The organism is Amycolatopsis acididurans, assembly GCF_012328925.1.
In the GTDB taxonomy this organism is placed as follows: Bacteria; Actinomycetota; Actinomycetes; order Mycobacteriales; family Pseudonocardiaceae; genus Amycolatopsis_E; species Amycolatopsis_E acididurans.
This window is the reverse complement of the sequence record NZ_JAAXLS010000026.1, coordinates 1-56269: the sequence shown is the minus strand read 5'-3', so window position 1 is coordinate 56269 and position 56269 is coordinate 1. Positions and strand designations below refer to the sequence as shown.

Annotated in this window: 53 protein-coding genes and 1 pseudogene (1 of these 54 cut by a window edge); 30 read left to right on the top strand and 24 right to left on the bottom strand. The window is 70.3% G+C overall.

Going from position 1 to position 56269, the window contains the following annotated elements; all coding sequences use genetic code 11:
• Positions 1 to 173, top strand: the end of a protein-coding gene (locus HFP15_RS28075; protein ID WP_312871784.1) for a GTP-binding protein. 364 nt of this gene lie to the left of the window's left edge; the window shows 173 of its 537 coding nt (coding positions 365-537); its start codon lies beyond the left edge, outside the window; it ends in the stop codon at positions 171 to 173.
• Positions 174 to 176: 3 nt separating this feature from the next.
• Here HFP15_RS28075 and HFP15_RS28070 read toward each other — a convergent pair whose 3' ends face one another.
• From HFP15_RS28070 to HFP15_RS28050, 5 genes are all read right to left on the bottom strand, one after another.
• Entirely contained in the window at positions 177 to 932 is a 756-nt protein-coding gene (locus HFP15_RS28070; protein ID WP_168519767.1) for an SDR family NAD(P)-dependent oxidoreductase, read from the bottom strand.
• 95 nt (positions 933 to 1027) lie between these two features.
• Positions 1028 to 1660: a TetR/AcrR family transcriptional regulator gene (locus tag HFP15_RS28065; protein WP_168519766.1), complete on the bottom strand. Its 633-nt coding sequence runs from the start codon at positions 1658 to 1660 to the stop codon at positions 1028 to 1030.
• Between the two features lie 105 nt (positions 1661 to 1765).
• The gene (locus tag HFP15_RS28060; RefSeq protein WP_210717968.1) at positions 1766 to 2890 is read right to left on the bottom strand and encodes a Vgb family protein; all 1125 of its coding nucleotides are present in this window, start codon (positions 2888 to 2890) and stop codon (positions 1766 to 1768) included.
• Between the two features lie 143 nt (positions 2891 to 3033).
• A complete protein-coding gene (locus HFP15_RS28055) occupies positions 3034 to 4368 on the bottom strand; it encodes an MFS transporter (RefSeq protein WP_168519764.1) in 1335 nt (444 codons plus the stop codon).
• A gap of 85 nt (positions 4369 to 4453) precedes the next feature.
• A complete protein-coding gene (locus tag HFP15_RS28050; RefSeq protein WP_168519763.1) occupies positions 4454 to 5413 on the bottom strand; it encodes a PDR/VanB family oxidoreductase in 960 nt (319 codons plus the stop codon).
• Positions 5414 to 5549: 136 nt separating this feature from the next.
• On the opposite strand from HFP15_RS28050, the gene HFP15_RS28045 reads away from it, so the two are divergent.
• The 15 genes from HFP15_RS28045 to HFP15_RS27975 all read left to right on the top strand — a co-directional run bounded on the left by HFP15_RS28045 (position 5550) and on the right by HFP15_RS27975 (position 23223).
• Entirely contained in the window at positions 5550 to 7055 is a 1506-nt protein-coding gene (locus HFP15_RS28045; RefSeq protein ID WP_168519762.1) for an aldehyde dehydrogenase family protein, read from the top strand.
• A gap of 100 nt (positions 7056 to 7155) precedes the next feature.
• Positions 7156 to 8049, top strand: coding sequence for an SDR family NAD(P)-dependent oxidoreductase (locus HFP15_RS28040; protein WP_168519761.1), 894 nt, complete (start codon positions 7156 to 7158; stop codon positions 8047 to 8049).
• A 5-nt stretch (positions 8050 to 8054) separates the two neighbouring features.
• A complete protein-coding gene (locus HFP15_RS28035) occupies positions 8055 to 9293 on the top strand; it encodes a cytochrome P450 (protein ID WP_168519760.1) in 1239 nt (412 codons plus the stop codon).
• Between the two features lie 24 nt (positions 9294 to 9317).
• Complete coding sequence (locus HFP15_RS28030) at positions 9318 to 10088, top strand: crotonase/enoyl-CoA hydratase family protein (RefSeq protein WP_168519759.1); 771 nt, start codon at positions 9318 to 9320, stop codon at positions 10086 to 10088.
• Positions 10085 to 11572 carry a TLP1 C-terminal extension domain-containing protein gene (locus HFP15_RS28025; RefSeq protein WP_168519758.1) on the top strand — a complete coding sequence of 496 codons (1488 nt, stop codon included), beginning with the start codon at positions 10085 to 10087 and terminating at the stop codon, positions 11570 to 11572. The genes HFP15_RS28030 and HFP15_RS28025 overlap by 4 nt, the downstream gene beginning before the upstream one ends.
• Positions 11569 to 13200 (top strand): AMP-binding protein, encoded by a 1632-nt coding sequence (locus HFP15_RS28020; RefSeq protein ID WP_168519757.1) that lies wholly within the window; start codon positions 11569 to 11571, stop codon positions 13198 to 13200. Before HFP15_RS28025 ends, HFP15_RS28020 begins: the two co-directional genes overlap by 4 nt.
• A complete protein-coding gene (locus HFP15_RS28015) occupies positions 13197 to 13505 on the top strand; it encodes a hypothetical protein (protein ID WP_168519756.1) in 309 nt (102 codons plus the stop codon). The genes HFP15_RS28020 and HFP15_RS28015 overlap by 4 nt, the downstream gene beginning before the upstream one ends.
• 10 nt (positions 13506 to 13515) lie before the next feature.
• Entirely contained in the window at positions 13516 to 14964 is a 1449-nt protein-coding gene (locus HFP15_RS28010; protein ID WP_168519755.1) for an aldehyde dehydrogenase, read from the top strand.
• On the top strand, positions 14961 to 15791 hold the full coding sequence (locus HFP15_RS28005; protein WP_168519754.1) for a mycofactocin-coupled SDR family oxidoreductase: 831 nt from the start codon (positions 14961 to 14963) through the stop codon (positions 15789 to 15791). Before HFP15_RS28010 ends, HFP15_RS28005 begins: the two co-directional genes overlap by 4 nt.
• Before the next feature lie 15 nt (positions 15792 to 15806).
• Positions 15807 to 16958, top strand: a complete 1152-nt coding sequence (locus HFP15_RS43975) for an acyl-CoA dehydrogenase family protein (RefSeq protein WP_168519753.1) — start codon at positions 15807 to 15809, stop codon at positions 16956 to 16958.
• A complete protein-coding gene (locus tag HFP15_RS27995; RefSeq protein ID WP_168519752.1) occupies positions 16955 to 17908 on the top strand; it encodes an acyl-CoA dehydrogenase family protein in 954 nt (317 codons plus the stop codon). The genes HFP15_RS43975 and HFP15_RS27995 overlap by 4 nt, the downstream gene beginning before the upstream one ends.
• Entirely contained in the window at positions 17905 to 18324 is a 420-nt protein-coding gene (locus HFP15_RS27990; RefSeq protein WP_168519751.1) for a Zn-ribbon domain-containing OB-fold protein, read from the top strand. Before HFP15_RS27995 ends, HFP15_RS27990 begins: the two co-directional genes overlap by 4 nt.
• A 2-nt stretch (positions 18325 to 18326) precedes the next feature.
• The gene (locus HFP15_RS27985; protein ID WP_168519750.1) at positions 18327 to 19496 is read left to right on the top strand and encodes a thiolase C-terminal domain-containing protein; all 1170 of its coding nucleotides are present in this window, start codon (positions 18327 to 18329) and stop codon (positions 19494 to 19496) included.
• 2 nt (positions 19497 to 19498) lie between these two features.
• Positions 19499 to 21748, top strand: coding sequence for a CaiB/BaiF CoA-transferase family protein (locus HFP15_RS27980; RefSeq protein ID WP_168519749.1), 2250 nt, complete (start codon positions 19499 to 19501; stop codon positions 21746 to 21748).
• Positions 21745 to 23223: a class I adenylate-forming enzyme family protein gene (locus HFP15_RS27975; RefSeq protein WP_168519748.1), complete on the top strand. Its 1479-nt coding sequence runs from the start codon at positions 21745 to 21747 to the stop codon at positions 23221 to 23223. Before HFP15_RS27980 ends, HFP15_RS27975 begins: the two co-directional genes overlap by 4 nt.
• 13 nt (positions 23224 to 23236) lie before the next feature.
• Here HFP15_RS27975 and HFP15_RS27970 read toward each other — a convergent pair whose 3' ends face one another.
• Complete coding sequence (locus HFP15_RS27970) at positions 23237 to 24004, bottom strand: SDR family NAD(P)-dependent oxidoreductase (protein ID WP_168519747.1); 768 nt, start codon at positions 24002 to 24004, stop codon at positions 23237 to 23239.
• A gap of 90 nt (positions 24005 to 24094) precedes the next feature.
• Here HFP15_RS27970 and HFP15_RS27965 point away from each other — a divergent pair, with 90 nt between their 5' ends.
• Genes HFP15_RS27965 through HFP15_RS27955 form a run of 3 tightly spaced genes read left to right on the top strand, consistent with a single transcriptional unit; the run spans position 24095 to position 26927 of the window.
• Positions 24095 to 24904 (top strand): enoyl-CoA hydratase/isomerase family protein, encoded by an 810-nt coding sequence (locus HFP15_RS27965; RefSeq protein WP_168519746.1) that lies wholly within the window; start codon positions 24095 to 24097, stop codon positions 24902 to 24904.
• Positions 24901 to 25821 carry an acyl-CoA dehydrogenase family protein gene (locus HFP15_RS27960; RefSeq protein WP_168519745.1) on the top strand — a complete coding sequence of 307 codons (921 nt, stop codon included), beginning with the start codon at positions 24901 to 24903 and terminating at the stop codon, positions 25819 to 25821. Before HFP15_RS27965 ends, HFP15_RS27960 begins: the two co-directional genes overlap by 4 nt.
• Positions 25818 to 26927, top strand: a complete 1110-nt coding sequence (locus tag HFP15_RS27955; protein ID WP_168519744.1) for an acyl-CoA dehydrogenase family protein — start codon at positions 25818 to 25820, stop codon at positions 26925 to 26927. The genes HFP15_RS27960 and HFP15_RS27955 overlap by 4 nt, the downstream gene beginning before the upstream one ends.
• 35 nt (positions 26928 to 26962) lie before the next feature.
• Here the strand turns inward: HFP15_RS27955 and HFP15_RS27950 are convergent, their stop codons facing one another.
• Both HFP15_RS27950 and HFP15_RS27945 read right to left on the bottom strand, forming a co-directional pair.
• A complete protein-coding gene (locus tag HFP15_RS27950; RefSeq protein WP_168519797.1) occupies positions 26963 to 27805 on the bottom strand; it encodes a FadR/GntR family transcriptional regulator in 843 nt (280 codons plus the stop codon).
• An 81-nt stretch (positions 27806 to 27886) separates the two neighbouring features.
• The gene (locus tag HFP15_RS27945) at positions 27887 to 29128 is read right to left on the bottom strand and encodes a cytochrome P450 (RefSeq protein ID WP_168519743.1); all 1242 of its coding nucleotides are present in this window, start codon (positions 29126 to 29128) and stop codon (positions 27887 to 27889) included.
• Between the two features lie 105 nt (positions 29129 to 29233).
• Between HFP15_RS27945 and HFP15_RS27940 the strand changes: the two genes are divergently transcribed.
• The 5 genes from HFP15_RS27940 (at position 29234) to HFP15_RS27920 (ending at position 33926) form a co-directional block, all read left to right on the top strand.
• The gene (locus HFP15_RS27940) at positions 29234 to 30895 is read left to right on the top strand and encodes an FAD-dependent oxidoreductase (protein ID WP_168519742.1); all 1662 of its coding nucleotides are present in this window, start codon (positions 29234 to 29236) and stop codon (positions 30893 to 30895) included.
• Between the two features lie 89 nt (positions 30896 to 30984).
• Positions 30985 to 31485 (top strand): hypothetical protein, encoded by a 501-nt coding sequence (locus HFP15_RS27935; RefSeq protein ID WP_168519741.1) that lies wholly within the window; start codon positions 30985 to 30987, stop codon positions 31483 to 31485.
• 131 nt (positions 31486 to 31616) lie between these two features.
• Positions 31617 to 32051 (top strand): hypothetical protein, encoded by a 435-nt coding sequence (locus HFP15_RS27930; protein ID WP_168519740.1) that lies wholly within the window; start codon positions 31617 to 31619, stop codon positions 32049 to 32051.
• Positions 32048 to 33445 (top strand): ferredoxin reductase family protein, encoded by a 1398-nt coding sequence (locus HFP15_RS27925; RefSeq protein WP_168519739.1) that lies wholly within the window; start codon positions 32048 to 32050, stop codon positions 33443 to 33445. Before HFP15_RS27930 ends, HFP15_RS27925 begins: the two co-directional genes overlap by 4 nt.
• A 4-nt stretch (positions 33446 to 33449) precedes the next feature.
• Positions 33450 to 33926 carry an FMN-binding protein gene (locus tag HFP15_RS27920; RefSeq protein WP_168519738.1) on the top strand — a complete coding sequence of 159 codons (477 nt, stop codon included), beginning with the start codon at positions 33450 to 33452 and terminating at the stop codon, positions 33924 to 33926.
• Positions 33927 to 33972: 46 nt separating this feature from the next.
• Here the strand turns inward: HFP15_RS27920 and HFP15_RS27915 are convergent, their stop codons facing one another.
• The 6 genes from HFP15_RS27915 to HFP15_RS27890 form a co-directional block, all read right to left on the bottom strand.
• Positions 33973 to 34128, bottom strand: a complete 156-nt coding sequence (locus tag HFP15_RS27915; RefSeq protein ID WP_168519737.1) for a hypothetical protein — start codon at positions 34126 to 34128, stop codon at positions 33973 to 33975.
• A gap of 296 nt (positions 34129 to 34424) precedes the next feature.
• The gene (locus tag HFP15_RS27910) at positions 34425 to 35210 is read right to left on the bottom strand and encodes an SDR family NAD(P)-dependent oxidoreductase (RefSeq protein WP_168519736.1); all 786 of its coding nucleotides are present in this window, start codon (positions 35208 to 35210) and stop codon (positions 34425 to 34427) included.
• An 87-nt stretch (positions 35211 to 35297) separates the two neighbouring features.
• Complete coding sequence (locus HFP15_RS27905; protein WP_168519735.1) at positions 35298 to 35861, bottom strand: hypothetical protein; 564 nt, start codon at positions 35859 to 35861, stop codon at positions 35298 to 35300.
• Between the two features lie 76 nt (positions 35862 to 35937).
• Positions 35938 to 36750, bottom strand: a complete 813-nt coding sequence (locus tag HFP15_RS27900; protein WP_168519734.1) for a class I SAM-dependent methyltransferase — start codon at positions 36748 to 36750, stop codon at positions 35938 to 35940.
• Between the two features lie 219 nt (positions 36751 to 36969).
• Entirely contained in the window at positions 36970 to 37158 is a 189-nt protein-coding gene (locus tag HFP15_RS27895) for a hypothetical protein (protein ID WP_168519733.1), read from the bottom strand.
• A gap of 54 nt (positions 37159 to 37212) precedes the next feature.
• Positions 37213 to 38127 carry an LLM class flavin-dependent oxidoreductase gene (locus HFP15_RS27890; protein ID WP_168519732.1) on the bottom strand — a complete coding sequence of 305 codons (915 nt, stop codon included), beginning with the start codon at positions 38125 to 38127 and terminating at the stop codon, positions 37213 to 37215.
• 48 nt (positions 38128 to 38175) lie between these two features.
• Here HFP15_RS27890 and HFP15_RS27885 point away from each other — a divergent pair, with 48 nt between their 5' ends.
• The gene (locus tag HFP15_RS27885; RefSeq protein ID WP_168519731.1) at positions 38176 to 39204 is read left to right on the top strand and encodes an MsnO8 family LLM class oxidoreductase; all 1029 of its coding nucleotides are present in this window, start codon (positions 38176 to 38178) and stop codon (positions 39202 to 39204) included.
• Here the strand turns inward: HFP15_RS27885 and HFP15_RS27880 are convergent.
• The 5 genes from HFP15_RS27880 to HFP15_RS27860 all read right to left on the bottom strand — a co-directional run bounded on the left by HFP15_RS27880 (position 39126) and on the right by HFP15_RS27860 (position 45008).
• Positions 39126 to 40388 carry a glycosyltransferase 87 family protein gene (locus HFP15_RS27880; RefSeq protein WP_312871779.1) on the bottom strand — a complete coding sequence of 421 codons (1263 nt, stop codon included), beginning with the start codon at positions 40386 to 40388 and terminating at the stop codon, positions 39126 to 39128. The genes HFP15_RS27885 and HFP15_RS27880 overlap by 79 nt on opposite strands.
• Positions 40389 to 40455: 67 nt before the next feature.
• Positions 40456 to 42018 carry an alpha/beta hydrolase gene (locus tag HFP15_RS27875; protein WP_246272095.1) on the bottom strand — a complete coding sequence of 521 codons (1563 nt, stop codon included), beginning with the start codon at positions 42016 to 42018 and terminating at the stop codon, positions 40456 to 40458.
• A 632-nt stretch (positions 42019 to 42650) separates the two neighbouring features.
• Complete coding sequence (locus HFP15_RS27870) at positions 42651 to 43718, bottom strand: ATP-dependent DNA ligase (protein WP_168519729.1); 1068 nt, start codon at positions 43716 to 43718, stop codon at positions 42651 to 42653.
• Between the two features lie 15 nt (positions 43719 to 43733).
• Entirely contained in the window at positions 43734 to 44252 is a 519-nt protein-coding gene (locus tag HFP15_RS27865) for a GNAT family N-acetyltransferase (protein ID WP_168519728.1), read from the bottom strand.
• 9 nt (positions 44253 to 44261) lie between these two features.
• On the bottom strand, positions 44262 to 45008 hold the full coding sequence (locus HFP15_RS27860; RefSeq protein ID WP_168519727.1) for a pyrimidine reductase family protein: 747 nt from the start codon (positions 45006 to 45008) through the stop codon (positions 44262 to 44264).
• Between the two features lie 64 nt (positions 45009 to 45072).
• Here HFP15_RS27860 and zapE point away from each other — a divergent pair, with 64 nt between their 5' ends.
• The gene (gene zapE / locus HFP15_RS27855) at positions 45073 to 46092 is read left to right on the top strand and encodes a cell division protein ZapE (protein WP_210717966.1); all 1020 of its coding nucleotides are present in this window, start codon (positions 45073 to 45075) and stop codon (positions 46090 to 46092) included.
• Here the strand turns inward: zapE and HFP15_RS27850 are convergent.
• The 3 genes from HFP15_RS27850 to rocD are packed head-to-tail and all read right to left on the bottom strand — an operon-like array spanning position 45992 to position 49148.
• A complete protein-coding gene (locus tag HFP15_RS27850) occupies positions 45992 to 46567 on the bottom strand; it encodes a phosphatase PAP2 family protein (protein ID WP_168519725.1) in 576 nt (191 codons plus the stop codon). The two genes, zapE and HFP15_RS27850, sit on opposite strands and share 101 nt — an antisense overlap.
• The gene (locus HFP15_RS27845; protein ID WP_168519724.1) at positions 46564 to 47931 is read right to left on the bottom strand and encodes a DUF2252 domain-containing protein; all 1368 of its coding nucleotides are present in this window, start codon (positions 47929 to 47931) and stop codon (positions 46564 to 46566) included. The genes HFP15_RS27850 and HFP15_RS27845 overlap by 4 nt, the downstream gene beginning before the upstream one ends.
• 17 nt (positions 47932 to 47948) lie before the next feature.
• On the bottom strand, positions 47949 to 49148 hold the full coding sequence (gene rocD, locus HFP15_RS27840) for an ornithine--oxo-acid transaminase (RefSeq protein WP_168519723.1): 1200 nt from the start codon (positions 49146 to 49148) through the stop codon (positions 47949 to 47951).
• A 147-nt stretch (positions 49149 to 49295) separates the two neighbouring features.
• Between rocD and HFP15_RS27835 the strand changes: the two genes are divergently transcribed.
• Genes HFP15_RS27835 through HFP15_RS27825 form a run of 3 tightly spaced genes read left to right on the top strand, consistent with a single transcriptional unit; the run spans position 49296 to position 53997 of the window.
• The gene (locus HFP15_RS27835; RefSeq protein ID WP_168519722.1) at positions 49296 to 51368 is read left to right on the top strand and encodes a S9 family peptidase; all 2073 of its coding nucleotides are present in this window, start codon (positions 49296 to 49298) and stop codon (positions 51366 to 51368) included.
• Entirely contained in the window at positions 51365 to 52318 is a 954-nt protein-coding gene (locus HFP15_RS27830; protein WP_168519721.1) for an LLM class F420-dependent oxidoreductase, read from the top strand. Before HFP15_RS27835 ends, HFP15_RS27830 begins: the two co-directional genes overlap by 4 nt.
• A 20-nt stretch (positions 52319 to 52338) precedes the next feature.
• Complete coding sequence (locus HFP15_RS27825) at positions 52339 to 53997, top strand: IucA/IucC family protein (protein ID WP_312871778.1); 1659 nt, start codon at positions 52339 to 52341, stop codon at positions 53995 to 53997.
• A gap of 4 nt (positions 53998 to 54001) precedes the next feature.
• Here HFP15_RS27825 and HFP15_RS27820 read toward each other — a convergent pair whose 3' ends face one another.
• Positions 54002 to 55243, bottom strand: a complete 1242-nt coding sequence (locus HFP15_RS27820; protein WP_168519720.1) for a glycosyltransferase 87 family protein — start codon at positions 55241 to 55243, stop codon at positions 54002 to 54004.
• Between the two features lie 84 nt (positions 55244 to 55327).
• Positions 55328 to 55525, bottom strand: coding sequence for a hypothetical protein (locus HFP15_RS27815; RefSeq protein WP_168519719.1), 198 nt, complete (start codon positions 55523 to 55525; stop codon positions 55328 to 55330).
• A gap of 254 nt (positions 55526 to 55779) precedes the next feature.
• On the opposite strand from HFP15_RS27815, the pseudogene HFP15_RS27810 reads away from it, so the two are divergent.
• A pseudogene (locus HFP15_RS27810) lies at positions 55780 to 56139 on the top strand (maltose acetyltransferase domain-containing protein); the annotation flags it as partial.
• Positions 56140 to 56269: the final 130 nt, after the last annotated feature.

Here is a 56269-nt window from a genome sequence, read left to right as displayed (position 1 = left end):
GCGTGAACTGCTTCGCCGGCGCCGATGTCTACGACGAGGACGAGGTGCGCGGCGCGCTCGACCTCGACCCGCACGTCCCGGTGCAACTGTGCGACGTGCGCGACCGCGACTCGGCGAAGACGGTTCTGGTGCGGCTCCTGGAACACGTCATGACCGCGGCGATGTCGATGTAGCGGTCAGTCCGCTTCGAGCGGTACCGGCACGACGGGGCCGAGCACGGCGCCGCCGTCGATGACGAATTCCGAGCCGGTGCTGTAGGTCGCGTCCGCGATGAGGTAGGTCATCAGCGCGGTGACCTCGGCGGTGCGGCCCTTGCGTGGAATCGGCTGCTGGTCGTAGGAGTCTTCGGTGACGTCGGTCGTCATCGGGGTTTCCACGACGCCCGGGTGCACGGACACGATCCTGATTCCCTGCGGCGCGAACTCCAGCGCGGCCGCCTTGGTCAGACCCCGCACGCCCCATTTCGAGGCCACGTAAGCGGGTTCGGCCGCGAATCCCTGCAGGCCCGCGGTGGAGGACACGTTCACGATCACGCCCCCGTGCCCCGTCTTGACCATCGACGGGACGACCTCGCGGATCCCGATGAACTGGGCGGTCAGGTTGATGTTCAGCACCCGGGTGAACTCCGCCGTGCTGGTCTTCAGCCACGGTTTCCACTGCACGACCCCGGCGTTGTTGATGAGCGCGTCCACCGGGCCGAAGGTCTCCTCGGTCGCCGCGACGGCGTCCTTCCAGGACTGGTCGTCGGTGACATCGAGGTGCACGAAGGCGGCGGACTTCCCGAGTTCGTCGGCGAGCGCCTTGCCCTCGTCGTCGAGTACGTCGCCGATCACGACGCGCGCGCCCTCGGCGACGAGACCGCGCACGTGCGAGGCGCCCATGCCGCGCGCACCGCCGGTGACGATGGCGACCACAGTGTTCAGCCGGCCCATTGCGAAACTCCTTACTGTGCCGTTCGGTACCGATGCGGCCACAGCCACGGCGGAAACGGGTTTGTACCGGCCTGTCGGCTGCGGACCGTGTCCGCCTAGTTGTGGCCGGACCGGTCTTCGCCCCCGCCGCCCGTGAGGTACGGCGGAAGCAGATCACGCAGGCGTGCCGCGAGCACCGCCGCGCTTTCGGTGCGGCCGCCACGAAGCCATTGGGCGATCACGCCCATCACGCCCGCCGCCACGTACCGGGCGGCGGTGTCGATGTCGACGCTGTCCGGAAGGGTCTTGATGCCGCGCAGGGTCACCCGGTTCCGTTCGGTGAACGCGTCCTCGACGGCGGAGAAGAACGGCGTGCTCTCGGAACTGAGCAGCCGCTCGTAGAAGGTCGCCCGGTCCGCGATGAACTCGATGACGTCCTGCAGCGATTCGAGGCTCGTCTTGTACGGGTCGTCGAGACGGTGCGCGGCGTCGGTCAGCCCGACCGCTTCGAAGTAGTCGGTCATCGCCGCCATCGCCAGCGCGTCCACGCCGGAGAAGTGGGCGTAGAACGACGTGCGGTTCACGCCGGCCCTGGTGACGACGTCCTTGACCTTGATGTCGGTCGCGCCCTCCGCGGCCAGCTCCTCGAAGGCTGTCACCAGCCGCTCACGAGTGCGCTGGGCACGAACGTCCGCGCTGGAGCCCATGCGGTCGCGCAGGTCGGCCTGTGGTTCCCTCTCGTGTGGCACGGCCACAGTATATACCTCTAACGGACACTGTCCGTTAGGATGAGAGTAACAAAAATGGGCCGGTTCCGGGTAGATTACCCGGAACCGGCCCTGACCGGAGGATGATCAGCCGAACACGGGGAACGTGTTGCTGATGTCGGTCGTGACCGGGATGTCGAAGTACCCGATCCGGTTGCCGGTGAACTCGCCGAAGTAGATCTTGCCCGGCACCGTGTTGTTCAGGTCGCACGGCGACGAGTAGGCGGTCGGCGTGTTCAGTTCGTGGTACTCCGAGGTGTTCACGTCCAGCTGGCCCACCTGGTTGCCGCCGGTGAACGTGCCCTGCATGATGTAGAGCTTGCCGTCGCTGCCGAACCGGAGCTGACCCGGGTTGGGCAGCGGATTGCCCGTCCCGACGTTGCTCGGCAGCCCGTTGCGCAGCGCGAGCAGGTCGTACTCCTTGATCTCGCCGGTCGCGAAGTCCAGGCGGCCGATCTTGTTGCCGAGCGTCTCACCGAAGTAGAGGTACTGGTCGTCCGGCGAAACCTCGAGCCCGCCGGGAAGCGACGCGGGCGTCGGGATCGGATACTCGGTCAGCTTGTGCGTGTAGACGTCGAACAGGCCGATCTTGTTGCCCGTGCCCTCGGCGATCGCGATCGTGTTGCCAGGGCCCTTCTCCATCGCGATCGGCCCGGACAGCGGCGTCGTGATGGGCCACTGCTCCCACTGACCGGTCTGGGTGTCGTAGCTGCCGATGTAGTTGAGCCCGATCGAGGCGAAGTACAGCTTGCCGTCCTTGCCGAAGCTGTCGTCGAACGGGACGCCGAGGCCCGTGTTGATCGAGCCGACGGTGGGCACGGTGACGGGACCGATGTTGCCCCACGGGAACGGGATCGTCTCGATCTTCTGGGTGGCCGGGTCGAGGTGGCCCAGCCCGTTGCCCGTCGCCTCGACGAACCAGATGGTGCCGTCCGGGCCCTTGTTCTGACCGCCCGGCAGGCCGAGCAGGTTCGGTAGCGGCACCTGGCTGACCGCGCCGGTGTTCGGGTCGACGCGACCGTAGCTGTTGCCGACGAACTGGTCCGACCACAGGATGCCCTGGTTGTCGGAGATGACCTCGCAGGGGTAACTCAACGGCGTCGGGAACGGGGCGAACTCCTTGATGGGGCCGGCGCCGTTGACCACGCCCGTGTCCGCGGACGCCGACAGCGGCATGGTGACGGCACCGACGGCGATGGCGGTACATGCCAATGTCGTGGCTATTCTGCGTTTCTTCGTAGCACGTCGCACTGCGAACGTCCTTCCAGTGGCTTCGTTGACATGGATTTCGCTGTCTGGTGTCTGATGTGGACCCCCGACCGAGGCGCACGCTATCACAGCTGTCTTTATAAAGATTAGATACTTGACTCCTTCTGCGCGGTGTCGCCGGCGGGAAGAAGTTCTTCGGTGCGCCGGCGCACCGAAGCCAGCGCGACGCCGCCGAGTCCCAGTGCCGCCAGTACCACGAGCATGAGGCCGACGGCCGTGGCCGGGTTGTTCGAATAGGACAGACGCACTGCCAGCAGCGGAATGCAGGCTGCGCCGAGCATGTTGCCGAACTCGCGGGCCAGGCCCATCCCGCTGTACCGGTACTGGGCCGGGAAGAGTTCGGTGACCAGTGGTCCGGCGGGTGCGACGATGGCGGAGGCGGCGACGCCGTTGCCGAGGAACATCGCCAGCCACAGGCCGGCCGGCCAGCCGGGCTGGATGAGACCGAAGCCGGGAAACGCCAGCGCGCCCGATGCGACCAGGCCGATCGTGATCACGACGCGCCGACCCAGGATGTCGGAAAGCCAGCCGAAAACGGGGATCAGCAGGCCGCAGGACACCTGTGCGATGACGAGCCCGAGAAACGTGTCGTCGCGCGACAGTCCGATGTGGCTTCCCGCGTAGGAGACCACGAACACGAGATAGAAATAGCCGAACCCGGTCTGCGCGGTGACGATCGCGATGATCGCCAGCACCGAGCCGGGCGTGCGGCGCACGATATCCCGCAGGGGCGTCCGGGCCTTGTGCTCCAGGGTGCGGAAACTGGGCGTCTCCGGCAGGCGGAGTCGCAGCCACGATCCATAGGCGACGAGTACGAGACTGAGCAGGAACGGAACGCGCCAGCCCCAGTTCAGGAACTGGGCGGAGGTGAGCAGCGCCGACATGGCCAGCATGGCCAGCGTGCCGAGCATCCCGCCGAACGAGGCGCCGGCCGCGGGCAGTGAACCGAGCAGGCCGCGCCGCCGGTCCGGTGCGAACTCCACCGCGACGAGCGTGGCGCCGCCGAATTCGCCGCTGGCCCCGATGCCCTGCGTGATCCGCGACAGCACAAGCAGAAGCGGTGCGAGCCAGCCGATCGTCGAGTATCCGGGAATCAGGCCGACGCACGCCGTGGCGATCCCCATGGTCAGGAGAGTGAAGACCAGGACGCGCCGCCTGCCGAAGCGGTCGCCGATGCTGCCGAGAAAGGCTCCGGCGACGGGGCGGACCAGGAAGGCGATGCTGAACGTCGCGACCGACTGCAGCGCGGACAGCAGGGTGGACGAGCCGGGGAAGAACACGGTGGGGAAGACGGTCGCGGCCGCCGTCGCGTAGAGGCTGAAGTCGTAGTACTCCAGCACGGAACCGAAAAATCCGGCGGTCGCCGCCTTGCGTCGCGCGCGTCTTTCGTCGCCGGGGGACACGTCGAGCTGCTGGGGCATCGTTGCTCCATTTCGGTGGGCGAGGTTTCTTGCCGGGCCCATTGCGCTGGAGCCCATCGTAACGGACACTGTCCGTTAGGCAAAGTCAGAGATCGAGGAGCAGGCGAGCGCACTTCGCGCGCGAAACGCAGATCATCATCGTTTCGTTCGCCTCCTGCTCTTCAGGTGTGAGCAAGGAGTCCCGGTGATCGGGTTCGCCGCCGAGTACGACGGTTTCGCAGGTGCCGCACGTGCCTTCCTGGCACGAGGACGGCACGTCGACGCCGGCTTCTTCGAGCACCTCGAGAATGGACTTCTCCGGTGGCACGGTCAGCACCCGGTCCGACTGGCTCAGCTCGACCTCGAACGACTGCCGTCGCACCGGTTCGCCCAGCTCCTTCGGGGTGAAGCGCTCGACGTGCAGACTGCCCGGTGGCCATCCCTGGCTGGCCGCTTCCACGGCCTGCAGCAGCGGCTCGGGTCCGCAGCAGTAGATGGCGGTGTCCTCCCAGGGCTCGCCGAGCAGCCAGGCGAGGTCGAGCAGGCCGGTCTCGTCCTGCGGCCGGATGTGCACCTGGTCGCCAAGCGTCGCGAGCTCGTCACGGAAAGCCATGCTCGAACGGGTCCGCCCGCCGTAGAGCAGCTGCCAGGAGGCGCCGGAGCGCTCCACCTCGCCGATCATCGGCACGATCGGCGTTATCCCGATGCCGCCGGCGATGAACAGGTAGTTCTTCGCGGGAAGCAGTTCGAAGTGGTTGCGCGGTCCCCGCACGCTGACCTGAGTGCCCTCGGTCAGCTGGTCGTGGACGAAGGTCGAGCCGCCGCGGCTGTCCGGTTCACGAAGGATCGCGACCTGCCAGGTGCCGGTGTCGGACGGGTCCCCGCACAACGAGTACTGGCGAACGAGATCCTCGGTCAACTGCAGATCCACATGCGCGCCGGGACGCCACGCCGGCAGCGGCGCGCCGCCCGGATCGCTCAGGTGCAGGCGGACCACGTCGTCCGCGAGCGTCTCCCTGCGCGTCACCGTGAGCTTGATGTCCACTTCGTCGTGTGTGCTCTGCACTGGTCCTCCGCCGATCGAGTCTGGCCGCGTGCGGCTCGACTGTAATCCGGGCTATCCCGGTTGTCTATGTAATCATTGATAAGATTAGAAAGTTATGTAAGACTCTCGTCGCCGGGTCGATGAAGACGAAGGGTTGATGGCAGTGGACGTGCGCAACTTCGTGGGCAACAGCTGGGTGGCCGCGGCGGCAGGGAGGACGGCACCGTTCTTCGACCCGTCGACGGGGCTGGAGCTGGGTTCGCTCGCCGACAGCGCGGAGAGCGATGTCGATGCCGCTGTCGCCGCGGCGCACGAAGCGGGCCGCGAGTGGCGTGAGACCTCGCTGCCCGAGCGTGTCGCGCTCATGCACCGGGCCGCCGACATCGTCGACCGCCGTGCGGAGGAGTTCACCGGGCTGCTCGCCGCGGACACCGGTTGCGCCGTCCGGATGTCGGCCGCACTGCAGGTCGCCGGAACCGCGATGCTGCTGCGGGAGTGGCCGAAGTTGGTGTCCTATCTGGAGCGTCCGCAAGCGAGCCCCATCGACGCGTCGGCGTTTCTCGGGCAGTGGGAGACGCACCGGGTTCCGCTCGGTGTGATCGCCGCGCTGACGCCGTTCAACGTGCCGATGTACGTGGTGGGGCAGAAGGCGATTCCCGCGCTGCTGGCCGGGAACACCGTCGTCGTCAAGCCTTCACCGCTCGCGCCGGTCGGGCCGAAGCTGTTCGCCGAGGTCATGGCCGAGGCCGGGTTGCCCGCCGGTGCGCTCAACGTCGTCAACGGCGGTGTGGCTCCGTCGCAGCACCTGGTCGGGCATCCGGGCGTCGCCGGGGTGTCGTTCACCGGCAGCACCGCGACCGGGAGCAAGGTGATGGCCACGGCGGCGGCGTCGCTGAAGCGAGTCCAGCTGGAACTGGGTGGCAAGTCGCCCGCCGTGATCCTCGAAGACGCCGACTTCGACCTCGCGCTGCCCGGTGCCGTGTTCGGCTCCGTGCTGCACGCCGGCCAGATCTGCGTGGCGACCAGCCGCCTGATCGTGCCGCGCAGCCGTTACGAGGAAGCCTGCGACCGGCTCGCGGAGCTGGTGGGCGCGCTGCGTGTCGGCCCCGCCACCGATCCCGATACCGATGTCGGTCCCGTGGTTTCGGCATCCTCGGCCAAGCGGGTGCACGAGATGCTCGCCCGGGCGCAGGACGAGGGGGCGAAGGTCGCCGCGCGGGCGCGGACGAACGGTGAGCTGCCCAGCGGCGGGTACTACGTGGTGCCCACCGTGCTGCGGGACGTGACCCCGGATATGGAGATCGCGCAGGAAGAGACCTTCGGCCCGGTGATCACCGTGCTAGCGGCGGACTCCGTGGACCACGCCGTGGAGATCGCCAACTCCACGCGCTACGGGCTCGCCGCCTCGGTGTGGGGTCGGGATCTGGTGGCGGCGCGGGCGGTCGGCGACCGCATCGAGTCAGGCACGGTCTGGGTCAACGAGTACGGCATGGCGCACGTGTCCGACTCGCCGATGGAGGGCTGGAAACACAGCGGGATCGGCGCGCAGTACGGCACCGCGGCGCTGGACGGACTGACCCGCACCAAGAGTTTCTACACCGCACTGGATCCCGACCCGGCACGGCGGCCCTACGGGCTGCTCGGCGCGCAGTGGAACAACTAACACCGAAAGGACCGCAATAAGCGGGTGCGACGCAGGAGCGCTCGCGTAGGAGGACCGATTGGGTGCGGAACCCCGCATCAACACCGAAAGGACCGCAACGATGCGTCTGGCGAACAAGGTAGTGATGATCACCGGTGCGGGGTCCGGCCTCGGCCGGGTCTCCTCGCAGCTTTTCGCGAAGGAGGGGGCGAAGGTCGTCGTCACCGACGTCCAGGAGTCCCGCGCGAAGGAGACCGTGGCGCTGGTGACCGAGGCGGGCGGTGAGGCCGTCGCGGTGAAGGCCGACGTCACCGTGGAGTCCGAAGTGGAGGCCGCGGTCAACGCGACGGTCGAGCAGTACGGCAGGCTCGACGTGATGTTCGCGAACGCGGGCATCCCCGCCAAGGGCTTCGGGCTCACGCCGTTCGAGGACATCAGCGAGCAGGAGTGGGACGAGACCCACGACGTCGTGCTCAAGGGTGTCTTCTTCTCGGTCAAGCACGCGGTGCGCGCGATGAAGAACAACCCCGGCGGCCCGGCGGGCGGCTCCATCGTCTGCACGTCTTCGGCGGCCTCGCTGGTCGGCTATCCCGGGTTCCCGCAGTACGGTGCGGCCAAGGGTGGCATCAACTCGATGGTGCGCATCTGCGCGGCGTGGGAGATCGGCAAGTACGGCATCCGCATCAACGCGATCTGCCCGACGCACGGCATGTCGGCGAACTTCATCCTGCCGCCGGAGGCGCCGGTTCTCGGCAAGTCCCACGAGGAGATGGCGCCGGAGTGGATTCCGGAGCACTCGCCGATCCCGCTGAAGCTTCCGCGGCCGCCGCGGATTCTCGACAACGCCTACGCGGCGCTGTTCCTGGCCTCCGACGAGTCGATGTACATGTCCGGGGTCAGCATCCCGGTGACGGACGGAGGCACTCTCGCGCAGGTCGCGATCCCGTTCGGGGACAACTGGCGGGAAACGATGACCGAGCAGGCCGCCAAGGGAATCATGGGCGAAGGGAACTGACCACAATGGACCAGACAACCTCGATCGAGGCGTTGCGCGAGCAGCGCCGCCGCGACTACGACGTGTACGCGCAGACCACCATCGCCGAGCACCTCACCGACCTGGCCGACCGGCGCGAGAAATGCCCGGTGAGCTTCTCCGCCGACGGCGGATTCTGGGTGCTGTCCTCCTACGACGACATGAGCAACGTGCTGCGCCGCAACAACCGGGGGTTCATCAGCTTCCCGAACATGCCCGACGGTTCGCAGGCGTTCGGGCAGAAGCGGATGATCCCGCTGGAGATCGACGGCTCGCTGCACCGGCAGTACCGTCAGATCCTCGACCCGTTCTTCTCGCCGGACGCGGTCGCGAAGCTGGAGCCGCAGATCCGCAAGGTCGCGAACGACCTGATCGACAAGTTCATCGAGAAGGGGCACTGCGATTTCGACCCCGACTTCGCCTTCCCCTACCCGGGAACCACGTTCCTCGCGCTGATGGGCTGGCCGCTGCAGGACGCGCCGAAGCTCACCAAGTGGGTGGATGTGTTCCTGCACGGCATTCCCGGTGCGCCGCAGGAGGAGACCGACAAGGCCCGCGCCGAGGCGAGCGCCGGCGTGCACGGCTACGTGATGGAACTGATCGAGAAACGCAAACAGAACCGCACCGACGACATCACCAGCCAGTTGCTCGAAGCCGAGATCGACGGTGAGCCGATCCCGCTGGACGATCTGTTCGACCTGTTCCTGGTGATGATGCTGGCCGGTCTGGACACGGTGCAGAGCGTGCTCGGCCAGAGCATGGCCTACCTGGCCCGCAACCAGGACAAGTGGGCGGAGATGTTCTCCTCGCCGGAGGTGCTCGCGCCCGCGATCGAGGAGCTGCTGCGCTGGTCCTCGCCCGCGGTGCCGACGCGCAACGTCGACGCCGAGACGGCCAAGGTCGGTGACCTGGACCTGCCGAAGGGCGAGCGGGTGCACTGCCCGCTCGGTGCGGCCAACCGCGACCCGAAGTACTTCGAGGACCCGGACGAGGTCAAGTTCGACCGGCCGGCCAAGCCGCACCTGACGTTCGGTCTCGGCGCGCACCGGTGCGTGGGCGTGCACCTGGCCAAGCTCGAGCTGCGGATCGCGTTCGAGGAACTGCACCGGCGGATCCCGAGCTTCCGCCTCGCCGACGGCGTGGAGGTCAAGGAGCACCTCGGGCTGACGTGGGGCGTGGAGAACGTCGAACTCGCCTTCGAGCCCGGTCCGCGCGAGAACGCCTGATTCCGTCAGAAAGGTAAGCACGTCATGGGAGTGCTGTTCGAGGCCGATCCGGCGACCCACGTCGCGGTGATCACCATCGATCGTCCGGAGGCACGCAACGCCGTCAACGGCGAAGTGGCCACCGGCATCGAGGAGGCACTCGATGCGATCGAAGCCGACGACGACATCTGGGTGTCGATCCTGACCGGCACCCCGCCGGTCTTCTCGGCGGGCGCCGACCTCAAGGTCGTCAACGCGGGCAAGGACCGCGAGATGCGGACCAGGAAGGGCGGATTCGCCGGCCTGATCCGCCGCGAGCGGGTCAAGCCGCTGATCGCCGCCGTCGACGGGCACGCGCTCGCCGGCGGCACCGAGATCGTGCTGGCCTGCGATCTGGTCGTGGCCTCGACGAAGGCGACCTTCGGGCTGCCGGAGGTGAAGCGCTGCCTCGTCGCGGGTGGTGGCGGGCTCTTCCGGCTGGGCCGCAAGATCCCGATCACCATCGCGATGGAATGGGCGCTCACCGGTGAGGCGTACCCGGCGACGAGGGCGTACGAAGTGGGCCTTGTCAACGAGTTGTGCGAACCGGGCCAGGCCGTCGCGACCGCGAGGAAGCTCGCCGAGCGGATCACCGTCAACGCCCCGCTGGCCGTGCAGTACTCCCGTGACGTCGTTCTCAACGCCACCTCGCTACCGGACAGCGAGGCGTGGCAGATCTCGAACGAGGCGACCCGCAAGGTCGCCAAGACGAACGACTTCAAAGAGGGCGTCCAGGCGTTCATCGACAAGCGCCCGCCGGAATGGACGGCCTCATGAGCCCGCGTGATGTGGTGATCATCGGTGCCGGGCAGCTGCGCAACAACCGTGAGCGGGACTTCGATTCGGCGACCGAACCGCTGGAGCTGATCCTGCGGGCGGCGGCCGCGAGCGCGGAGGACGCCGGTGTCGGCGCGGCGGAACTGTCCGGTGTGGACCTCGTCGCCGCGGTGCAGATCGTGTCCTGGTCCTACGCCGACGACGCGTGCGTGGTGGCCGAGCGGCTGGGTGCCACCGACGCCCGGTGTGTCACCTCGGGTGCGGGCGGTCACCAGCCGGTCGCGATGCTTCAGCACATCGCGGGCCGGATCGCCGAGGGCGAGGCCGAACTGGCACTGCTGTGCGGCGGTGAGGCGCAGTCGTCGCTGGAGATGTTCCAGCGGGCCGACGCCGAGATCCCGTGGTCGCGTGACCCCGGCGGGCCGGGGAAGTTCGACCGCGCGGTCGGCGGCACCGAGCGCATGTGGGATCTGGGCCTGGTCGGGCCCATCCGGATCTACCCGCTGTTCGAGAACCGGCTGCGATACGAGCTGGGCCAGTCGTTCGCGGAGGCGCAGGACTGGTCGGCCCGGATGTACTCGGAGTTCAGCGCCGTGGCCGCAGGGAACGAGGCGGCGTGGAATCCCGTGCCGCGGACGCCCGAGGAGATCGCGACGGTCGGCCCGAAGAACCGGATGATCTGTTTCCCGTATCCGCTGCTGATGAACGCGACGGCGAAGGTCGACCAGGCGGCGGCGCTGCTCGTCGCGAGCGCCGAGACCGCCGACCGGCTCGGTGTCCCGGAGTCCAAGCGGATCCATGTGCTCTCGGCCGCTTCCGGCAGCGACTGCGAGGACGTGCTGGAGCGGCCGACGTTCGGCGCTTCGGCCGGGATGGCCGGTGCCCTGGACCGCGCGCTCGACGGTGCCGGCCTAGGTATGTCCGATGTGGACGTCCTCGATCTGTACAGCTGCTTTCCGGTCGTGCCCAAGCTGGGCAGCCTCCACCTCAAGGCGACCGGCCGGGCATTGTCCGCCACGGGTGGCCTGACCTCCTTCGGTGGCGCGCACAACAACTACTCCTCGCACGCTCTGGTCGCCGTGACCCGCGAGCTGCGGCGCACCGGTGGCACCGGCCTGGTGTACGCCAACGGCGAGTACGTCACCAAGCATTCGGCGACGGTGCTGTCCGGCCGTGCCCGGCCGGAGGGATTCGTGGCGTCGGAGGCCATCGGGACACCGCAGACGGTGCGCGTCGTTGACCACTACATCGGCGAGGCGGTCGTCGAGACCTACACCGTCGAGTACGACCGGGAGGCCGAACCCGCCCGCGGCTACGTGGTGGCGAGCCTTCCTGGCGGCGGGCGTACCGGTGTGCGGGTATCCAAAAAGGACACCTACACGCTCGGCGAACTGGTTTCCCAGGACAGGGAACCGATCGGCAGGACCGGGCGCATCACCGAGAGCGACGGCCGCCGCACGTTCGCACTGGAAGGAGCGGCATGACGGCGACGCTCGACGCGCACGAGGAGATCGGCACGTTCGGCTACCTGGCGCTGTGGGACGCGATCGCGGAGGTCGTCGGCGATCGTGAATGCCTCGTGCAGAACGGGCACCGGCAGACGTGGGCGCAGACCCGCGAACGGACCGTCGCGCTCGGGTGGTGGCTGACCGCGCACACGCAGGGCCGGCGCCCCGGCGAGCACCACCCGTGGGAGTCGCCCAACGACCTGGTCGGCGTCTACGTGCGCAACCGCCCGGAGTTCCTGGAAGCCATTCTCGGCAGCTACCGCGCCCGGTGCGCCCCGTTCAACGTCAACTACCGGTACAAGGCGGCCGAACTGGCCTACCTGCTCATCGACGCCGCGCCCGCGGTTCTGGTGTACCAGCAGGAGTTCGCGCCGGTTCTGCGTGAGGCGCTGGCCGAACTGCCCGCGGCGCCGCTGCTGGTCTGCGTCGGCGACGATTCGGGAGAGCGGCCGGTCGCCGGTTCCGTCGACTACGAGCAGGTGATCGCCGGGGCGAGCGCCCCGCCGGTCGAGCGGGTGCCTTCCGGCGACGACGTGCATGTGCTCTACACCGGCGGCACCACGGGCATGCCCAAGGGCGTCATCTGGCGGCAGAAGGACGCGATCCCCGGCCCGTGCGGCATTCGCGTGCGCTCGATCGCGCAAGCCGTCGAAGGCGCCCCGCGCCGGGAATGGCTGCGGGTGCTGCCCGCGCCACCGCTCATGCACGGCACCGCGCTGTGGTACGCGTTCAACGCCTGGTCCAGTGGCGGCACGGTGGTGCTCGGCGACAACCCGGTCCACTTCGACGCCGCCGAGATGGTGCGCACCCTGCGCAGGGAACGGGTGTCGTCGCTGGCGATCGTCGGCGACGTGTTCGCCCGGCCGTTGCTGGACGCCGTCGCCGCGACCACGGAACCACCCGGGCATCTGCGGTTCGTGTTCTCCAGCGGCGCGGTGCTGTCCGAACGCTCCTGGGCCGGGTTCACCGAACACTTCCCGAAGGCCCAGGTCATCAACGCGCTCGGCTCCTCGGAAACCGGTCCGCAGGCCAACCAGACGCGCGGCGATGACGGCGGATTCACCGCCGGGCCGAGCACGTGTCTCCTCGACGAGGAGACCGGCGTGCTGCGGGACGCCTCGCTGCCCGGCCGGGGACTGCTGGCCAACGGCGGCTTCCTGCCACGCGGGTACCTCGGGGACCCGGACCGTACGCGGGCCACGTTCCGCACGATCGACGGCCGGTATCTCGCGGTGTCGGGCGACCGGGCCGAGATCGGCGCGGATGGGCGTGTGCGGTTCCTCGGCCGCGATTCGACGGTGATCAACACCGGTGGCGAGAAGGTGTACGCCGAGGAGGTCGAGTCCGTTCTGCTGGCGCTGCCCGGTGTCGGCGACGCGCTGGTGCTGGGGCGTCCCAGCGAGCGGTGGGGTTCCGAGGTCGTCGCGCTGGTGGTCACCGCGCTGACCGACGACGAGCTCAAGACCGCCGTCGCGGACAAGCTCGCCGGCTACAAGGTGCCCAAGGCGTTCCTGCGCGTCGAGCGCGTCCGCCGGTTCGACAACGGCAAGCCCGACTACGGCTGGGCCAGGGCGCGTGCCCAGGAAGGAGACGACAAGTCATGACGATCAAGGTCGGTGTCCGGCTCGCGAGTGCGGTGTGCGACACGCAGGTCATCGTGGTCCGCCCGCCCGCACAGGACGTGACCATCACGTGTGGTGGCGCGCCGATGTACGCACTGGGCCAGACCCCGCCGGAGGTCGGCGCCGCGGAGGTGGACCGCGAGCGCGCCACGCTCATGGGCAAGCGCTACATCCACCCCGAGCTGGGCCTGGAACTGCTGTGCACCAAACCCGGCGACGGGACTCTGCGCGCGAACGGGGCGCTGCTGGAGCTCAAGCAAGCCAAATCGCTCCCGTCCTCGGACTGAAGGAGAACTCATGACCACCGTCCTCGACCATCTGCTGGTCGACGGCCGCCCGCTGGCGGGTGCGGGCGACGAGCGGATCACGCTCGTCAACCCGGCCACCGAAGAGGTGATCGGGTCGGTCCCGGTCGCCACCGCGGCCGATGTGGACGCGGCCGTGCGTTCGGCCTCGGCGACGTTCCGCGCGGACCGGTGGCGCAAGCTCGGGCCGGTCGACCGCGCCGCGTTGCTGCGCCGGCTCGCCGAGATCATCGAGTCCCGTGCCGGGGAGCTGGCCGCGCTGATCACCCGCCAGAACGGCATGCCGGTGAAGATGACGCGCTGGGGCAACGCCTACGGTGCCGCCGCGGCGTACCGGTACTACGCCGATCTGGTCGACGGAACGTCCGAAGAGGACAGCCGACCCGGGCAGGCGGCACACGCGGTCGTGCGCCGCGAGCCGGTCGGCGTGGTCGGGATCATCGCGCCGTGGAACGGGCCGCAGATCCTGGTCGCGTGGAAGCTCGCGCCGGCACTGGCGGCGGGCTGCACCGCCGTGCTCAAGCCCGCGCCCGAGACGAGCCTCGACGCCCACTGGCTGGCCGAAGCGATGCTGGAAGCCGGTTTCCCGCCCGGTGTGCTCAACGTGGTCACCGGCGGCCGCGACACCGGGATGGCCCTCGTGGAACATCCGCTGGTGTCCAAAGTGGCCTTCACCGGCTCGTCGGCGGCGGGACGTGAGATCGCGGCCGCGTGCGGCAGCGCGCTCAAGCCGGTGACGCTGGAGCTGGGTGGCAAGAGCGCGGCGATCCTGCTGGAGGACGCCGACCTCGACGCCTTCACCGGTCAGGTCACGCGGTTGTGCGCCCCGAACTCCGGCCAGGTGTGCTACTCCTGCACCAGGATTCTCGCGCCCGAAAGCCGCTACGACTCGGTGGTCGACGCCGTCGTCGGCGGCATGCGCAGCGCCCGCATGGGCGATCCGTCCGACCGGAACACCGACTTCGGCCCGCTCGTCAGCGCGCGCCAGCGGGACCGGGTCGAGAAGTATGTCGAGATCGGCAACCGCGAGGGGGCCGAAATCGTGCTGGGCGGCGCCCGGCCCTCGGCTCCGTCCCGTGGGTTCTACTACGCGCCCACGGTTTTCCGTGGCGTGCACAACCGGATGAAGATCGCCCAGGAGGAGATCTTCGGACCGGTACTGGTGGTGATCCCGTACCGCGACGAGGACGAGGCCGTCGAGATCGCCAACGATTCCGAGTACGGACTGGGCGGCTCGGTCTTCACGGCCGATCCTGAGCGCGGCATGCGGGTCGCGCGGCGGGTGGAGACCGGCACCATCGGGATCAACGGCTACGACCTGAGCATGGAAGCGCCGTTCGGCGGCCGCAAGGCCAGCGGACTCGGCCGGGAGCTCGGGCCGGAAGGACTGGCGGCGTACTACACGCTCAAGTCGATCTACAACGCACCGGTGGCGTCATGAGTACCGAGCTGACGGGCAAGGTCGCCTTCATCACCGGTGCCGCGCGCGGGCAGGGACGTTCGCACGCGATCGCACTGGCGCGGGCCGGGGTGTCGGTCATCGCCACCGACTGCTGCGCGCAGATCCCGACCGTGCCCTACCCGATGTCCGCATTGGACGATCTCATGGAGACGGTCGCCGCGGTGGAAGAAGCCGGTGGCAAGGGGATCGGCGTGGTCGCCGACGTCCGGTCACCGGAACAGCTCGGCGAAGCCGTGCGGCAGGGCGTGGCGGCCTTCGGACGGCTGGACATCGTCATCGCCAACGCCGGAATCGCCCAGGGCTTTCCCGAGCACGAGACGCACACGCCGAACGAGATCTGGAACGACTACCTCGCGGTCAACCTGACCGGGGCCTGGAACACCATCCAGGCGACCAAGGCCGAGCTCATCGACGGCGGCCGCGGCGGCAGCGTCATCCTCATAAACTCGACTTCCGGGCTGAAGGGCATGTCGCGCGGGGACCCGCGAAGCGACGCCTACACCGCGGCCAAACACGGCCAGGTCGGCCTGATGCGCGCCTACGCGCTCGAACTCGGGCCGCACGACATCCGGGTCAACTGCGTCCACCCGACCGCGGTGGACACCCCGATGATCGACAACCCGGCGATGCGGACCTGGGTCGAGCACAACAAGGCACGCGTCGCGACGGGTTTCGGCGACGCGATGCACGCGGGCCGGCTGAAACCCGAAGAGATCAGCGCGGCCGTCCTCTGGCTCGCGTCCGACGCCACGAAGCACGTCACCGGAGTGTCCCTCCCGGTCGACGCAGGCTTCGCCATCGTGTGAGACGGGAAGGTTCCTGTGGACTTCAATGATTCCGAGCGTGGCGCGGAGTTACGCCGCGAACTGCGCGAGCTCGTGCGGTCGGCGATGCCGCGGGACTACCTCGGCGCGTTCACCAACGACCCGCGCGATCTGGAGCGGGCGCAGAACTTCTGCAAACTGCTCGCGGACAAGGGACAACTGACACCCGCCTGGCCCGTCGAGTACGGCGGCGCCGCGTCCACGCCATGGGAACAGGCGATCATGCGCGAGGAGATGTGGGCGCATTTCGAGCCCCGCGGCGCGCAGTACATGGGCGTGAACTGGGTCGGACCCGCCATCATGCGCTTCGGCACCGCCGAACAGAAGGCCCGGCACCTCGAGAGCATCGCCCGCGGCCAGGTCATCTGGTGCCAGGGCTTCTCGGAGCCGGAAGCCGGTTCGGACCTCGCCTCGCTGCGCACCGCCGCGGTGCCCGACACTGACGGGTGGAGGGTACGCGGCCAGAAGATCTGGACCTCCTACGCGACGATGGCGCAGTGGTGCTTCCTGCTGGCCCGCACCAGCCGGGGCAGCAAGAAACACCATGGCATCACGGTGTTCCTGGTGCCGATGGACCGCGCGGGCATCAGGGTGGTGCCGATCAAGGCGCTGGTCGGCCCGCACCACCTCAACGAGGTGTACTTCGACGACGTGCCGGTGACCCAGCAGGACGTGCTGGGTGAGGTCGACCAGGGCTGGTCGATCGTGCGGGAGGCGCTGGCCTACGAACGGGTCGGCATCGCCCGCTACGCGCGTTGCGACCGGCTGCTCAACCTCGCGCGCGAGATGCTCGCCGACCGGTGGGAGGAGTTCCCCGTCGAGCTGAAACAGCGGTGGGCCAAGGCATTGGTGCACACCAGGCAAGCGCGGCTGCTGGCATACCGCGTCATCGAGAAGCAGGAAACGGGCACCGTCGATCCGGCCGACGCGGCCGCGTACCGCATCGTCGCGACACAGGTGGACCAGGAAGTGGCGGAAGTGCTGATGGACATGATCGAGGAGCGTGCCGTGGGCGCGGGCGATCCGGCCAGGCTGTTCGAGCGCGCGGTGGACGACCACTGGCGCTACGCCCAGGCCGCGACCGTGGCGTCCGGCAGCATCGAGGTGCAGCGCATCCTGCTCTCGCGGACCCTGCTGGGGGCGAAATGAGGACCGAGCTGAGCGACGAGGCACGGGACCTGGAGGGCATCCTCGAAGGCGCCTTCCGGAAGGCCGGCGGATTCGAGCCCGCGCGGAAGGCCGACGCCGGTGCGCCGGTGGACGCGATCCGGAAACTGCTGGAGGACATCGGGATCTGGGACCTGCGGCCCCGCGAGTCCGAAGTGGATGGTGAGGCTGCCGCGGTGGTGTGCCGCGCGGCGGGCCGCTGGGCGCTGCCGTATCCGGTGGCCGAGCGCCTCGCCGGAGGAACCGGGGCCGACGCGATCGCCGTCGTGCCGCTGCCGAATCCGCGGATCAACCTGGCCGACGTGGACCCGGACCTGCGATGGACCGCGCTCGACGGTGACGGCCGGCGCGCGCCCGTCGTCTCGGTGGGCCCGCGCGTCGGCTCCCGGCTCGGTGCCCTGACCTGTCCGGTCGAGGTGGGCGAGTGGGGTGCGGACGAGGGGCTCGCGCCGCTCGCGCTGACCCTGCCGTGCTGGGTGCTGCTGGGCATGGCCGAGGAGGCGCTGCGGATGACCCGGCGGCACCTGCTGGATCGTGAGCAGTTCGGCAAGCCATTGGCGGCCTTCCAGGCGCTGCAGTTCCAGCTCGCCGACACCGCGGCGAGCCTGCAGGGCTTCGAGGAGCTGGCGAAGTACACGTTGTGGTCCGTCCTCAGTGGACAGCCGGGGGCGGCCGCGGACGCGGTGGCGCTGCGGATGTCCGCGATCGAGGTCGCGGAGACCGTGTTCCGCACCGGGCACCAGATGTTCGGGGCGATGGGCTTCTGCGACGAGACCGACCTGTCGTGGCTGTCCCGGTGCAGCCAGCCGATCCGGCGACTGCCCTGGGGCCGTTCGCAGACGCAGGCGCGGCTGCTGCGCAGCGTCGAGGACGTGCCGTTCGCGGGTCTGTTCGCCGACCTGTCCGGCGATGTGCTGGTGCACGGCTCATGACAGGGGAACGCAACGCCGCGGCGGAGTTCTCGCAGCGGGTCGACGCGCCCTACTGGGAGGGCCTCGGTGAGCGCGAACTGCGCATCCAGCGCTGCGACTCGTGTCGCCGCTGGGCCTGGCCCCCGGACTGGCGCTGCCCCGCGTGCGGGTCGTACGACCTCGGCTGGGAGGCGGTCGAGCCGGTGGGCACGGTGTTCAGCTGGATCCGCACCCACTACCCGTTCGTGCCCGCCTACGCCGACCTCGTGCCCTACGAGAACGTGCTGGTCGAACTGCCGCAGGCCGGCGGAGCACGACTGATCGGGTTGCTGACCGGCGGAGCCGTTCGCGTGGGCGACCGGGTGCGCGGCACGTTCGTCGCGGCATCCGGGCGCACGGCGGATCTGCCGGTGCTGACGTGGACGAAGGAGTCCTGACCATGAGCAAGCGGCCCGCCGGTGTGGCGGTTGCGGGAATCGGCATCACGCCGTACCACAAGCGCGGCACGTCGCCCGACGCCGAGCGTAAGCTTCTGCTCAAGGCGATCGACGCGGCCGCGGCCGATGCGGGGATCCCGGCGAGCGAGATCGACGGCTTCTGTTCCTACGGCGCCGATGTCCAGGAGGGCACACGCCTCGCGGGGCCGCTGGGCACCCGGGAACTGCGGTGGACCAGCCTGGTGTGGGGCGGCGGCGGTGGCGGCAGCGCCGGAGCGATCGCCATGGCCGAGGCCGCGATCCTGTCCGGGCACGCGGAGACCGTCGTCGTCTACCGCGCGACCGCCGAATCCTCGAGCGGACGGCTGGCCAAGGCCGTCAGCCAGGGCGTGTTCGGGCCGCACTACGCCGCGCACGGCGTCGATTCCCCGGCACAGGCACTGGGATTGCGCACGCAGCGGCTGATCGAGCACGACGGGGTGCCGCCTTCGGCGTTGCGGGCCATCGCGCGGGCCTGCTACCACCACGCGGGCAAGAACCCGGATGCGGTCGGGCACGGCATGGAGCTCACCGACGAGAAGTACGAATCCTCGCGCTGGATCGCGGAACCGTTGCGCCTGTTCGATTCCTCGCGGGAGAACGACGCCGCGGCGGCGATCATCCTGACCTCCGCCGAGCGCGCCCGTGACCTGACGGACAAGCCGGTCCACCTCCTGGCGTCGGCGATCGGCGCGGACGGGCCCAAGTGGGGCGAGCTGGACGAAAACCACGAGCCGTACACGTCGTCGTCGCAGGTCTCGGCCGGACGGCGGGTGTTCGAGCGTTCGGGCACCACCCCGGCCGACATCGACGCCGTGCAGCTCTACGTCAACTTCACCGGGCCCGCCGTGTCGGCGCTGATCGATCTCGGTTTCTGCACCGCGGAGAACGCGGGCGAGGTGCTGACGTTCGAGAACCTGATCGCACCGGACGGGAAGCTGCCGATCTGTACCGGTGGCGGCGATCTCGCCGAGGGTTTCCTGCACGGCATGGGCAACGCGGTCGAGGCGGTCCGCCTGCTGCGGGGCGAATCCAGCAACCCGGTGCCGGACGCGCAGCTGTGCCTGGTCTCCGGTGGACCCATCTCGGAACTGAGCAGCGTGGCGCTGTTCTCCACAGTGGACGGAAGGTGACCATGTCCGAGTCGGTACTCGCGGGGCTGCGGGTCGTGGAACTCGCCGAGGGGATCCCGGGCCCGTTCGCGGCGCGCCTGCTGGCCGAGGCCGGGGCGGAGGTCGTCAAGGTCGAGCGGCCCGGCGGGGACCCGGCGCGACGGCTGTGGCCCGCCGGATTCGCGACGTGGAACCGCGGCAAGCGCGGCGTCGTCCTCGATGCCACGCGACAGTCCGCATTGGACGAGCTGCTGGCCAGGGCGGACGTGCTCGTGCATTCACTGCCGATCGGGCAGGCCCGTGCACTCGGCCTCGACGAGGACTCGTTGGCGCGCCGCCACCCGCACCTGATTCTCGGCACGGTGCCGGCCTATCCGGAGGGGCACCCGCGCCAGGACTGGGCGGCGAGCGACTCGCTCGTGCAGGCCGCCGAGGGATTCATGGACGAGCAGCAGGGCAACCGGGCTGGCCCGGTGTTCATCCGCATGCCGTTCCCGAGCTGGTGCGCCGGGTATCTGCTGGCCGCCGGTGTGCTCGCCCGGCTCGTGCAACGTGAGCGAACCGGCACGGTGGCCGCCATGCACACGAGCGTCTTCCAGGGTGCGCTGGCGCCCGCGGCGCTGTACTGGCAGCGCGCCGAACGCCTGCCCGCCGGCCTGACCGGGCACACGCTGCCCAAGATCTGGCCGGACGCGGCGCTGAGCATCTTCGAATGCGGCGACGGCGAATGGATCCAGCTCGCCGGTGCGATGGGCGGCTGGCTGGAATCGCCGCCGGTCCTCGAAACCCTCGCGGTCATGGACAAAGTGGACCTCTCCGAGATCGGCGTGACGCCGGAGAACCGGGACGAATGGCAGGAGGTGTTCCGGCAGCACGACTCGGCGCACTGGAGCGCGGAGTTCGCCGAAGCCGACGTGCCGTGCATGCGCATCCGTGACCTCGGCGACTGCTTCAGCGAGGACCAAGCGCGCGTCAACGGCTACGTGGTCGAGGTCGACGACACCGCGATCGGCCGGTGCCTGCAGGTCGGCCCGCCGATCCGGACGAGCCCGCCGAGCGCCCTACGCTCGCCCGCGCCCCGGCTCGGCGAGAGCGACCTCGCCGAAGTCCTCGCCGCCTTCGGTGACCCTCGTCCCGGACTGGCCCGCGCCGCCGCACGGACCCTGCCGCTGGAGGGACTTCGCGCGCTCGACTTCGGCAGTGTCGTCGCCGGTCCCTACGGTGCCCAGTGCCTCGCCGATCTCGGTGCCGACGTGGTCAAGGTCGAGCCGGGCTCCGGCGACCGCGGGCGCGGCCTGACCCAGTTCGCGGGCTCGAACCGCGGGAAGCGGTCGATCGCGCTCGACCTCAAGGCGCCGGAGGCGGCGGAACCGCTGCGGCGGCTCATCGCGAGCGCGGACATCGTGCTGCACAACATGCGCCTGCGTGCCGCCGCCAGGCTCGGCATCGACGGCCCCGGCCTGCGGGCGATCAACCCCCGCGTCGTGTTCAGCCACGTCAGCGCCAACGGCCAGGAAGGGCCGTTCGCGGCCTACCCTGGCTACGACCCGACCGCGCAGGCGCTCACCGGATGGGAGCGGGCGAACGCGGGTGCGGACGCGGGCCCGATGTGGCTGCGCAACTCCATTCTGGACGTCCAAGCGGGACTCGCCGCCACGGTCGGCGCGTTGCTGCAGCTGGTCCAGCGCGAGCGCACCGGTGTCGTCGGTGAGGCGGCCACCTCCCTGCTCGCGGCGGGCATGACGATGGCGAGCGAGGTCGCCGTGCCACTGGACGGCGAGCCGCTTCGCGTGGATCGCATCGACGCCGGGCAGACCGGCGTCTCGCCCGCGCACCGGATCATGCCCGTGCGCGACGGCTGGGTCGCGATCGCCGCCCTCACCGAGGACGAGCAGGCCCGGTTGTACGGGCTGACGGGCACCGCCTCGCCCGCACGAGCGTTCCGCGACCGGACCGTCGACGACCTGCTCGCCGAACTACGCCTCGCCGGGGTTCCGGCCGCCCGGGTCGAGTTCGACCGCATGGACGCCTTCTTCGACGACCCGGCGCACCGTGCGCTCGGCATGAGCCGTTCGCTGCGGACCACCGGCTACGGCGCGCTCGACGTCGTCGGCGGCTTCTGGAGCGCGACACCGGTGGGGGAGAGCGTGCCCGCCCTCGGGGAGCACTCCGATGAGGTGCTGCGCGACCTGGGCTTCGACAGCGGCGAGATCACCGCACTGGCGGAGCGAGGGGTTGTCCTGAAACACGACGCGGAGGTGGTGGCGCGATGAACATCGCGATGTTGCTGGACATGGCGGCCGACTCGGCGGGGGACCGGCGTGCTGTCGGCGACACGACCTTCGCGGAACTGCGCGAGCAGGCCCGCGCGGTCGGCGGGCAGCTGACCGCGCGGGGCGCGGGGCGGCTGGTGCTTGCCGGCGTCAACTCCGAGGCCATCCCGGCGATGGTGTTCGGCAGTGCGCTGGCCCAGGTGCCCTTCACCGCGGTCAACTACCGGCTTGCCGACGACCGGCTCCGCGAGGTGCTGGCTCGCGCGGCACCCGCCGTCGTCGTCGCCGACGAGCGGACCCGGCCGCGGATCGAGGGCGTGCCGAAGCTGGATTTCGCGACGGAAGGCGAGTTGCTCGCCCCGGCTCCGGCCGAACCCGGCGACGGCGGCTCGGAGGTCGCGATCGCGTTGTTCACCAGCGGGACGACCGGAACTCCGAAGCTGGTGCTGCTGCGCCACCACAACCTGGTGTCCTACATTCTGTCCACAGTGGAGTTCATGGCCGCCGAGCCGGATGAGGCCGCGCTGGTCAGCGTGCCGCAGTACCACATCGCCGGGATGGCGGCCGTGCTGTCCAATGTGTATCTGGGCCGGCGGCTGGTGTACCTGCCCCAGTTCGAGCCACGTCAGTGGGTGGAGACCGCGGCGCGGGAACGCGTCACGCACGCGATGATCGTGCCGACGATGCTCGGCCGCATTCTCGACCTGCTCGAGCAGACCGGGACCGAGTTGCCGCACCTGCGGCACCTGTCCTACGGCGGCGGGCGGATGCCGACTCCCGTCGTCGAACGGGCCATGACCCTGCTGCCGCACGTCGGTTTCGTCAACGCCTACGGACTGACCGAGACCAGTTCGACGATCGCGCTGCTCGGCCCGGCCGACCACCGGACCGCCGCGGCGTCCGGCGATCCCACCGTCCGGGCCCGGCTCGGCTCGGTCGGGCGCGCGGTACCGGGCGTGGAGATCGAGATTCGCGATGCCGACGGCGGCGTGCTACCGGCGGGCGAGGTCGGCGAGGTGTTCGTCCGCGGTGAGCAGGTCGCGGGGGAGTACGAAGGCACCGACGCGCGCGACGCCGACGGATGGTTCCGCACCAACGACAACGGCAGGCTCGACGCCGAGGGCTACCTGTTCATCGAGGGCCGGGCGGACGACGTGATCGTGCGCGGCGGGGAGAACATGTCGCCGGGCGAGATCGAGGACGTGCTGTTCCGCCATCCGGCGGTGGCGGAGGTGGCCGTGGTCGGCGTACCGGACACCGAATGGGGTGAGACGGTGGCAGCCGCCGTTGTGTTCGAGCCGGGGCGGCACGCCGACGCCGACGAACTGCGGACGTGGGTCACGCAGCGGCTGCGGTCTTCGCGTGCACCGTCCATTGTGGTCGAGCGCGATGCGTTGCCCTACAGCGAAACCGGGAAGCTGTTGCGCCGGGCGCTGCGGGCCGAGCTCGCCGCGGTCCCGGCGGACCGCGGCTGAGCCCATGGCCACCTCAGTGCGCGGTCCAGCCGCCGTCGACGACGATGGTCTGTCCTGTCACGTACCCGCTGGCGTCGCTGGCGAGGTAGAGCAGGGCACCGTCGAAGTCGGCGGCGGTACCGGCCCGCGGGATGAGCGTGTTGGCGCGCACCCAGTCCTGGACCTTCTGGTGCCGAAGGACTTCGCTCGTCATCTCGCTTTCGAAGAACCCGGGCGCGATGGCGTTGACCCGGATTCCGTGGCGGGCCCACTGCGCGGCCCACTCCCTGGTGATGGATTCGAGGCCGCCCTTCGACGCGGCGTAGGTGGCCTGCGGGAACCGCGCGATGCCGGCGCGCGCGACGATCGACGTGACGTTGATGATCGAGCCGTTCCCGCGTTCCTTCATGGCCGGGAACACCGCCTGGGTCAGCAGGATCGGCGAGATCAGGTTCACGTTGAGCGTGGTGTCGATGTCCTCGGGGGTCTCGTCCTCGGCCCGGACACCGCCCGCGATGTAGGCGGCGTTGTTGATGAGGACGTCGATGTCGCCGACCTCGGCGACCGCCTTGGCCACCAGCGCCGGCACCGCCGCGGGCTGCGAGAGATCGGCGGGCACCGGGACGCAGCCGGGATTCTTCGCGGCGATCTCGGCGAGCAGTTCGCTGCGGCGGCCGACGATCGCCACCTTCGCGCCCGCCTCGGCGAGCGTCTCGGCGAACCTGCGGCCGAGCCCTGCGGTGGCACCGGTCAGGAGCACCGACTTTCCTTGCAGCGAGAAGAGATCTTGTGCGGTGGGCATGTCGCTCCTGTCCTCGATGACGCCATGAATGTATGTAAAGATATTAAAGATAAGGTACCGTATCAACCCGTGCTGAAAGATGAGGGTTCCATGACCGGGCACCCCTACGAGACGATTCTGCTGGAGCGCACCGACACCGGAGTCGCGGTCGTCACGCTCAACCGGCCCGACGTGCTCAACGCGTTCAACGAAGCGATGCGTGCCGACTTCGCTCGCTTGTGGACGGAGATACGCGAGGATCCGGAAATCAACGCCGTCGTCCTGCGGGCGGCCGGCGATCGCGCGTTCTCGACCGGACTGGACGTCACCGAGCGCACCGGGGCTTCCGACAGCCCGTGGCTGGACAAGGCCGCGCCGTGGGCCGAGAACGAGGACCCCGGGCATCAGCTCAGCCCGAAGCGCAACGGCGTGTGGAAGCCGGTCGTGGCCGCGGTGCAGGGAATGTGCGCCGGTGGCGCGTTCTACTGGATCACCGAATGCGACATCGTGATCTGCAGCCCGGAGGCGACGTTCTTCGACCCGCACGTGACCTACGGCATGGTCGCAGCGCTGGAACCGATCGCGCTGTCCTACCGGATGCACTTCTCCGAGACGCTGCGGATGGCGCTGCTCGGGCTGTACGAGCGGATGACCGCGGAGACCGCGAAATCGGCCGGCCTGGTCACCGAGATCGTGCCGAGGGACGAACTCGACGCGCGCGCCAGGCAGCTCGCCGACGCGATCGCCGCGCAACCACCGGCCGCGATCCAGGGCACGGTCAAGGCCATGTGGCAGTCGCTGGACCGCACGCGCGCGCAGGCACTGGACACCGCGCTGATGTACACCCAGGTCGGCAACCCCCTCGGCGCCGAAGGACTCGACCGGAAGGCGGCGAAGCCCGCGCAATGGTGGAAACGATGAACGAGGACGCGCTGCTGCGCGAGACCGCGGCGGAGATCGCCGGGCACTGCGATGCCGGTCGGCACGACGGCTGCTGGAAAGCGTTGAACGAGACCGGTTTCACGGCGTTGCGGGACGCGGGCGACGACGGTGCGCCGATGGCCACGGCCACGCAGACCGCGCTCGTGGTGGCCGAGCTGTCCAAAGTGGTCTGCGGCGCGCCGCTGGTCGGATCCCTGGTGGCGGGCGAGGCGCTGCGGCTGGCCGGTGCCGCCCCGGAAGAGCCCGCGACCGTGGTACTGGCCGACGATTTCGGCGCCCTGGGCGCGGCCGGCGGAACGGCCTGGGACACCACCTCGCTCGGCAGGGCGATCGCGATCGACGGCGGGGAACTGGTCGCCGTCGCGATCGGTGAACCGGTGCCCGCCGGGGATCTCACCCGGGGCGTGGCGCGCACGGAGGGCGTGCCGGAGCGGCTCGGGGCCGTCGACGCGCGGCAGTGTGAGGATTTCGCGCGGCTGCTCGTGACCGCCGACCTGCTCGGCGCGGCCGAGGGCCTGTTCGCCAAGGCGGTCGAGTACGCCAAGCAGCGCGTGCAGTTCGGCCAGGCCATCGGGTCGTTCCAGGCGATCCAGCACATCCTCGCGCGTGCCTTCACCGAGGTCGAAGCCATGCGCAGCACGCTGACCCACGCCGCACGCGCGATCGACACCGGCGAAGACCCGCACACGGCGACGCTGGTGGCCAAGGCCTACGCGTCCGAGGCGGCGGTGTCCGTCGTCGAGGCCGCGATCCAGGTGTTCGGCGGAGTCGCGATCACCTGGGAGTTCCCGGCGCACCTGCACCTGCGCCGCGTGGTGGCCGATGCGGCCGTGTTCGGCTCGGCCGAGCACCTCTACGGACTGCTGCACGACGAACTGGAAGGGGCCGGACGATGACCGAGGACCTCGCGGAGTTCCGCGCCCGGCTGCGGACCTGGCTCGCGGCGAACGTGATCGAGCCGGAACCGGACGAACCACACGCGCTGTTCCTCAAGCGCTGGCACCAGACGCTGTTCCGCGGCGGCTGGGTCGGCCTGTCCTGGCCCCGCGAGTACGGCGGCCAGGGCCTCGGCAACATCTACGACGTCGTGCTCAACGAGGAGATCGGCGAGTTCGGCGCCCCCGACGCGCCGCGCATCGGCTACCTCGGCCGGGCCCTGCTGAAATGGGGGACCGAGGAACAGTGCCGGCGCTACCTCCCCGGCCTGCTCAGCGGCGACGACTACTGGGGCCAGGGCTTCAGCGAGCCGAACGCCGGTTCGGACCTCGCCGGGATCGCCACCCGTGCGGTGCCCGGCGACGGCACGTACACGATCACCGGGCAGAAGGTCTGGACGACGTACGGGGATTACGCCGACTACTGCCTGCTGCTGGCCCGCACCGGCCCGGCCGACGGGCGGCACAAGGGGATTTCCGCGTTCATCGTGCCGATGCGGCTGCCGGGGGTGCAGGTCCGCCCGATCCGCGCGATCACCGACGAGTCCGAGTTCTCCGAGATCTTCCTCGACGGCGTCGAGGTTCCGGCGGAGAACCGCGTCGGCGCGGAGGGAGACGGCTGGGGCATCGCGATGATGACGGTCGCCTACGAGCGTGGCGCGGCCGACGTCGGGTACCTGTCGAAGTTCGGCGCCGCCCTGCACGAGCTACGCGGGGAGCTGGCCCGCACCCGCCCCGGCGATCCGCTGGCGCGCCGGGAGCTGGGGCGGCTGGAAGTGCTGTACCGCGTGCTGAGCCAGCATGTGGGCCGCAGGCTGGGCGAACGCGACGATTCCGACACCCCGCCGGGGCCGGAGATGTCGGTGGACAAACTGCTGATGACCGAGGTCGACCAGGCGCTGCACGAAAGCGCCGTCAAGCTGCTCGGCCCGGCGGCCTTGCTGGGTGCGGAGACCTCACCCTGGCTGCGGCGCTACCTGTACTCGCGGGCCGCGTCGATCTACGGCGGTTCGGAACAGATTCAGCTGAACATCCTGGCCCAGCGCGTGCTGGGGTTACCGCGGTGAAGCGTGCCGGGGCCCGGTTCGCCGGGCCCCTCCGGTCAGGCCTGCTGGCGCAGCTGCAGGTCGGAATGCCGCGCGGTGACCTCGCGCAAACCCCGTACCGCACGCGCCGAGGACGCGTCCACCGTGCGGTTGCCGAACTCCGCGATCACCCGTTTCTGCACGCCGCGGGTGTGGGCACGGGCGAGACGCTCGGCCTCGTCCGCGTCGCCCTTGAAGATCATCTCGGCGATGCGCTTGTGCGCGTCGAGGACGGCGCGCTGCTCACGCCGGTTAGGGTAGCGGCCGGCCTCGGCCACCTCGTGTGCCCACGTCTCCTCCTGCGCGGTCCACACCGCCAGCACGCTGCGCACGACCAGGCGGATCGTCACCTGCGGCACGTGGGCGACGATCAGGTCGTGGAAGAGCCGGGACCGGTGGGTGAACGCCGGCCCGTCCCCGATGGCCTTTTCGGTCTCGGCGATGTTGGCTTCCAGAACCGGGCGCAGCAGCGTGGCGCGGTCCGGCATGCGCGCGCAGCCGGCGGCGCACATCGGTTCCAGCTGGAGCACCGATTCGGCCACGTCGCGCAGCGACACGCGCTCGCCCTGCAGCGTCATGCCCAGCGCGTGCGACACCGCGCCGCCGTCCGGCCGGTGCACCACGGCGCCGCCGACCTTGCCCCGGCGCACCGTGATCAGGCCGTCGACCTCCAGGATGCGCAGCGCCTCACGTACCGGCGGCCCGCTGACGCCGAACTCGGCGATAAGCTCTTCCTGCTTGGGCAGCATGCCCTCGCCGTATGCCCCGTTGAGGATCCGTTCGCGCAGCTCGGCCGCGATCGCCTCGGCGAGGCGGGGCTGCACGCGCGCTCGGCGCGGCGGGTCCAGATGATCGAGCATGTACGGCTCCCAGCAGGGCTTCAAGGGCTAATTGTAGTTAATTTTACACAGATTAGGCGGGGATCGGCGCTGATCGGCGGATCACCGTGTCGCCGGCCCGGGGTGCACGACGAGCCTCGCCCAGCCGTTGTTCACCCCGAGTTTCTCAAACCGGCGGGACTTTTCGCGGTCCACCGTGTAGCCGGGCATGTTGTCCAGCAGGCCCTCGATCGCAAGGCGAAGCTCCATCTTGGCGAGCCAGACACCCATGCAGTAGTGGATTCCGGCGCCGAACGTGAGCGGCGGCCCGTCCCGCCGGTCCGGGTCGATGCGTTCCGCGCAGGGGAACCGGTCCTCGTCGAGGTTCGCGGCGGGGATGACGGCCGCGATGCGGTCGCCCTCCTTGATCGGCACGCCGTCGAGCTCCACGTCGCGCACGGCGGTCCTGGCGACCACCGGTGTGGCGGGGTAGTAGCGGACGAGCTCGTCGACCACGCGCGGGATCCTGCCGCGGTCGGCCGCCAGTTCCCGGCGCAGCTCGCGGTCGGCGTCCAGGTGCCAGACGATGTTCTCCAGCGTCGCGGCCGTGGTGCGCACGCCGCCGAGTACCAGCGACAGGGTCAGCGACACGATCTCGTCGACGGCGAGCGCCGGTTCCGCCGCGACCATGATGCCGATGAGGTCGTCCCCGGGATCGTCGGCGGCCTTGCGTGTCTCGACGACGCGCCGGACCAGCGCTTCGGCTTCGAGGTACCGCGACGACGTGACTTCGGCGACCGAATCCCGGTCGGAGCCGGCCTCGGGGTCGATCGCGAACGCGTCCTCGAGCATCCGGATGAACTCGGCTTTGTCGGCGATGTCGTTGTCCAGCCCCACGAAGTGGAAGATCGTGCGTACGGTCAGCTCGAAGCTGAACTCGGCGGCGAAGTCGAACTCCTCGCGCGTGCGCAGGCCGGCGATGAGGTCGCGCACGATGCCGCGGACCGTGTCGGCCATGCGCTTTTCCACGTACGGGCGCAGGAAATAGCGGCGCAGCGGATCCCGCAGGCGATCGTGCGGCTTGCCGTCCAGCGCGCCGGGAAGGATCAGCGGGGCGTGCGGCGCCGAGGGGATCAGCTTGCCGCCACGCAGGCCGTCGGCGCTGCGCTCGACGGTGAAGTTCTCCGGCTCGCTCAGCACCCGCCGCGCGTTGTCGTAAGTGGTCGCTACCCAGTAGCCGTCATGGCTTTCGGTGTAGCCGAGCGGGCATTTCTTCCGCAGGGCCGCCAGATCCGGTACCGGATCGCGGTTGAAGTCCGGGGAGTGGTGATCGAACTCGACCGCCAGGTCCTTCTTCGCGTTCATCGTGCCGCTTCCTTCCCGTCCGCGCCGACGGTGACCATTGTGCCTCATCTTAACAAAGATTACTATGATGAGCTGTCAAGCCAGTGCGAGGAGGCACACTAGGAGATGACGTTCGTCATTACTCAGGGCTGTTGTCGCGACGCTTCATGTGTCAGCGTGTGCCCGGTCCAATGTATCCGTCCGAGGCCGGGCGACCCGGAGTTCGAGACCGCCGAGCAGCTTTACATCGACCCCGCGGTCTGCATCGACTGCGGCGCGTGTGTCGAGGAGTGCCCGGTCGACGCCATCCACCCCGACCACGGCCTTCCCGCGGAGCTGTCGGACTACCTGGACGTCAACGCGAGCTACTTCTCGCCCATTTCGGACTATGACCGGATCCCGGTTCACCACCGGCGTCCCCGGCCTCCCGAGGATGCCGAGGAGCTGCGGGTCGCCGTGATCGGCACCGGCCCCGCGGCCTGCTACGCGATCACCGAACTCGCCACCAACCGCGGCACGCGGGTCACGGTGCTGGACCGGCAACCGGCGCCGTTCGGTCTCGTGCGGTCCGGAGTGGCGCCGGATCACCCGCACACCAAGCTGATCGGCGACCGGTTCGCCTCCGTGCTGGCCCGGCCGAACGTGCACTGCTTCTTCGCTGTGCACGTGGACACCGACATCACGGTCGAGGAGCTGCTGGAGTACCACCACGCCGTGATCGTCGCGACGGGCGCGCAGGACGACAGGCGACTCGGCATCGATGGCGAGGACCTGCCGGGTTCGCATGGTGCCAAGGACTTCGTGGCCTGGTACAACGGCCATCCGGACCACTCCGCGGACTCCGTGGACCTGTCCGGCGAGCGCGCCGTGATCATCGGAAACGGCAACGTGGCACTCGACATCGGGCGCGTGCTCAGCCGCGATCCCTCGGCACTGTCGCGAACGGACATCGCCGACCATGCGCTCGAAGCGTTGCGCCGCAGCAACATCCGGGAGGTGGTCATCGTCGGCCGCCGTGGCCCGGAGTCGATCGCGTGCAGCGCCGGCGAGCTGGAGGAACTCTCGCAGCTCCCGGGCGTCGATCTGACCGTGACCTGCCCGCAGGAGGAATTCGCGCACTTCGAGTCCTCGCTGAGCACCACAACGGACGATTCCCGGCGACGACGTGCCCAGGTCATCCTGAACGCCGCGGCTTCCGGTGCCCGTCGTCGAATCGACCTGCGTTTCCTGTCGGTCCCCCTCGCGCTGAACGGCACGACTTCGGTGGAGAGCATCACCCTCGCCGGCCAGCGAATCGACCGCTCGGGCGGCGAGCCGCTGCTCGTGGACACCGGCACGACGCGCACGCTCGAGGCGTCACTGGTCGTGCGCGCGATCGGCTTCGCCTCGCAACCCCTCGCGGGTTTGCCCTTCGACCCGGCGAAAGCCATCCTGCCCAACCGCTCCGGTCGCGTCCTGGAGCCGGAGACCGGCGAGACGCTGGCGGGAGTGTATTGCGCGGGCTGGATCAAACGCGGCCCCACGGGGGTCATCGGCAGCAACAAGGTCTGCGCGGAGGAGACGGTCGCCGCGCTCATCGACGACTTCGCCGCCGGACGACTGGGCAAACCGGTGCGCACGCACGAGGACTTCGCGGCCCTGATGAACGAGCGAGTGCCCGAAGTCGTCGATGTGGCGGGCTGGCAGCGCATCGATGCGGCCGAGCGCGAGCGGGGCGCGGCGGCCGGTCGGCCGCGCGTCAAGTTCGTGACCATGGAGGACATGCTCTCCGTCGCCAATGGACGATGAACGCGCTCGCCCCGGGGGCAACGCTTGACCCCGGGCGCCGGACCTGTCAGCCTAAAGGCTGTAGATTTTCGGTCCGAACGGAGCATTCAATGGCGATCTCCCGACTTGTGGGCACGACGCCGGCCGTCATGCTGGCGGCCGGCATGACGATCCTGTTCACCCCGGCCGCTTCGGCGGCCGAGCCCGATGCCATGACGCAGATCGCGCAGGCACTGGCCCAGGGCGACGGCCCGCAAGGTGCCCGGTTGATCTGTACGGCCGGGTACACCGGCGACTCCGTGGCGCTCGGACACTCGCTGAGCAGGGCCGACAATCTCGTGCTGCGGACCGGAGCCGACGACGCGCACGTCCAGCGCTTCGCCGACGCCGTCGACACCGCGTACCGGCGGGCCGGGGTGGCGCCGACCACGGCGGGAGGCTCGTTCGCGATCGGGCTGGCCGACATGCTGGAGGGCTACGCGAGCGCACCGGCGGACCCGCTCGCCTGGTCGACCAGTCAGGCCGGCATCGGCAGCAGCATCCTGCTGCGCGCCGTGCCGTCCTGGGTCCAGGCGCCGATGCCGCCCCAGCGCCCCTGCAGCGCCATCTGAACCGGAAGACCACGGGCGAGCGGGATCAAGCGGGTCCCGCTCGCCCTCGTTCATAGCTGACACACAGGCCTTTTTTCAGGTGATCTCAGGCAGCCGGGTCACGATGTGCCGACCCGGACAGAAGGATCGCCGTGCAAGACAACGACACACCACACAGCGGCTCGCGATGGGAACCGCCCACACCCGAGCAGGGCGGTGCCGGCCACCCACCACAGGCCGCTCCGCCGCAACCCTCGCCCGACGCCGCGGGCGGGGCGACACCTCCGCCGCCGGGCCGGCCGGACCCGTCGCTCGCGGCGTGGCCGACCCCGCCGCCGCCCGCACCGCAGCACCGCGGAGTCCGGTCAGCCGTGGTGGCCGGTTTCGCCGTCGCGGCGCTGGTCGCCGGTGCGGCCGGTGGCTTCGCCGTCGGCCGGGCCACCGCGGGCTCTGGCCAGGCGGACCGCACCGGATCCGGGGATTTCCGCCATCTGCCGGGCGGCTACGGCACCCCGCCGGACTTCGACGGCCGCGGCGGACGGGGCACCTTCCGTGACGGTGACCAGCAGCAGGGGTCCAACACATGACGGCCGTGCCGGTGCGCCGGCACACCGCGGCCGCCCCGGCGTCGAACCGGGCCCGGCTCGACGCCGGGGTCCGCCTGGCCGTGGGCTCCTTGCTGTGGCTGAGTCTGTTGCTCGTCGCCTACTGGTGGGCGGCCGGCGGCGGCTTCCAGGCGTTCACCGGATGGGAGACCGGCCTGACCTCGGCCGGCCGGATCACCGGGCTGCTCTCGGCGGACCTGCTGCTGGTGCAGGTGCTGATGATGGCGCGCCTTCCCCTGGTCGAGCACGCGTTCGGCCAGGACGAGCTGATCCGCCGGCACCGCATCATCGGCTTCACCTCGTTCAACCTGATGCTCGCGCACCTCGTGCTGATCACCTGGGGCTACGCGGCCGGCCGCCTGACCGCGATACCCGGCACGTTCTGGGACCTCACCACGACCTATCCGGGCATGCTGCTGGCGCTGGCGGGCACCGTGTGCCTGGTGCTGGTCGTGGTGACCAGCGTCAAGGCCGCGCGCCGCCGGATCCGCTACGAGTCCTGGCACCTGCTGCACCTCTACGGCTACCTCGGTGCGGGCCTCGCGCTTCCGCACCAGCTGTGGACCGGGCAGGAGTTCCTGGCCTCGCCCGGCGCGACCGTCTTCTGGTGGACGCTGTGGGCGGCGACGGCCGGTGCGGTGCTGATCTGGCGTGTCGCACTGCCGGTGTGGCGCAACCTGCGGCACGGACTGCGCGTCACGTCTGTCGTGCCCGAGGGCGACGGCGTGTACTCGGTGTACCTGACCGGACGGGATCTGCACCGGCTGCCCGTCGAGGCGGGCCAGTTTCTGACCTGGCGGTTCCTCGGCCGCACACAGTGGTCGCGTGGCAATCCGTACTCCCTGTCGGCGGCCCCGGACGGCCGCAGCCTGCGCATCACGGTCAAGAACCTCGGTGACAACAGCGCCCGGACGCCGGCCTTGCGGCCCGGGACGCGCGTCCTGTTCGAGGGCCCTTACGGCAGGCTCAGCGCGCGGGCGCGGTCGCGGCGCAAGGTCGCGCTGATCGGCGCCGGTGTCGGCATCACACCGCTGCGGGCGCTGGCCGAAGGCCTCGACTACGCGCCCGGCGAGGCCGTGGTGCTGCACCGGTTCACCGAACGGCCGCTGTTCGAGCGCGAGTTCCGGGTGCTCGCCCGCGAGCGCGGGCTCGGGCTGATGTGGCTGCCCGGCCACCGTCGCGCCCCGGACTCCTGGATCGGTACCAACGCCGACGGGGCCGACGACCTGACCGCGCTCACCGTCTGGGTGCCCGACATCGCCGAACGCGACGTGTACGTGTGCGGCCCCGAAGCATGGACGGCGGCGGTCCGCCGCACGGTCGAGGCCGCCGGCGTTCCGGCCGAGCGGCTCCACATCGAGAACTTCAAGTGGTGAACCGATGAAACGCATTGTCATGTGGATGCTGTCCACGATCACCGTGCTGGTGCTGCTGTTCGGCTACCACACCTCCACCTCCGGCGCGCTCGCGTCCGGGTCGGGCGTGGTGGCGCCCTCGACCCCGCTGCCCGGCTCCGGCGGCGAAACCACCAGCCCCAGCGCCAGCAGTAGCGCCAGCCCCAGCGGATCGTCCACACAGGACACCAAGACCGTGACCGGACCGGTCGCGCAGACGCGCTGGGGTCCGGTGCAGGTGCAGCTCACCGTGTCGGCAGGCAAGATCACGGCGGTCAACGTGGTCCAGTACCCGGACAACAACCCGAGGGACGAGGAGATCAACTCCTACGCACTGCCGATCCTGGTCCAGGACACACTCAAGGCGCAGAGCGACAAGATCGACATGATCAGCGGCGCCACCGTCACCAGCGAGGGCTACCTGCAGTCCCTGCAGGGCGCGCTGGACCAAGCGGGCCGGTAGCCGCCGGGCGGGGTAAAGGTGTCTATTGTGGACTCTGTGGTAGCGGTTACCGGCTACCGAACACGCGCTCGCGTTTGTACTTGTTCATCATTCGCTCGAACTCGCCGGTTTTCCGGGCACGCTTGCCGGTCTTCCGCCACGGGCGGGCAGCCCACAGAACCAGCAGGACAAGGCCCGCGAAACCACATGTCGCCCTTGGCACCCGGTCGTCTCCTTCAGATCATTTCGGCGCGCGGGATATCGGACGTCCCGCGAACCCTGCGCGAAACGCCAGTCGGTGTGCGGAGAACACTGCACCACAGATCCACGTCGATTGTGAAGGGATAGATTGGTTCCCGTTTGGTTCACCGGGATATGGAATTCCCGTTGTTCTCCGTTACCGGATTCTCTTCGTACACGGGCAGGGAAAAACCGGTTCCATTGAAAACGGGAAACGTGAAATGCGCCTATTTCGAACCGCCCCGTTTTTCGGGCTGACCCAGCGGTGGTCCGGTCGTCTCAGTAGTGGATCGCGCCGCGGTTGCCGCCTCCCGCGCCGATGCTGTCGCCGGTCACCGCGACGGCGCGGGGTGAGGCCAGGAACACCACGACGTCGGCGACTTCCTCGGCGGTCACGATCCGGTGCAGGCTGCTCGCGGCGGCCAGGTCGGCGCGTACCTGCTCCTCGGTCCGGCCGCTGCGCGCGGCCCTGTCGGCGATGAGTGCCGGTGTGCGTTCGGTTTCGACCATGCCGGGGTGCACGACGACCACGCCGACCCCGTGGGGACCCAGTTCGTCGGCGAGGTTGGCGGTCAGCGCGGCCACCGCGACGTTGCGGATGGAGCCGGAGACCGAGCCGGTGCGCCGGGCGTTGAGGCCGGAGATGTTGACGATGCGGCCCCAGCCCTGGGCGGTCATGTGCGGGGCCACCGCGCGGGCACAGCGCAGGTAGCCGAGCACCTTGGTGTCGAAGTCGGCGTGCACGGCCTCGTCGGTCACCTCGGTCAGGGGCGGGACCGGTCCGCCTGCCGGCTGCGCCGCCGCGTTCACCAGGATGTCGACGCCGCCGAGTTCGCCGACCGCCTGCTCGACCATCGATCGCACCGAGGTGTCGTCCGTGGTGTCGGCCGTGACCGTGACGGTCGTCCCGGGCACCGTCGCCGCCGCGGCCGCCAGCGCGGCCTCGTTCCTGGCGACCATGACCACGACCGCTCCCTCGGCGGCGAGCCCGCGTGCGATGGCCAGCCCGATGCCACGCGAGGCGCCGGTGACGATCGCCCGCTTGCCGTTCAACTGAAGATCCATACCGGTCGAGACTAGGCGGCGGCCGGTGCCACCGCGGCCATCACCCGGCCCTCCCGACTCGGCGTGCTCGGTCGACCGGCCGCGGACTCACCCGATGCCGAGGGTGGCCTCGGCGGTGGTCCAGTCGGTGGCGATCGCGTGTTGCGCGGCGGCCAGGGTGACCTTGCCGTCGCACATCGCCTTGTGGAGGGCGTTTTCGACCTTGTCCTTGGCGTTCGGGGACGCACCGGGTTCGGGCCAGAGGTTGCCCGGATCCGACGGTGCGCCGCCCAGCTCCAGCGAGATCAGGTGGTCTTCCTCGTAGTCGCCCGGTTTGGTGTCGGTGTCGCCGTAGGCGGCGATCCCTTGCCGCTTCAGCCCGTCGGTGTAGGACGCCGGCGGGCGGATCGTCTTCGTCCACCCCGATTTACAGACCGTGGACTGGAGGTCCGTCTGCGTCACGGCGGGATTGGTGACACCGGGAGTGCACGCCGGGTCCGGCAGCGGCTGGCCGTTCTCGGTGCGCACATGGCAACCGCTGGTTTTCACCGGAGCGGCCGACGTGGTCGCCGCGGTCGCGGAGGACGACGCCACCCGCGGCGCGTGACACCCCGCCAGGCCGATCGCCGCCACCGCCAAGAGCGCCAGGCTCCATCGCTTCGTGCTCGCCACGCGCAGGAGCCTGTCACACCGACCTCCGCCGGCGGCCGCGGCCGGTGTGCGGTGCCGGTCACAGTCGCCGGACGCGTTACCCGGCGGGCTTGTGCGCGGCGAGCAGATATGCGGTGCTCAGCGCCTCGCGCCAGCCGTGGTTCGGCGTCGCGCGGGCCAGTTCGCCGTTGGTGCGCGGCAGGTACCGGTCCAGCGGCGGAACGAGCAGCGTGGCGTCGAAGTAGGCCGACTCCCGTGCCTCTAGCCCGGCGCCGGCGAACATGTCACGCAAGCGTCGCTCCGAATGAAGGCGGATCCCCGGCTCCACCCGGCCGTGCCGGTGCTCCGGTGGTACCCCGCGCAGTGCCTCGAGACGGCGCAATGTTCTCAGCAGCGGCCAGAACAGCCGGAACTGGACGAAACGGTAGGGGCTTCGCGGGTTGAGCATGGTCACCAGCACGAGACCGCCGGGGCGGGTGACCCGCGTGATTTCGGCGAGTGCGACCGGAACGTCGGTATATTCCAGTATGCCCATGGCGATCACGACGTCGAATTCGCCGTCTTCGAAGGGCAGCTGCTCGACGCGCCCGACGGTGGCCCGGACATCGGAGCCCTCGCCCGCGTTGCGGATACAGGCGTCGACCATGGCCTGCGAACGGTCGAGGGCGGTGATGCGGAACTCGCCCGGTCGCGACTTCTGCACGTCCCGCACCATCATACCGGGGCCGCAGCCCACGTCGAGCAGGCTTCCGCCTCGTACGGCCTGGAGAAAGCGTTCGACCAGCGCGATCCGGGTCCGGGAAAAGTGTGCGGAGGCCCCGTCGTCGTGCGAGGCGGCGTAGGCCTCCGCGGCGGACGCCCCGTCGAACTGCGCCGAGACCGCGTGCTCACGTTCGGAAATGAAGCTCATCTAAGAATCCCTGTCGAGTCATGAGAACGAGAGGACAGGCCGGGGACTTGGGCCGCCACCTTCGAGGCTCGGTCCTGTGTGGGCTTCCCGGTAGGTACGAAGGTCCCTATGTTTTTCTTGTGAGCAAAGCACAAACCGTGCACTTCTCGCGAACCGTCCGAAGTGGACCGGTCGCAAACGGAACAAACGCCCACGCGGCCCACACGGCGACGGGCAAGATCAGCGATTCGGTCCGGGTTCGGCTCTCGCTCGGACGAGGTGCCATCCGTTGCCGACCGGGCAGGGCAGGGCGGCCAGCCGGCCGCCGGAGCGCGCGACGAAACCGGCCGCCGTCGCGGCGTCCGGAAGCACGGCACGATGATCGCAGGCCGGGCATCGTTCGGACTCGCTGTAGGACCAGTCGTTCACGATCTCACCTGAGGGAAATGTCGGCTGCGGTGCCTGACACCGTACCGACCCGGCTCACCGCAGCCGCGGGACGACCTCCGCGGCGACGAGTTCCATCTGCTCGGCCTCGTTGGACAGCGGCGTGAACAGGATCAGCTCCGCACCCGCCGCGGCGACCTCCTGCGCGCCCGCGACCACGTCCGCCGCGGTCCCGGCGACCGCCACCACACCCAGTCCCGGCTTGCCGTAGAGCCGCTCCAGGTCGGCGTCGACCTGCCCGCGGGCGCGGTCGCCGTCGTCGTCGATGGCGAAGTAGATCCGCTTCGCGAAGCCGAAATCCGCCGGGTCGCGGTCGGACTCCGCGAGCGCCTCGCGTACGACGCGCACCTGCTCGGTGAACTTGGCCGTGGTGGTCGAGCCCGCGCCGAAGAACCCGTCGCCGTAGCGGACCGCCCGCCGCAACGCCGCGGGTGCACTGCCGCCGAACCACAACGGCGGGCCGGGCCGCTGCACCGGCTTCGGGTCCACCGCCGCCCCGTGCAGCTGCCAGAACCGGCCGTCGAAATCGACCTTGTCCGACGCCCACAGCTCCTTGAGCAGCCGGACACCCTCGGTGAAGCGGGACACCAGGCTCGTCGGATCGACCTCGAACGCGGAGAACATGCGGCCCTGCCCGCCGGTGCCGACACCGACCTCCAGCCTGCCGCCGCTGAGGAAGTCGAGCGTGGCGAGGCTTTTCGCCAGGTGCACGGGGTTGTGCAGCGGCGTGACGAACACCGAGCAGCCCAGCCGCAGCCGTTCGGTGCACGCGACCGCGTACGTCATCGTCTCGGTGGCGCCCAGATGCGGCATGCCCGACATGGTCAGCACCTGTTCCTGGGTCCAGCCGCTGTCGAAGCCCAGCTCCTCGGCACGCCGGAGGTACGCGCGGAAGGCCGTCGCGTCGAAACCGTCCGCGCAGCCCTGCGGGATGGAGATACCGAATCGCATGAACGCAGCTTAGGGAATGGCGCCCGCGGACACGACGTTGATCGGGACATGAAGCTCTCCGTGCTCGACCGGTCCCGCACCAGGCAGGGGGAGTCGCCCGCGGAGGCGCTACGGGCCACCGTCGCGTTCGCGGTCGAGGCGGAAAAGCTCGGCTACCAGCGGTTCTGGGTGTCCGAGCACCATGGGGTACCGGGCGTGGCGGGTTCGGCGCCCACCGTGCTCGCGGCGGCCGTCGCCGCCGCGACCTCGCGGATCCGGGTCGGCACGGGCGGCGTGATGCTGCCCAACCATCAGCCGCTCGTGGTGGCCGAACAGTTCGGCGTGCTGGAGTCGCTGTATCCCGGCCGGATCGACATGGGGCTCGGCCGGTCGGTCGGCTTCACCGGCGGCATCCGCCGCGCGCTGGGCCACGACAAGCGGGACGCGCGGTCGTTCGGCGAGGGTGCGCGGGAGCTGCTGGGCTACCTCGACGGAACGCAGCGACAGCATCCGGGGGTGCACGCGTTTCCCGCCGAAGGACTGCGGGTGCCGCCGTTCATTCTGGCCACCGGGGCGGGTGCGGATCTCGCCGCGGAACTCGGCCTGCCGCTGGTCATCGGCGCCATCCGGGGTGAGGCGCCGATGATCGAGGCGATCGGCCGCTACCGGGAGAACTTCCGGCCTTCGTCGTGGTCGCCCTATCCCTACGTGGTGGTCTCGGCGACCGTCGCCGTCGCGGGGACGACCGAGGACGCGGAACGCTTGCTGTGGCCCGAGGCCTGGGCGATGACGTACTCGCGCACCCGGGGCGTGTTCCCGCCGCTGATCCCGCCCGGCGAGGTGCCGGTGGGGTCGATGACGGCACGGGAACGCGAGCTGTTCGCCGGCGCGTTGCGTGGCCAGATCCGCGGCACCGGCGACGACGTGGCGCGAGAGCTCGGCGAGCTCGTCGAACGCACCGGGGCGGACGAGGTGCTGGTCACCACGAGCACCTACGACCGCGGGGAACTGCTCGAGTCCTACCGCGGGCTCGCCGACGTGAGCTTGCGCAGCCGCACCGCCACCGCGGCGAACAGCGCGAGCGTCAGCCAGATGTAGGCGTTGTGGTAGACGACGCCGAGATGGTTCCACGACGGGAAGTCCAGGACGCTGCTGCGCTTCGAGCCGAACAGCATCAGCACCCCGCCGGAGGTCACCACGGCCGCCACCAGCAGCCCGAGCCAGGCCAGCACCGCCTTGCGCCGTAGCGACGCGTGCAGCAGGTAGACCAGCAACGCGCCCCACCACACCCAGTGGTGCACCCACGTGTACGGCGAGACCGCCGTGGTGGCCAGGCCGCACAGCGTCACCGCGAGCAGTTCCTGACGGCCGAACGACAGCTTCCGCGCGAGCAGCAGGCACGCCAGCGCGATCACGGCGGCGAGCGCGACCCACAGCAGCTGCTTGCCGCCGTCCAGGCCGATGCTGCGCGCGAACATGCCGCGTAGCGACTCGTTCTGCGGGTTCTCCGGCACGCCGACGCGCGTCGGGTCGGCGAACGCGCCCGACCAGAACGTCTTCGAATCGTGCGGCATCACGGCGAAACCGATGGCGATCGTGGCGACGAACGAGCCCGCCGACACCGCCGCGGCCCGGTAGCGCCGGGTGAACAGCAGATACACCAGGAAGAACAGCGGGGTCAGCTTGATCCCGGCCGCGATCCCGGTCAGCACGCCCTTGCCGCGGAAGGAGTCCGGCAGCGCCATGTCCACCAGCACGAGCGTCATCAGCAGGATGTTGACCTGGCCGAACGCCATCGTCTCGCGGATCGGCTCGCACCACATGAGCAGCGCCGACAGCGGCAGGCTGAACACGACGAGCCGCAGGTCGCGGCGGTAGCCGAGCATCGACAGCGCCGCCCACACCGCGACCGCGAGCGCGACGAAATCGCCGATCGCGCCGACGGAGGTGAACAGGTCGCCGTGCAGCTTCGCCAGCGGCACGAACAGCAGCGCCGCGAACGGCGTGTACACGAACTCCCACACCCCGCGCGTGTTGCCCAGCAGCGGGGTGTCGTAGACCGAGACGCCGTCGACGATGCGCTGCCCGGCGATCTGGTACACGCCCAGGTCCTTCAGGTGCATCAGGCTGCCCATGTCGCCGACGACCTGCTTGACGTACCAGGCGCCGGCCACCGCGCCGAGCACGAGCACGGTCCAGAAGACCGCGGCGGGCACCGCGCGTCTCTCCGGCACCGCGGGCGGCGGCACGGCGGCCGGGGCCTCGACGGCGGAAGATGACACGGTAACCCCCGGTGCAGGACCTGGACGACTGGCGAACGACAAGGGTAACGGCCTGCGGAGACGGCGCCTACGCCGGGCAGAGCGTGCCATTGGCGGGCACCTTGCCGTCGACGAGGAATGTCCGCACGGATTCGCCGACGCACGGCGAGGTGAGCGCGCCGTGCCCGGCGCCCTGCCACGAGATCCGCACGGCGCTCGACATCTGCGCGGTGGCCCTGGTGGTGCCCGTCTCCGGGGTCACCGGGTCGGCGGCGGCGCTGGTCACCAGGATCGGCGGGGTGCCGGCCACCCCGATCGAGGGCATCGCCTCGGTGCGCCCCGGCCACGGCGCGCACCAGACGAGCTGCTGCGTGACGAGGCCGCCGAACAGCGCCGAACGCTGCCGCAGCTGCTGGGTGAGCGCGGTGATGCGGTCCGCGGGTATCCGGGTCGCGGTGTCGTTGCACTGCGTGGCCAGGGCGCCGTCGAACCGGGACGGCGCGACCGGCGAGCCGTTGATCAGTGGTGCGACGAACGCGGCGAGCTGGGTCGGGTTGCCGGTGCGGGCGGCCTGGATGGCATCGGCCAGCTCTGGCCAGCGGGCCGGGTCGCGCAGGCCCATGAGCACCGCGTTGAGTGCGACCCCGGGGGCGAAGGGCACGCCGTTGGCCAGCGTGGGCGGGTTCGCGCGCAGCTGGGCGAGCAGCGCGGTCACCACGCCCACGGCGTCCTGGCCGAGCGGGCAGCCACGGGCCGCGCAGTTCGCGCCGAACGCCTCCAGCGTGGCCTGCTGTGCCGCGGCCAGCTCGCCGAGCACGGTCGCCGGATCGCTGGACGGGTCGGGCACGCCGTCGAGCACGATGCGCCCCAGCCTGCCGGTGAACCGGTTGGCGTAGGCGGTGACGACCTGCGCGGCCTCCCCGCGGGCGATCGCGTTGAGCTTCGGCACGCCCAGTTCCTGGCGGATCTCGTCCAGATCGCCCGCGGTGCGCCACGCGTCGATCGCCTGCTGGGCGCTGCCCAGTTCGATCGAGCACTGCTGGCCGGCCTTACGTGCCGCGTCGAGGACCGGTTCGAGGTCGCCGCCCGCCGGGTCGGTGCTGAGCAACTGGCCGCGCACGTCGGTGGGCACGCAGCCGATCGCGTCGGAGCCGCCGGTGCCGCGCCGGTCGACGCCGATCAGGGAGAACCGCTGCAGCATCGCCGAGGGCAGGATCGCGGCGAGGTGCGCGGCGTAGAGCGTGCCCGGTTCCCCGTCGACGTCGTTGAGCACGAGCAGCGGGATCGGCCCGTCGCCCGCTTTGAGCAGGCCGATGTGGGTCTGCACGCGGCCGGGGAGGTCGGGCGAGTCGAGGACGGACCGGACGTTGCCGCACATGAAGTGCAGCGTGGCCGGGACGGCGGGCGGGTCGAGCCGGGCGCGGGTGTCCTGGTCGCAGTCGGTCCAGTCCACCGATGGGGACTGCGGTTCGGTCAGCGGCGGCAGCGGGACCTGCCGCGCGGTGCTCGAGGCCGGGGCGGTGGAGTGCTGGTCGTTGTCCACCACGGCGGGGCGCTGCGACGGCCCCGCGGTGCAGCCCGCCAGCAGCGCGGGCACCAGCAAGACGAGCGGAAGCAGGGCAGGCCGGCGGAACAAGACGAGTCCCCTCAATTCATGACGTTGCTACTGCGACCTTCGCACGCCCCCGGTGAGCAGCAAGTAAGCGGCCCCACCCACCGCCACGCGAGTCGGGCGTTGCGTGCGCCCGAGTCGCGGGTTGGGCGCGCCAGGGTTGGGCGCTGCGCGCGCCCGAGTCGGGGCTTGCGTGTGCGCGAGTTGGGGTTGGGTGCGCCCGGTTTGGGGGTTGCGTGCGCCCGAGTCGGGCGTTGGGTGCGCCCGAGTCGGCGGCGGCGGCGGTTGCTTGCGCGCGCGAGTCGTGGGTTGGGCGCGCCCGAGTCGGGGGTTGCGCGCGTTCGAATCGGGAGTTGAGGGCGACGAGGCTCATCGAAGCCCGCCCGCTGTGTCGAAAACTCGCACGCCTGGAACGCTCAACTCGCGCGTCGCGAGACCTTCGACTCGCGCGCTTGGAATCCTCGATTCGCACACGTGGAACGCCCGACTCGCGCTCTCGGAACCCTCAACTCGCGCCGTCCGAAAGCCCCGGCGCGCACGCGGAACCTTCAACTCGCGCGCGCAACCTCAACTCCCGCGCACGCAACCCTCGACTCGGGCGCACGCAACCCTCGACTCGGGCGCACGCAACCCTCGACTCGGGCGCACGCAATCCTCGACTCGCGAGGGTGTCAGGGGTGGACTTTGCCCTGGAAGACGGCGGCTAGGTCGTAGCGGGCGGGTTCGTCCAGTTGGGCGTAGCCGCACGAGGACGGTTCGCGGTCCGGGCGCCAGCGGACGAACTGCGCGGTGTGCCGGAACCGCGCCGGGTGGCCGCCCTCGGTGTGCTCGTAGCCGACCTCGACCACGCGTTCCGGGCGCAGCGGCACCCACGGCTGCTCCGTGCTGCGCCACCGCGTGACGCCGCCGGGCAGCCGCTGCCCCGCGACCACGTTGTCGCCGAGCCACGGGTGCGGGCCGTCGGTGATCAGCTCCGCCAGTTCCGTCGCGAGTTCACGCCGCCGCGCCGCGGGGAACGAGCCGACCACACCGGGGTGGTGCAGCACGCCGTTGTCGTCGTACAGGCCGAGCAGCAGCGAGCCCACCGCCTCGCCCGGCTGCGAATCCGCATGCCAGCGCAGCCCCGCGACCACACAGTCGGCGGTGCGGGAGTGCTTGTACTTCGACATGATCCGCTTGCCCGGCTGGTACACCGCGTCCAGCGGTTTGCCGATCACGCCGTCCAGCCCCGCGCCCTCGAACAGGGTGAACCAGTGCCGCGCGGTCTCCGGATCGCTGGTCGCGGGCGTGATGTTGACGCCTTCGCCGGTCAGCTTCTCCAGCCTGCCGCGGCGTACGCTCGTCGGCTCGTCCATAAAGGACACCTCGTCGAGCGCGAGCAGGTCGAACGCCACGAACGTGGCCGGGGTCTGCCCGGCCAGCAGGCTGACCCGGCTCTTGGCGGGATGGATGCGCTCGGTCAGCGCGTCGAAGTCCAGATGCCCGTCGCGCGCGACGACCAGTTCGCCGTCCAGTGCCACGGCGCCGGGCAGTACGTCGGCCAGGCGTTCGAGCACCTCGGGGAAGTACCGGTTGAGCGGTTTGCCCGCGCGTGACTGCAGGGTCAGCTCGTCACCGTCGCGGAAGACCAGGCAGCGGAAGCCGTCCCACTTCGGCTCGAACAGCAGATCCGCGCCATCAGGAATGGTCTTCACCGCGCGGGCGAGCATCGGCTGGATCGGCGGGCGCACGGGCAGCATGCGCGCCATTCTGCCTCAGCGCGCCAGCGGAAGCTTGCTTTCGTAGAACACGAGCGGGCCCTCCACCGGATCGATGTAGGTCTCGTCGTAACGGAAACCGAGCGAACGGACCAGCGCGATGGAGGCGCGGTTGGTGCGCGCGATGGTCGCGTAGACGACGGTCGCCTCGGTGGTGGCGTGCGCCCAGTCGGTGAGCGCGTAGGCGGCCTCGCGCGCGATGCCGCGACGCTGGTACTCGGGCAGCACCTCGTACCCGATCTCGACCACCGCGAGGCTGTCCGGCCGGCTGTGGAAGCCGATCTCGCCCACCAGCCGGCACTCCTCGCGCAGCACGATCCCGCGGGACAGCCACGGCGCGACGGCCGGATCCTCGCGCACCAGCTTGTGGTTGACCTCCGCGGGCACCACGTCCAGCCACGGTTCGGGCACCTCGACGCCCAGCTTCGCCTCGACCCAGGCGCGATCGCGGTCGGCGATGCGCGCCAGGGTTTCCGGGCACAGTTCCACAAGGTCGAGCCGTGGGGAACGGAGCATGTGTTCAGGTTAGGCCCGTTTCCGGTACCGCAACATGGAAAACCCGTCCTCGTGCAGCACCGAGGCCAGTTCCATGCGCCGCGCCTCGCTGGAGAGGCGGCCCATCGCGATGCGGCCCGCGCCGGCGCCCGCGAGGACCGGGGCGACGGTCAGGCACAGCTGGTCCACCAGGTCCTCCGCGATCAGCTCCCCGAACAGATGCGGGCCGCCCTCGCAGTCGATCCGGTACAGCCCGCGCCGCGCCAGCCCGTCCAGCGCCGCGGTCAGGTCGATCATCTGCTCGCCCGCGATGAGGATGTCCGCGCCGGCCTTCGCCAGTTCCGCGCGGCGCTGCTCCGAGGCGTGCTCGGTGGTGATGACGATCGGCGGCACCTTCGTGTCGGTGAACAGTGCGCACGAGGGGTCGATCCGGCCGCTGCCGGTCACCACGGCGATCGGCGGGATCTCCGACAGCCCCAGGCTCGCGCGGCGGGCGCGCCGCTCGTCGTTGGTGCGCGCCCCGCGATAGCCCTCCGACCGCACCGTGCCCGCGCCGACGAGCACGACGTCACACAGGTCCCGCCCGAGCAGGAAGATCCGCTTGTCCGCCGGATGGGACAGCCCCTCCGAACGGTCCTCGAGCGTGGCCGCGCCGTCGGCGGAGGACACGAAGTTCACCTGCACGAACGGCTCGTCCAGGTGCTCGGGATAGCCGTACACGCGGGCCAGGTCGTCGTCGGTCAGGTCGTTCAGTGGGGCAGGCCACAGCTGATCCATGAGATGCATCCCAACACGAGACGACAACGCGGTCGAGCGAGGCTTCCCAGATACGCTCGTAACCATGCATTTGACCGACCGCCGCCCCGAGATCGGGCCCGACGAACTGATCGGTTCGCTCGTGCCACCGCCACGGTTCGACGGCGTCCGGTTCTCCACCTACGTGCCCAATCCGGACGAGCCCAGCCAGGCGCAGGCCGTCGAATCGTGCGCGGTCTTCGCCGGGCGCATCGACGGCGCGGCGCAGCGCAAGCCGAAGTTCCGCCTGTTCGGTGGCGGCGGCAAGCAGCCGAGCGCGGGCGGTCTGTACCTCGACGGCGGGTTCGGCGTGGGCAAGACGCACCTGCTCGCGTCCACCTGGCACGCCGCGCCCTCGCCGAAGGCGTACGGCACCTTCGTCGAGCTGACCCACCTGGTCGGCGCGCTCGGGTTCACCGAGGCCGTGCGGCGGCTGTCCGAGCACCGGCTGCTGGCGATCGACGAGTTCGAGCTGGACGACCCGGGCGACACGATGCTGGTCACGCGGCTGCTGCGGGAGCTGACCGACGCGGGCGTGTACGTCGCGGCGACCTCGAACACGCTGCCGGACAAGCTCGGTGAGGGCCGGTTCGCGGCCGAGGACTTCCTGCGCGAGATCCAGTCGCTGTCGCAGCGGTTCTCCGTGGTGCGCGTGGACGGCCCCGACTACCGGCACCGCGGCCTGCCCGAGCCGCCGCCCCCGGCCGACGAGGAGACGCTGGAAAGCTCCGCGGCCACGCACGAGGGCGCGACGATCGACGAGTTCGACGCGCTGTGCGACCACCTGGCGAGCCTGCACCCGTCGCGCTACGGCCGGCTGGTGGACGGCGTGTCCCGGGTGCACCTGCGCGGCGTGCGTCCGGCGCCGGACCAGAACGTGGCGCTGCGGCTGGTCGCCTTCGCCGACCGGCTCTACGACCGCGCGATCCCGGTGCTCGCGTCCGGGCGGCCGCTGTCGGAGCTGTTCACCGAGGAGATGCTGCAGGGGGGCTACCGGAAGAAGTATCTCCGCGCGGTGAGCCGCCTGATGGCACTGGCACGAGACGCAGTACCAGCGCGATCGTGAGCACGAGGGCGACCGCGAAGCACGTCCCGCCCGCCACGTCGACGGGGTAGTGGTAGCCCAGTCCGACCAGCCCGGTGCCCGCGATGACCGTGACCACCACGGCGAGCACGGCGGCGAGCACCCGTTTCGCCAGCAGCACCAGCACGGTGAGCACGGCGACCAGGCTGACCGTGTGCCCGCTCGGATAGGCGAGGTAGTCGTGCAGCGGGCGGTCGAACAGCGGCTTGAGCACCCACGTGTTGAGCGCGACCGGCACGAGGCTGCCCGCGAGGCAGAGCACGAGACCGTGCCAGCGGCGTTTCCCCGCGCACCACGCGGTCATCAGCGCGATCGCGGGCAGCAGCACGTACGGTTCGGTCGGCTGCACCATGATCTCCAGAAGCGGGCCGCCGTGGTCCACCGGTACCGCGCCGCCGGGCACCCACAGGCCGAGCGCGATCCCGGCGAGTGCCGCGACGGCCGCGACCCAGCTCATACGCCTTCCAGAGCGGGCAGTTCGCCGTCCTTGACGGCTTTCGCCAGTTCGGCGTGGTCGGCCTCGGCCTGGTCGGCGTAGCGCACCGCGTACCGCCCGATGGTCTCGTCGAGGTCGTCGTCGCCGTCGAGGTAACCCGCGAGCAGCCGCGGATGAATGGAGCGGATGTGGGCCCGCGCGAGCAGTGCGCCGGCGAGCCTGCCGTAGTCGTCGAGGTCCTTGCCCTTGAGCGTGGTCGCGTCGATCGAGCCCTTCATGTTGCGGAACTGGCGCACGATGAACGGCCGGTTCTCGACCGTGGTCCAGCCGAGCAGGATGTCGGTCTCGGCCTGCACCCGCCGCGCGCCGTGCACGATCCGCTCGCCCTCGTGCCGCGCGGGCCGGGCGGGCAGGTACGGCGCCAGCGCGGACGGGCGGGCCTCCTTCACTTGCAGCACAAGGTCTTCGTCGGTGTTGCCGTGCAGCAGCGCGACGTAGCTGCGCAGGCCGGTGCTGCCGGTGCCCACGACGCGGAACGCGATGTCGGCGACCCGGTACCGGCAGATCAGCTCCCGCCGCGACTCCCGCAGAGTGTCCATATACGACACCAGTCCGGTGAAGACGGCGTCCGCGGTGGCCTCGTCCACGTGCCGCAGCACGGGCGGATCCTCGACGAAGCGGTGGTGCCGCACGCCGGTGTAGTGGTCCTCGATGTGCTGGGTCCACTTGGCCGAGACCTTGGCGCTGGTGTTCTTGCGGGCCTTCGACGCGGCCTTGGCGAGCTCGTCGGCGAGATCGCCCGCATCGACCTTGTCCAGGGCGGAGGCGTCGGGCAGCGCGTTCCACGCCCGCAGCAGTGGCAGCTCGGCCAGTGCACGCACCGTGCGGCGGTAGGACTTCGCCGCGTCCTCGGCGGCGTCCCGGCAGTCCTTTTCGGACACACCGCCTTCGCGGCCGGCGAGCACGAGACTGGCCGCGAGCCGTTTGAGGTCCCACTCCCACGGGCCGTCGATCGTCTCGTCGAAATCGTTGATGTCCATGACGATCTGCCCGTCCGGGGTGCCGTACAGGCCGAAGTTGCCCGCGTGCGCGTCGCCGCACAGCCGCGCGGCAAGGCCGCTGTCCGGGGTGCCGGCGAGGTCGGCCGCCATGAGCCCGGCCGAGCCGCGGAAGAACGCGAACGGCGAGGCGGTCATGCGCCCGATCCGCAGCGGGATCAGGTCCTCGAGGCGCCCTTCGTTGCTCGCCTCGAGGAACGCCAGTACGCCGGGCCGCTTCGGGCTGGTGACGTCGTGCCCGGCGGGCGGAGACTGTTCCCGCAGCGCCTTGCCGCGTGCGAACAGCTCCTCGGGACTCGTCAGCGATCCGGCGAGTGGGCGTTCCATGTGGACCAACCTACCCGCTAACGGCGGATCACCCCGGCGATCGCGTCGATGCCGCGGTCGAGGTCCTGCTGGCTGATGACCAGCGGCGGAGCGATGCGCAGGGTGTTGCCGTGGGTCTCCTTGCACAGCACGCCCCGCCCGGCGAGCGCCTCGGACGCCTCCCGGCCGGACAGCCCGCCCGGCGTGATGTCCATGCCCGCCCACAGACCGCGGCCGCGCACCTCGGCCAGGCCGTGCCCGACGAGTTCCCCGAGCCGCGCGTGCAGATGCGCGCCGAGCGCGGTGGAGCGCTGCTGGAACTCGCCCGTGGCCAGCAGCCGGATGACCTCCCGGCCGACCGCGCAGGCCAGCGGGTTTCCGCCGAAGGTCGAGCCGTGCTCGCCGGGCCGCAGCACGCCGAGCACGTCGCGGCGGCCGACGACCGCCGACAGCGGCAGGATCCCGCCGCCGAGCGCCTTGCCGAGCGTGTACAGATCGGCCCGCACGTGCTCGTGGTCGAGCGCGAGCAGCGTGCCCGTGCGGGCGAGACCGGACTGGATCTCGTCGGCGATCAGCAGCACCCCCGCCTCGTCGCAGGCCCGTCGCGCCTCGGCGAGGTAGCCGTCCGGCGGCACGATCACACCCGCCTCGCCCTGCACCGGCTCCAGCAGCACCGCCGCCGTGCGCTCGGTGATCGCGTCGCGCAGTGCCGCGACGTCGCCGTACTTGACCACGACGAATCCGGGTGTGAACGGGCCGAAGTGCGTGCGGGCCGTCTCGTCGGTGGAGAACGACACGATCGTGGTGGTGCGGCCGTGGAAGTTGGCGCCCGCCACGATGATCTCGGCCGTGCCGTCGGGGACGCCCTTGACCTCGTACGCCCATTTCCGCGCGACCTTCAGCGCCGACTCGACCGCCTCCGCGCCCGAGTTCATCGGCAGCACCATCTCGGTGCCGGTCAGCTCGGCCAGCTCACGGCAGAACAGCCCCAGCTGGTCGTGGTGGAACGCGCGCGAGGTCAGCGTGACCCTGCCCAGCTGCCCGATGGCGGCCGCGACCAGATCGGGATGCCGGTGCCCGAAGTTGAGCGCCGAATACGCCGAGAGGAAGTCCAGATACCGCTTGCCCTCGATATCGGTCACCCAGGCGCCCTCGCCCTCGGTGATCACCACGGGCAGCGGGTGGTAGTTGTGCGTGCTCCAGCGTTCGTCGAGCGCGACGAAGTCGGCGGTCCTCATGAACACAGGTTAAGGCCAGTCCGGAACCGATCGAGCCGCTGTTCGTTGCGCAGATCCAGGCAAGGACAGAAGATCGTTGCGTCCAAGCGACGTGCCGGACCGCGACCGGGTTCGCCAAGTCGCGGGCGTGTCTGAAAGAGTGCGAACGTGACCGATGAGCTCTCCTTCCTTCGCAAGCAGGCCAGAACCCAGCGGTTCACGCTGGGCACGCCCAGGGAGTTCCGCGTCTCGCCGGACGGGCGGCGGCTGCTGTTCCTGCGGTCGGAATCGGGCACGGACCGGCGCAACAGCCTGTGGGAGTTGGACCTGTCCTCGGGGGCGGAGACCAAGATCGTCGACGCGGCCGAGCTGCTGCCCGGCGAGGAGAACCTGCCGCCGGAGGAGAAGGCGCTGCGTGAGCGCAACCGGCAGAGCGCCGGCGGCGTGGTCGCCTACGCCACCGACGCGGAGCTGCGGATCGCCGTGTTCTCCTTGTCCGGCAAGCTGTACACGGTGGATCTGGCCACCCGCCAGGTGCGTGAACTGGTCGAGGGTGCGGTGGTCGATCCTCGCGTGAACGCCTCCGGCACGCACGTCGCCTACGTCCGCGACCGCCGGCTGCGCGTGATCGAACTCGCCACCGGCGCCGATCACGTGGTCGCCGAGGAGGACGGCGAGGACATCGCGTGGGGGCTCGCGGAGTTCATCGCCGCCGAGGAACTGGGCCGGGCACGCGGGTACTGGTGGTCGCCGGACGGGCGCAGCCTGCTGGTGGAGCGCACCGACCGCGCGGACGTGCCGCGCTGGAACATCGCCGATCCGGCCAATCCGGCAAACGCGGTCAACACGGTCGCCTATCCGGCCACCGGCACCGCCAACGTCAAGGTGTCGCTGGCGTTCTTCGGCCTCGACGGCGCGCGGGTGGACGTCGAACGGGGCGACTGGGAGTACCTGGTGGCCGTGCACTGGTCGGCCGGCGGCCCCCCGGTGCTCGCGGTGCAGCCGCGTGACCAGCGGAGCCTGGAGTTCCTCGCGGTCGACCCGGTCACCGGCGGCACCCGCCTGCTGCACGCAGAGACCGACCCGGACTGGGTCGAGATCGTGCCCGGAGTGCCGGCGTGGACGACCGGCGGCAAGCTCGTGCACGTCAGCGCCGCGGACGGCAGTTACCGGCTGGTGGTCGACGGGGAGCCGGTGACCGGGCCGGAGCTGCAGGTGCGCTCCGTGCTCGACGTCGGCGACGAGGTGCTGTTCAGCGCCTCGGCCGAGGATCCCACACAGATTCACGTCTACCGCACCGAAGACGGCTCGGTCCGCCGTCTGTCCACTTCGGACGGCGTGCACGTCGGCGCAGGTTCGGCCGGGGTGAGCGTGCTCTCGTCGTGGAGCCTGGAGCACAGCGGGCCCGAGGTCTCGGTGCTGCGCGACGGCGTCCCGGTCGCGAAGGTCGCGAGCCACCCCGTGGATCCGGGCATCGAACCGCGCCCGCGCTGGCTGACCGTCGGCGAGCGCGGCCTGCGCGCGGCGCTGCTGTTTCCGGCCGGGCACCGCGAGGGCGACAAGCTGCCGGTGCTGCTCGACCCCTACGGCGGCCCGCACGCCCAGCGCGTCCTGCAGTCGCGCAACGCGTTCCTGACCTCGCAGTGGCTGGCGGACCAGGGTTTCGCGGTGCTCGTCACCGACGGGCGCGGCACGCCGGGGCGCGGTCCGGCCTGGGAGAAGGAGATCGCGGGCAGACTGGCCGAGGTGACGCTGGCCGACCAGGTCGAGGCGCTGCACGCGGTCGCGGCCGAGTATCCCGCTCTCGACCTGAACCGGGTCGCGATCCGCGGCTGGTCCTACGGCGGATACCTCTCCGCGCTGGCGGTGCTGCGCCGCCCGGACGTCTTCCACGCCGCCGTCGCCGGTGCCCCGGTGACCGACTGGACGCTGTACGACACCCACTACACCGAGCGTTATCTCGGTACGCCGCAGGACGATCCGGAGTGCTACGAGCGCAACTCGCTGCTCGCCGCCGCGCCGGAACTGCGCCGGTCGCTCATGATCGTGCACGGGCTGGCCGACGACAACGTGTTCGTCGCGCACGCGCTGCGGCTGTCCTCGGCGCTGCTCGCGGCGGGCCGGGCGCACACGTTCCTGCCGCTGGCCGGTGCGACGCACATGACACCACAGGGCGAAGAGGTCGCGGAAAACTTGATGCGCGTACAGGTCGAATGGATCAAGAAGGAGTTGACGTCGTGAAGCGCTGGGGTCTGACGATTCCGCTGACCGGGGTGCCGCTGACGGCGCACCGCGAGCTGATCGAGCGGCTGCCGGATCTCGGCTACACCGACGTGTGGTCGGCCGAGACGGCGGGCACCGACGCGTTCTCCCCGCTGTTGCTGGCTTCCCAGTGGGCGCCGTCGCTGCGGCTGGGCACCGCGATCGCGCCCGTCTACACCCGCGGACCCGGCCTGCTGGCGATGAGCGCGGCCACCCTCGCCGAGGTCGCGCCCGAGAAGTTCGTGCTCGGTATCGGCACGTCCTCGCCGGTGATCGTGGAGAACTGGAACGCGGGCGCGTTCACCGAGCCGTATAAGCGCACGAGGGACACCCTGCGGTTCCTGCGGTCGGCGCTGGCCGGGGAGAAGGTCACGGAGAACTACCCGACGTTTTCGGTCAGCAAGTTCAAGCTCGAACGGGTGCCCGAGATACCGCCGAAGATCATGCTCGCCGCGCTGCGGCCGGGGATGCTCAAACTCGCGGCGAAGGAGTCCGACGGCGCGATCACGAACTGGCTCGCGCCGGGCGACGTGCCGAAGGTGCGCGCCGAGATCGGGCCGGATGTCGAGCTGGTGGCGCGGATCTTCGTCTGCCCCACCGAGGACACCGGCGCGGCGCGGGCGCTGGGCCGGATGCTGATCTCGAGCTACCTCACCGTGCCGGTGTACGCGGCGTTCCACGACTGGCTCGGCCGCGGCGACGTGCTCGCCCCCATGCACAAGCTGTGGGCCTCCGGCGACCGCAAGGGCGCCAACGCGGCGATTCCGGACGAGGTGGTGGACGAGCTGATCGTGCACGGCAGCCCGGACGTCTGCCGGGAGAAGCTGGAGTCCTATGTGGACAACGGGCTGACCACGCCGGTCATCGCGCTGCTGCCGACGGGTGGCGACCAGGCCGCCCAGGTCGAGGCGCTCGCGCCGCGCGACTGACCGCTGCGAGGAGGGCAATCGTGATCACCAATCCGGACGAGCAGCTGGACGAAGCGGCCGCCTGGCGGCAGGCGGCGGCGCACCTCACGCACCGTCTGCTCGGCGAACTGTCCCACGAGGGTCTTTTCGAACCCGAACCGGCGGGGGAGGATCACTGGCGGCTGCCGCTGGGCGAGGCGGTATACGAGTTCCGGGCGCGCCGTGGCGCGTTCGGCTCGTTCGTGATCGCCCTCGGCAGCGCCACCCGCGCCGCCGAGGGCGGAAAACCCGCGCCCGTCGAGGACCCGCGCGCGCTGCTGGTCGACGCCCGCACCGCGCTCGGGCTGTACGGCTCGCGCCTGGCCGAGGTGCTGACCGAGCTGACCGCCACGATCGCCGACGAGTCGAGCAGGCTGCGCAGCGCGCCCACCGCCGAGAAATTGTCCACAATGGATTACAACCTGGCCGAGGGGCATCTGGCCGGACATCCGCCGCTGGTGTTCGACGCCGGCCGTGCCGGGTTCTCGGCCGAGGACCGCGCGCGCTACGCACCCGAGTCCGGCGAGGACATCCAGCTCCGCTGGTTCGCCGTGCGCCGCGACCACGCGCGCTTCGACGCGATCGACGACCTGGGCGAGAACCTCCTGCAGCTGGAGGAACTCGACGCCGAGCAGCGCGCCGAGTTCACCGAGACGGTGGGCGAGCTGGCGGACTACGTCCTGCTGCCGCTGCATCCCTGGCAGGCCGACGAGATCGTGGGCGTCCGGTACGCGGGCGAGCTGGCCTCCGGTGTGCTGGTCGACCTCGGGCCGGGCTACGACCACTACCGCCCACATCAGACCGTGTGGACGCTGGCCAACGTCGGCCGTCCCACCCGGCGCGACGTGACGGTCCTGCCCGCGCCGGGCGCACCCGTCGTCACCGGCGGGCTCAAGCGGATCAACGCCGAAGCCGGGCTGGGCCTGGAGCTGCTGGGCGGCGTGGCGGGCGTGACCGTGCGTCATCCGCTGTTCGGCGAGCTGCCGGACACCGCGATCGGCGCGCTGTGGAGCGAGCCCGTGCTGTCCCGGGTGGCCGAAGGCGAGCAGGCGCTGTCGTTCGCGGCGCTGCCCTACCGCGATCTCGACGGGCACGCGGTGCTCACCGAGCTGATCCGGCGCAGCGGTCTCGGCGCCGAGCAGTGGTGCGCCGAGGTGCTCGACCTGCTGCTCAGGCCGTTGCTGGGCTGGCTGTGCCAGTACGGTGTCGGGCTCGGCGCGTACGCGCCGAACCTCGTGCTGATCGTCTCCCCGGACGGCAGGCCGCTGCGAGTGGCGATCAAGGACCTCGCGCGCGGCGTGGAGCTGCTGGACGAGGAACTGGACTGTCACCGCCTGCTCGGCGACGCGCCGCGCAGGCCCGCGAACGTGCTGGCCCGTTCGCTGTCGGACGCGGTGTTCGCCGGTCAGCTGCGGTACTGGGCGGAGATCCTGCTCGACGACCTCGACCTGCCGCGCACCCGGTTCTGGGACCTGGTGCGCGAAACCGTCACGCGCTACCGGGCGGACAACCCCGCGTGCGCGGAGCGGTTCGACGCCTACGGCCTGCTCGCGCCCGAGGTCGAGCGCGTCACGCCGAACCGGGAGCACCTGGCGGGGGAGGCGTGGGCGGGCCGCGTGCCCAACCCGCTGCACGGCCCGGCCGCCGACGGGGCCTGGTAGCCGGTCACTGACCCGCGGGGGCCGGCTTCTTCGCGGGCGGAAGCGGCGCGAGCTCGGGTTCGGCAGTGCGCGCCCGCACCCGGGGGATCGCGAACGCGAGCAGCAGCGCGACCCCGACCAGCACGTACGTCGCCGCGGACAGCTGCTGCGGGAACGTCCAGGTCACGTTGACGACAGGGAAGTCGGTCAGCGGCAGGCTGTGGAACGGCGCGAGGTAGAAGAACACCGCCGTCAGCACCGACCAGCCGAACCAGGCCGCCGCCGACCACGACCGCTCGAGGGCGCGCCGGATGCCGTAGGCGAGCATGACCACCAGCGCCGGTGCGACCCACACGTAGTAGTGCGACCACGAGGTGGGCGAGACCAGCAGCCCCAGCCCGGCGTTGGCGACGAGCGCGAGCGCGGGTTCGCTGCGGCGCATCGCCAGCGCGACGAGGAGGACGAGCGCGGCGACGAGCACGATCCAGAGGATCTTCTCGGGGGCGCCGGTCAGGCCGGTGCGCACGAGTACGGCCTCGATGGCCTGGTTCGTCTTGAACGCGGTGCCGCTGACGCCGCCGCCGGACAGCCCGCCCTCGAACCAGTAGCGGACCGAGTCGGAGAAGTCGACGCAGAAGCCGATGACCGCGGCGACGGCGAAGGTGATCCCGGCCCGGATCGCGGACCGGTAGTCCTTGCGGACGAGGAAGAACAGCACGAACGCGGCGGGCGTCAGCTTGATCGCGGCCGCGATCCCAATGCCGAACCCGCGCGGCCACACCGTCCTGCCCGCCAGGCAGTCGATCGCGACCAGGGCCATCATGATCAGGCTGACCTGGCCGAACTGGTAGGTCTGGCTCACCGGTTCGAGGAACACGCTCAGCGGCAGCGCGACCGAGGCGACGCAGAGCCCGCCCATCCGGCCGAGCGTGGGCCACACCGCGCGGGAGACGAGGTAGATCGTCAGTCCGAAGCAGACCGTGCTGATCAGGTACAGCGTGAACACCGCGGCGTCCCACGGCAGCAGCACCAGCGGGCTGAGCAGCACGGCCGCGAACGGCGGGTAGACGAACGGCAGCACGGCGCCGTTGGCGGTCGGCGGCAACGCCCCGTAGAGCCCGTGGCCGTCCCACCAGGACTGAACGCCGAAGCGGTACACCTCGAAGTCGATCTGCGGACGGGTCGGCATCGCGGTGAACATCCCGCGAAAAGCGAAGAACAGCCACACCGCGCACAACAGGGGAACGACCCAGAGGTGTTTACGCATCGCGCCTACCATAGGCGGGCCCCGCGCCGCCACGAGATCGCGGTGGGAAAACCAGCCTTCAGCTGGTGGGTTCTGTTGTCAGACTCACATCCTGGGACTGCGAGCAGGAGGTCCCGGGTACTCGCCGATCATGACCGTGACCGTGGGGTTGCTCGCCGATCCGGGCCTGCCGTTGAAGATCGCCACCGAGGTCGCCGAGGAACTGCGCCGTGCACCGGAACGGCAGGTCAGCGCCAAGATCGGGTGGAACGTGGGGGTGCGCCGCCGTCGGCTCGTGCTCACCGAGGACGGTGAGGTGCCGGTGGCCGAATGCTGCTGGGGATGGTGCGGTACAACCGGCCGTAGTGGCTGGTGCCGAGCCTGTCGCACGCGCTGGCCGCGGCGGCGACCGCGGCGATGGTCACCTGGCTGGTCAGCTACAACGGGCTGTGGGAGCGCCCGTCGCGGCCGCCGACGCGCTGACCCTGGTGGCGGCGCTGGTCGTCGGGAACAGGAGCGGCGCGAGCGGCGGCGGGAGGACGGGGAATGATCGCCCGATGGGTGATCAACGCGACCGCATGCTGCGCGGCGAGTGGTACAAGGACAGCGATCCCGGACTCGTCGCGGAGCGACGTCGATGCCAGCGGCTGCTGGACCGGTTCAACGCCACCACGGCGGATGGGGACGCGGAGCGGCAGGAGATCCTGCGCGAGCTGCTCGGCGGAATCGGCGCGGGCTCCTGGATCATGCCGCGCTTCCAGTGCGACTACGGCCACCCGATCACGCTCGGCAGCAACAGCTTCCTCAACTACGACGCGATCCTGATGGACTGCGCGCCCATCACGATCGGCGACGACGTGTCGATCGGCCCGCGGGCGCAACTGCTCACCGCACTACATCCGATCGAGGACCACCAGCGCGGGACTGTAAAACGAGCGGTGTAATTCCCGATCATGGAAGTGCACCTGATGACCGACATGATGTCCGGCGTGGAGAACGCTGAGGACTTGAACCCCGTGTCCGGGCTGGATGGCCTGGACGAGCAGC

Coding starts and splice junctions, on each gene's coding strand:
- HFP15_RS28070 (WP_168519767.1), bottom strand. CDS start 932: ATGGGCCGGCTGAACACTGTGGTCGCCATCGTCACCGGCGGTGCGCGC.
- HFP15_RS28055 (WP_168519764.1), bottom strand. CDS start 4,368: ATGCCCCAGCAGCTCGACGTGTCCCCCGGCGACGAAAGACGCGCGCGA.
- HFP15_RS28045 (WP_168519762.1), top strand. CDS start 5,550: ATGGCAGTGGACGTGCGCAACTTCGTGGGCAACAGCTGGGTGGCCGCG.
- HFP15_RS28040 (WP_168519761.1), top strand. CDS start 7,156: ATGCGTCTGGCGAACAAGGTAGTGATGATCACCGGTGCGGGGTCCGGC.
- HFP15_RS28035 (WP_168519760.1), top strand. CDS start 8,055: ATGGACCAGACAACCTCGATCGAGGCGTTGCGCGAGCAGCGCCGCCGC.
- HFP15_RS28030 (WP_168519759.1), top strand. CDS start 9,318: ATGGGAGTGCTGTTCGAGGCCGATCCGGCGACCCACGTCGCGGTGATC.
- HFP15_RS28025 (WP_168519758.1), top strand. CDS start 10,085: ATGAGCCCGCGTGATGTGGTGATCATCGGTGCCGGGCAGCTGCGCAAC.
- HFP15_RS28020 (WP_168519757.1), top strand. CDS start 11,569: ATGACGGCGACGCTCGACGCGCACGAGGAGATCGGCACGTTCGGCTAC.
- HFP15_RS28015 (WP_168519756.1), top strand. CDS start 13,197: ATGACGATCAAGGTCGGTGTCCGGCTCGCGAGTGCGGTGTGCGACACG.
- HFP15_RS28010 (WP_168519755.1), top strand. CDS start 13,516: ATGACCACCGTCCTCGACCATCTGCTGGTCGACGGCCGCCCGCTGGCG.
- HFP15_RS28005 (WP_168519754.1), top strand. CDS start 14,961: ATGAGTACCGAGCTGACGGGCAAGGTCGCCTTCATCACCGGTGCCGCG.
- HFP15_RS27995 (WP_168519752.1), top strand. CDS start 16,955: ATGAGGACCGAGCTGAGCGACGAGGCACGGGACCTGGAGGGCATCCTC.
- HFP15_RS27990 (WP_168519751.1), top strand. CDS start 17,905: ATGACAGGGGAACGCAACGCCGCGGCGGAGTTCTCGCAGCGGGTCGAC.
- HFP15_RS27985 (WP_168519750.1), top strand. CDS start 18,327: ATGAGCAAGCGGCCCGCCGGTGTGGCGGTTGCGGGAATCGGCATCACG.
- HFP15_RS27980 (WP_168519749.1), top strand. CDS start 19,499: ATGTCCGAGTCGGTACTCGCGGGGCTGCGGGTCGTGGAACTCGCCGAG.
- HFP15_RS27975 (WP_168519748.1), top strand. CDS start 21,745: ATGAACATCGCGATGTTGCTGGACATGGCGGCCGACTCGGCGGGGGAC.
- HFP15_RS27970 (WP_168519747.1), bottom strand. CDS start 24,004: ATGCCCACCGCACAAGATCTCTTCTCGCTGCAAGGAAAGTCGGTGCTC.
- HFP15_RS27965 (WP_168519746.1), top strand. CDS start 24,095: ATGACCGGGCACCCCTACGAGACGATTCTGCTGGAGCGCACCGACACC.
- HFP15_RS27960 (WP_168519745.1), top strand. CDS start 24,901: ATGAACGAGGACGCGCTGCTGCGCGAGACCGCGGCGGAGATCGCCGGG.
- HFP15_RS27955 (WP_168519744.1), top strand. CDS start 25,818: ATGACCGAGGACCTCGCGGAGTTCCGCGCCCGGCTGCGGACCTGGCTC.
- HFP15_RS27950 (WP_168519797.1), bottom strand. CDS start 27,805: ATGCTCGATCATCTGGACCCGCCGCGCCGAGCGCGCGTGCAGCCCCGC.
- HFP15_RS27945 (WP_168519743.1), bottom strand. CDS start 29,128: ATGAACGCGAAGAAGGACCTGGCGGTCGAGTTCGATCACCACTCCCCG.
- HFP15_RS27940 (WP_168519742.1), top strand. CDS start 29,234: ATGACGTTCGTCATTACTCAGGGCTGTTGTCGCGACGCTTCATGTGTC.
- HFP15_RS27935 (WP_168519741.1), top strand. CDS start 30,985: ATGGCGATCTCCCGACTTGTGGGCACGACGCCGGCCGTCATGCTGGCG.
- HFP15_RS27925 (WP_168519739.1), top strand. CDS start 32,048: ATGACGGCCGTGCCGGTGCGCCGGCACACCGCGGCCGCCCCGGCGTCG.
- HFP15_RS27920 (WP_168519738.1), top strand. CDS start 33,450: ATGAAACGCATTGTCATGTGGATGCTGTCCACGATCACCGTGCTGGTG.
- HFP15_RS27910 (WP_168519736.1), bottom strand. CDS start 35,210: ATGGATCTTCAGTTGAACGGCAAGCGGGCGATCGTCACCGGCGCCTCG.
- HFP15_RS27900 (WP_168519734.1), bottom strand. CDS start 36,750: ATGAGCTTCATTTCCGAACGTGAGCACGCGGTCTCGGCGCAGTTCGAC.
- HFP15_RS27890 (WP_168519732.1), bottom strand. CDS start 38,127: ATGCGATTCGGTATCTCCATCCCGCAGGGCTGCGCGGACGGTTTCGAC.
- HFP15_RS27885 (WP_168519731.1), top strand. CDS start 38,176: ATGAAGCTCTCCGTGCTCGACCGGTCCCGCACCAGGCAGGGGGAGTCG.
- HFP15_RS27870 (WP_168519729.1), bottom strand. CDS start 43,718: ATGCTGCCCGTGCGCCCGCCGATCCAGCCGATGCTCGCCCGCGCGGTG.
- HFP15_RS27865 (WP_168519728.1), bottom strand. CDS start 44,252: ATGCTCCGTTCCCCACGGCTCGACCTTGTGGAACTGTGCCCGGAAACC.
- HFP15_RS27860 (WP_168519727.1), bottom strand. CDS start 45,008: ATGGATCAGCTGTGGCCTGCCCCACTGAACGACCTGACCGACGACGAC.
- zapE (WP_210717966.1), top strand. CDS start 45,073: ATGCATTTGACCGACCGCCGCCCCGAGATCGGGCCCGACGAACTGATC.
- HFP15_RS27850 (WP_168519725.1), bottom strand. CDS start 46,567: ATGAGCTGGGTCGCGGCCGTCGCGGCACTCGCCGGGATCGCGCTCGGC.
- HFP15_RS27845 (WP_168519724.1), bottom strand. CDS start 47,931: ATGGAACGCCCACTCGCCGGATCGCTGACGAGTCCCGAGGAGCTGTTC.
- rocD (WP_168519723.1), bottom strand. CDS start 49,148: ATGAGGACCGCCGACTTCGTCGCGCTCGACGAACGCTGGAGCACGCAC.
- HFP15_RS27820 (WP_168519720.1), bottom strand. CDS start 55,243: ATGCGTAAACACCTCTGGGTCGTTCCCCTGTTGTGCGCGGTGTGGCTG.